Raw genomic sequence first — 57,671 nt, 5'->3', positions numbered from 1 at the left:
TTTATCAAAAAGCAGATCACAAGAAGAATATGAAGAAGCTATTAAAATAATGTTAGTGGAAGCTGAAAAATTAGAAAGCAAAACCCGAGCTTTATTGTTTTTAGCACAAACCGGTTTTAATGGAAAAATTCAAAAATTTGATAAAATCCGTTTAGACCAATTATTGATGGATGTAAAAGAAACTTTAGAAAAAATCAATCAAAGAAATAAAATCTGCCTTGATATGAGTTTACTGCCTGAAAATCCTAATATGATTAAGGTAAACGGCAACGAACAATTATTGCATTTAGCATTTAGCAACATCATCAATAATGGCTGTAAATATTCAGACAACCAACCCGTGAGTGTTGCTTTAGGTGCTTCAAACAATAGTGTTTTTGTAGTTATAAAAGATTTAGGAATTGGAATCCCTGAATCAGAATTAAAGTTTATTTATGACCCGTTTTTTAGAGCTTCAAACACAAAAAATTATGAAGGTTTCGGAATTGGTCTTCCTCTTACACGAAATATTATCAGAATGCACCATGGTGAAATTGAAGTCAAATCAATACAAAACCAAGGAACTACGGTTCAAATTAACATTCCAATGTATAAATTTTAACAATTTTAAAAGTTCTTTAAGATTCTCTAATCTCTTTTTAATTTCGCAATAGTTTTTTAATTGAATTCTAATTTTTGATTAATTCAATTCTAATTTCCCACCCATAATTTTGGCACTGTAAAACTTTAAAAAACAAAAGTGCCATGAAAAAAACAATTCTATTACAAACTGATTTCACCATTGAATCATTAAATGTTTTAAAAACTGCTTTAGCACAATCTAACCATGATGATGTTTTTGATATCATATTATTACATGGTGTTCACTTATCAGATTCAATTAGAGATTTATTATTTTTTTCAAAACAAAAAATTATAAATCAATTGGTTTCTGAAGAGTTTGAACAAGCTTGTTTTGTCATTAAAAACAAATATGCTTCAAAAATAAATTCTATTAGAAAAGATATTTTTACCGGATTTACACAATCTGCTTTTAACAGCTACACTGATGCTAACCAAATTGATGCAATTTATCTTCCGGCTAACTTTCAGTGGAATTTTAACAAACAAAAAAGCTTTGATTTGATTCCTTTTATGAATAAAAGCAAACTTCCTATTCAACAAATTGGTTGGCAAACAGCTACCAATATTCCTGAAAAAGGAAAAGTGGCAGAATTATTCTTTAACGGAGTTCCGTCGCACTCTTAAACAATGTAAAACCAAAAGCTATGAAAATTGCTGCCACATATACATTTGTATTTGTTGTTATTGTAGCAACAATTATTACAACTATTTCACTCTCGCAAAGTCCTGAAAAAAAGATAGTAGGACAATGGAATGAACTATCATGGGAATATGAACGAGTAGATATAGTTAATGATACAAACAACAAAGAAATTACAGACGATGTAAAAAAAATAATTGGTCAACATTTAGTTATCCACGAAGCTGAAACTTGGAAGTTTTTACCCAATGGAAAATTAGTGTTGAAAACAGGAGAAAAAGAACGATTGGTTGATTGGAAAATTAAAGGTCGTGGTCACATTCTTCAACTTAAATACGATAACGATGTTGTTGAAAACTATAATTTAACAGAACTAAACAACAATGTATTGGTCTTGAATTTTGATTCTGAAATTCAAGCTCGAGGAATTGCAAAACTAACATTTGAAAAATCATAAACTATGCTCAGAAAATTTAGTAATAGTAGGACTTTAGAAGATAATATTAAACTTGGAGTACTAACTGCCTTTTCCGGCGGAATGGTAAACGTTGCCTCGTTACTGATTTTCTTTTCGTTTTCGTCAAATGTTACAGGTCATTATGCCATTCTGGCTTCTGAAATAGTTAAAGGAAATCTTTACCAAACCGGAGTTGTTTTTGCTTGGATTTTCTTGTTCTTTTTTGGAAGTTTCTTATCTAACTTGATTGTCATCCATTTAAGCAAATTCAATACCTATTTAGCCCATTCAATTCCACTGATATTAGAGATCATTTGTTTGATGACAGTTGGAATTTATGGTCAGTTCTTCTACTTAGAAACCTTACTTGAAACAGAAATCCTGTTGGGAATAATGCTTTTTGCAATGGGATTACAAAACGGATTAACGGCCAGTATTTCAAATTTTTCAGTTAAAACAACCCATTTAACAGGAACAACAACCGATTTAGGAATTTTATTTTCAATGTTCACCAAAAAAGAATATCGAGAAAATGAAGAACTAAGAGGAAAAGCCAAACTGTTAAGCTCTATTGCCATTTCCTATTTATCAGGAGCTATTATTTCAGGTTTGCTATATTTTAACACTGGTTTTCAAGTATTCTATATTGTAAGTATATTTTTAACTATTGTAATTTCTTATGATTTATACAAAATTAGATTTACAAGATATATCATGCTAAAGAAAAGAAGCAATAATATTCCAATAAATGACAAAAGGCCTGTAATTCATCCTTCTTTAAATATTAAATCATTTGCAGAAAGAAGAAAACAAATGAAAGAAGAAACAGTTTAAATTTTCCTCCTGAAAAGGAGGATTTTTTATTTTAAACTTGTACCTAAATTATTTTCAATATTCAAAATGCAAATGTTTTATAAAGATTATATTTGCACTTGAAAACAAACAGACTAACTATAATGAAAGATTTACTCAAAAAATTTGAAAATAAAGAACCTGAAATAATTTTTAATTGGAAAGATGCCGAAACAGAAGCTGAAGGATGGACAGTAATAAATTCTCTAAGAGGTGGTGCAGCAGGTGGCGGAACTAGAATGAGAAAAGGTCTAGACATGAACGAAGTACTTTCACTTGCTAAAACAATGGAAGTAAAATTTTCGGTTTCTGGTCCTGCAATTGGAGGGGCTAAATCAGGAATTAATTTTGACCCAAATGACCCAAGAAAAAAAGGTGTTCTGCAACGTTGGTACAAAGCTGTTTCTCCATTATTGAAAAGTTATTATGGAACCGGTGGCGATTTGAATGTTGATGAAATTCATGAAGTAATCCCAATAACAGAAGAATGTGGCGTTTGGCATCCGCAAGAAGGTGTTTTTAACGGCCATTTTAAACCAACCGAAGCAGACAAAATAAACAGAATTGGCCAATTACGTCAAGGTGTAATTAAAGTAATTGAAAACCCGAAATTTTCTCCTGATGTCAACAGAAAATACACTGTGGCTGATATGATTACCGGATATGGAGTTGCAGAGGCAGTTAGACATTATTATGACATTTATGGCGGAAGCGTTGTAGGTAAAAAAGCAATAGTTCAAGGTTTTGGAAATGTTGGTTCTGCTGCAGCATTCTATTTAGCCGACATGGGTGCTAAAGTTGTTGGAATTATTGACCGAGAAGGCGGAGTAATCAATGAAAATGGCTTTTCATTTGAAGAAATAAAAAGATATTTTTTAAACAAAGACGGCAATAAACTAGTAGCTTCAGACATGATTCCTTTTGAAGAAATCAATCAAAAAATCTGGACGCTTGGTGCAGAAATATTTGCCCCTTGTGCAGCTTCAAGATTAGTCACAAAACAACAAGTTGACCAAATGATTGCTACCGGATTAGAAGTAATTTCAAGTGGTGCCAATGTTCCTTTTGCTGATAAAGAAATTTTCTTTGGTTCTATTATGGAAGAAACAGATGCTAAAGTGAGTTTGATTCCTGATTTTATTGCAAACTGTGGTATGGCTCGAGTTTTTGCCTATTTCATGGAGAAAAAAGTACAAATGACAGATGAAGCCATATTTTTTGACACTTCAGAAACCATAAAAAAAGCATTACACAAAACACATAGTATAAATACCTCTAAAACAAATATTAGTGCAACCGCTTTTGAAATTGCACTACAACAACTAATCTAAGTTTACAATGTTAAATCTTATCATTTTTCTTTTCATAATTGGATACTTATCAATAACTCTTGAACATCCTTTTAAGCTAGACAAAACGGTTCCTTCTTTATTAATGGCCGGAGTTATTTGGGCACTTTTAGCATTTGGTTTCAACCAAGGTTGGCTTTCAGTTATTGATGAATATAGCAATGTTTACAACATCAATAATGGTGATGAAAAAGCACAACTCTATGGGTTTTCTAAAAATTTGATGCACCACTTTGGCAAAACTGCCGAAATATTGATTTTTTTAATAGGAGCAATGACCATTGTTGAAATTATTGATTTACATAGAGGTTTTGACATCATAAAAAGTAGAATTAAAACAACAAACAAAGTTCGTTTGTTGTGGACACTTGGTGTTGTAGCTTTTATATTATCAGCCGTTATTGACAATCTTACAGCAACAATTGTATTAGTAACCTTATTAAGAAAACTAATCCCGGTAAAAGAATACAGAATTTGGTTTGCATCGATGATTGTTATTGCCGCAAATGCTGGTGGAGCATGGTCGCCAATTGGAGATGTTACCACTACAATGCTTTGGATTGCTAATAAAGTAACCGCTGTTGGTCTTTCAGAATATGTTATTGTTCCATCTATTTTATGTTTTGTAGTGCCTTTTCTCTTTGCCTCCCGCATGAAAGCATTTCAAGGCGAAACACCAAGAAAACACTACGAAGTAGATACGGAATCAGAACGATTATTGAGTAGTAAAACAATGCTTTACATTGGGCTTGGTGCCATAATTTTTGTACCAATTTTTAAAATGATTACAGGATTACCACCTTATTTAGGGATGATGTTTAGTTTGGGTTTTGTTTGGTTATTTTCTGAATATATAAAACCTTATGAAGGCTTTAACAAAAAAGACAAACAGCAATATTCCGGACATAAAGCACTTTCTAAGATTGAATTTTCAAGCATCCTTTTCTTTTTTGGAATTCTAATGGCCGTTGCCGCATTAGAGAGTATGGTCTTTGGAAAAATAAACGGAGAAGATATTGGAACTTTAGGCTACGCAGCTGAAAGCTTATCAAAAGCGATTCCAAATTTAGATGTTGTGGTTATTCTTTTGGGAATTTTATCGTCTATTATTGATAACGTCCCTTTAGTGGCTGCTTCTATGGGGATGTATGATTATGAAGTTGATCATGTAATCTGGCATTTTATTGCTTATTGTGCCGGAACAGGTGGCAGCTTACTTATCATAGGTTCTGCTGCAGGTGTTGCCGCAATGGGAATGGAGCGTATCGATTTTATTTGGTATTTAAAAAGAATCACTTGGCTGGCCTTTATTGGCTTTATTTCAGGAGCAATTTGTTTCCTATTTATTGAACATTTTATTCGATAAACAATTTATAATACTATCTTAGCGTTATCAAACTAACTTAAAAACAAATATTGTATGCAACCAGACAGTTTAGCTGTAGCTCAACAGAATTTATTAGACCAAGAACCCGTTCAAAAAACGCTTTCTATATGGGAATTAATCAATAGTGGCGGTATTGGCGGTCAAATTATTATTACCACACTTGCCGTTTTGTTATTTGCAGCTTTATATCTTTATTTTGAAAGAATTATGGCAATAAATAAAGCTTCTAAAATTGATTCCAGTTTCATGAATAATATTAAGATGAATATAATGGGAGGAAAATTAGATGCTGCAAAAATGCTTTGTGCTCAAACAAACTCTCCAGTTGCCCGATTAATTGAAAAAGGCATTTCAAGAATTGGAAAACCTCTTGAAGATATCAATACGGCTATTGAAAATGCCGGTAAACTTGAAATATATAAATTAGAAAAAAATGTAAGCGTTCTAGCAACAATTGCCGGTGCCGCTCCAATGATTGGATTTCTAGGGACTGTAATTGGAATGATTCTTGCTTTCCATGAAATGGCAAACGGTGGCGGTCAAATTGAAGTGAAAGCTTTAGCTGGCGGTATTCAAACTGCAATGACCACAACTGTAGCCGGATTGGTAGTTGGTATTATTGCTTATATGGGATACAACCACGTAGTTGTAAAAACAGACAAAGTGGTACATCAAATGGAAGCCAATGCAACCGATTTTCTAGATTTATTAAACGAACCATCATAAAGACATGAATTTTAGAGGACGAAATAAAGTTACCCCGGAATTTAGCATGTCATCCATGACGGATATCGTTTTTCTATTGTTGATATTTTTCATGCTAACTTCAACCATGGTTACAACAAATGCTCTTGATTTAGTTTTACCTAAAGCAAAAGGAATTACAGCAAAAAATCAAAATATTTCAGTTAGTATATCTAAAGATTTGAATTATTTTATAGATAAAACACAAATACAGGAAACCGATTTAGAACAACAAATTTTATCCTATTTTGCCACAAAAGACGATAAATCTCTAATATTACGTGTTGAAGAAGGTGTGCCAATTGAAAAAGCGGTAAACATCTTGGATATCGCCAACAGAAATCAAATCAAAGTGGTTTTAGCCGTTAGACCTAAATAATTTACACTTATGAAATATTTAGAAACAGAAGAAGAAAAAAAATCATTTGCAATTACGGCAACGATTATGGCTATGCTTTTAATTCTATTTCTGTATTTAGGTTTGCCTTTTATGGATCCGCCACCTGATAATGGTATTGCCATAAATTTTGGAAATACTGATTTTGGTTCAGGAAATGTGAACACCACAGAAACAGTTAATGCATCTCCACAGCCAACTCAAAGTACTGCACAACCTACTCCAACTAAAGAAGACGTGCTTACACAAGACGATATTGATGCACCAGTCATAAAAGAAACAAAAGTGGTTAAACCTGTTAAAGAAGTTAAGGAGGAGACTCCTAAAAAAGTGGAAACACCCAAACAGCCCTCAAAAACAACCACAGATGCATTGTCCAATTTATTAAACGGGCCAAAACAAGATGGTAAAACTAATGAAGGTGATGGTACTTCAACACAAGCGGGAAATCAAGGAAAGTTAGACGGAAGTATTTATTCCAATAGTTATTACGGAACCGGAAAAGGAACCGGAACAGGAAGCGGTGCTTGGGGATTAAATGGCAGACGTCTGGCCAGTCCGGGTGCTGTAAAAGCAGAATGCAATGACGAAGGAACTATTGTAGTGGAAGTAAAAGTGAACAAAAATGGAGGTGTGACCAATGCCAAATTTAGTCCAAGCGGATCAAACACTACCAGTAAATGTTTACAAGATGCCGCCATTAAATCGGCATATAAATACAAATGGAACGATGATTCTAATGCTCCCGATAACCAAATTGGATTTATCGTATTTAATTTTAGAAACGGAGAATAAAAAACAAAATTTATATAGTTAAACCTCACTTTTGTGGGGTTTATTTTTTTAAAATAAAATGACATATAAAGAAACTACAACTTGGATGTTTGCTCAACTGCCGATGTATCAAAATCAAGGAGCATCAGCCTACAAACCTAATTTAGACAACACAATTGCATTAGCCAACTATTTAAATAATCCTGAAAAAAGCATAAAATGTATTCATGTTGCAGGAACCAACGGCAAAGGCTCTACATCATCAATGTTGGCTTCAATACTTCAAGAATCAGGATATAAAGTAGGACTATATACTTCACCACATCTAAAAGATTTTAGAGAGCGAATAAAAATAAACGGTGTAGAAATTACAGAAGAATATGTTGTTGATTTTATAAGCAAAAACAAATCATTTTTTGAAAAACATCAATTGAGTTTTTTTGAAATGACTGTTGGACTAGCATTTTCATACTTCAAAGAAAATAAAATTGATATCGCAATCATTGAAGTTGGCATGGGTGGCAGACTTGATTCTACAAACATCATAACGCCTTTAGTTTCAGTAATCACATCAATCGGACTTGACCATACACAGTTTTTAGGCAACACTTTGGCATCAATTGCTACTGAAAAAGCAGGCATAATAAAAGAAAAGATTCCTGTTGTTATCGGTTCCTTTTCAAACGAAACAAAGATTGTATTTGATAAAATTACTGAAGAAAAAAATGCACCAATATATTATGCCACTGATGTAATTACTAAAACATATCCATCTGATTTAAAAGGATATTATCAAGCGAGTAATCAAAAAACTGTTTTGCAAACTTTAAAAATTCTTACCACCGTAAGCAAATTTAAAATCTACGAAAAAAATATAAAAAAAGGGCTTTTAAATGTTGTGAAAAACACTGGTCTGAAAGGAAGATGGCAACAAATTGAATCAAATCCAAAAACAGTTTGTGATACAGCTCATAACAAACAAGGTTTAGAAATAGTCATGAAACAAATTCAAGATGAAAAATTTGACACATTGCATTTTGTTCTAGGCTTTGTAAACGATAAAAATCTTGATGAAATTTTACCATTATTCCCTAAAAACGCAAGATATTACTTTTCAAAACCAAATAATTTAAGAGCTCTTGAAACATCAAAACTTCAAGAAAAAGCTAATGATTTTGGACTTAACGGAAAAGTATTTAATTCTATTACAGAAGCTTATGAAAACGCTAGAGAAGATGCCGAAAAATCAGACTTCATCTATGTTGGAGGAAGCACTTTTGTTGTTGCAGAAATTTTGTAACTTTTTTACTTTTTTATTTGCAGATACCAAAAACTGTGCTATATTTGCACTCGCAATCAAGCACTAATCGGGCGATTAGCTCAGCTGGTTCAGAGCACCTCGTTTACACCGAGGGGGTCGGGGGTTCGAACCCCTCATCGCCCACACATTTAAAAACAAATGGTTACAAAAGCCGATAAATCTTAAGATTTATCGGCTTTTTGCTTTGGGGCATATACCAAATTATTCATTCAATCTTAATGTGAAAGGGACAAAATCGAGACCCTAAAAATTTCTACAATTTTGGGTCTCGCTAAATCCTTTCAAGCACTGTAAACACTGTACTAACAACCAGTTTAATACTGGTTCAAAAAGTGTACATCTTGTTTACTAAAAGTTTAAAAATTAAATTGAATAGTAATTAAAAGGTCACCACCATGAAAGCAAAAATCACTGTGCATATTTATGCAAAATCTTCAAAAGCTAACAAAAACGGTCAATTGCCAATTTATTTCAGGTTAACTGTAAATGGAGAACGTTTTGAATTCAGCACCAAGAAATTCATTGAAAAATCAAAATGGTCCGCTGAACAATCAAAAATGAAAGGTAACTCAGATGAAGCTAGGTCATTAAATAATTATCTAGATTTAATTAAATCAAAGGTTTTTGATATTCAAATGGAATTACTTCACAAGAGCGAAGAACTATCAATAGAAAATTTTAAATCAAGACTGACCAGAACACATGAACGTGAGCGAATGATCATTCCAATTTATCAAAGCCATAATGATAAAATTAAAGATTTGATTGGAAATGGTTACGCTTATGGAACCTTAGAACGATTTAAAATCTCATTAAAACACCTTCAGGAATTCATTCTTTGGAAATACAACGTGAATGATATAAGTATAAATAAAATCGACTATGGATTTGTAACCGAGTTTGAGTTTTATTTGAGAAGTGTAAAAAAATGCAACAACAATACAGCTGTTAAATATGTTAGAAACTTCAGAAAGATTATCAAAATATGCCTTGATAATGATTGGTTAGATAAAGACCCCACTACTCGATATGAAGGTAAAATGAAAGAAGTAGAAAGAGACTTTTTAACCGAAGAGGAATTATTGAAAATCTATAACAAAAAAATATCATCCGAAAGGCTGCAATTAGTTAGAGACATCTTCATTTTTTCATGCTACACCGGTTTAGCCTACATTGATGTGAAAGGATTGAAAAAGGATCATATTGGTATCGGTATTGATGGCGAAAAATGGATTTTCAAAAACCGTCAAAAAACAGAAACAAAATCTAAAATTCCAATTCTCCCAATAGCTGAAGAAATTATTGAAAAATATAGCAATCACCCTAAATGCTTAAATGAGAATAGCATTCTGCCAATACTCACTAACCAAAAGATGAATGCCTATTTAAAAGAAATTGGAGACCTTTGCGACATCCCAAAAGAAATAACTTTCCACATGGCCAGGCATACGTTTGCTACTTCTGTTACATTGACTAATGGGGTGCCTATTGAAACAGTTAGCAAAATGCTAGGACATAAAAACCTACACACCACGCAGCACTATGCTAAAGTGTTGGATAGAAAAGTTAGTGAGGATATGTCTTTATTAAAACATAAATTATCTATACAACCTATTTCTAAAAGCTCATAAATTGATTATAGAATCATACAACACTAATTCCTTAATTCAATACCATGAATTCGGGAATTTAATACCTATAAATTAGTGAGATAAAACTATTTTCTTCTCAGTCGAAAAAAGTTAAAAATAAAAGTATTTGATTCTAGAATCAAACACCTCCAATTACAGAATCAGACATCAAAATCCCAATAAATCATAGGCTTACACTATTTTGACAAAAACAAATACTATTGTAGTTAATTCCAGATTTACACACTATGAATTCAGGAATTTAGTACTCCAAAAAATGCAGTTTTTAAACAATTATTTCAACTAGAAAAAAGTTAAAAAGTATAGTATTTGATTCCAGAATCAAACACCTCCAATTACAGAATCCAACACTGTAAAACCCAATAAATTCAGTTGTTTACATTGTTTTGGAAAAAGCAAATAGTAGAGTAGTAAATTCCCGAATTTCACACATCAAATTTAGAAATCCATCACTTAAAAACGGGTATACATATTTACTTATGTTCTATAATTATTCCATTTTCCGAAAAAGAAAATGTCCGTTCTTCAAAAATGGATTTCATTAGTAACCACACTTTGTCGACAATAGTATATTTTAAATTACGATCGTCATCGCTTTCAGTTATTTGACCAGTAAATAGTATTTCGTCTAAATCTACTTTTTCTCCGGTTTGTCGATTCAGTAACTTACTCTCTGGAATTTTATACTTTCCAATTAACGGCTTAGTTTTATCATTTAGACGATTAATTTGTTTTCTAAAATCATTTACGTAATCATAAAAGGCAACCTGATTTCCGTTTTTAAGTATAATGGTAAAGTCAAAACAATCGAATTCGTGTTTAATTTCAATTTTCCTATTGTCACCTATGTCAATACTTGTTATTTCTGGTCGCGTCCTATGTATCTTGATGTTCAAATCAAGAGTTGCAATATCAATTTGATGACTATTACCCTGCAAGTCTTTCTCTTCATATTCCCGAAGGTGAACTATACCTATATTCGTATGTTTTGCATATTGAATACCATCACGGGTGAAACCGCTTTTCGAAACAATAATTCCTTTACTGATTCCGGTATCTTCAAGTATCTGTACCAGTTTCATAACAACATCCTTGTTTACCTTTTCCTTCCGATATTTACATTCTATGGCAGTTTCATAAGTGTGACTACCATCAGTATGCGATGTAATGACATCAATTTGATGGCTGACTCCAGATTTACCTTTTACAATGCAAGTACTACCATAACCCTTTATAGTAACTCCGGATTGCATACCTAAAGTCTCATAGATATATTTTGTAATAGATTCGTAGGTTTTCCAATCTAAGGTATTTGTTACAGACATGGCAGTTTATTTAAAATGTATATTGTGGGCTTCCATTAAATTTCTGTTTGCATAAGGTACTGCAATTACACCCCTATCGCAATCAGCAACTAAAAAATGAGATATTCTTAAATTGCTAATATAATATCTCTATCACTTATGAAACATTTCTTTAATGTAATAAGGATTAGAATTTATCTTTATTAAATCACTATTAATCTGTTGAATAGCTGTTTCTCTGTCCGTTATGTGTATTCTGTTTAATAGATTATTATTTGAATTAGCATAATCTAAAATTCGCGTTCCAGATAATCTTTCAACAATATATTCCATGCATTCTACTAAATTTTCGGTAACGGATAATTCCTTACCATAATTATAAACAGAAAGAGATTCAAGAGCTAACTGTTCTATAATTGTGTTTTCAATAAGTAAACTATTCTTGTCTCTGTAAGATCTTAAGACCTTAATTAATTCCCTAATTTTAGGCTTGTTTCTAAGTAGATTTTTTTGAATATCAATGTTTGTTTTAAAAGTTGTTCCTTTTTGCCAAAAAAATGGGCGACGAATGTACAAATTTAAGTTTTTATCTTCTTTATAGTTTCCAATTTCTCTACCATACACTACATCAACTTTATGAACACCTTCATTTCCTTGAAATATCAAACTTGTAGCTTTAGTTCTTTTTATCACTTCAGCTTCTCCTTCAAATAAATCTTCTATTGTATCATGAATATCATTTGATAAATTTCGCATATTACCGAAATGGTTATCTTTTTTAACAGGCATGACTATATCAGAGTCATAGGTATTGGTAATGGCTATCTTTTTACTTAATGAGCCAACAGTTTCAGGGTAGCATACAAGTTGATCTGAAAATTCATTATAAAGTTTGTCTTTAACTCCTTTAGTTATTGATTTTAATTCCTGCAATTTCATATGGTTTAAATTTGGATTCTCTTCTCTTACCAAATTTTTCAGAAAATTATCGCTAGAAAATTCTTTCTTACTCTCTTCTCCAAATTCCCATTTATAAACTTCATTGCCTACAATTCCTCCTATGACTCCAAAAACGGTTATTTTCTTGAATGCCTGAAGTCCATTATAATTTTCCCAAGTCATCTTTTGACCAATTCGCTTAAGCTTTTCCTTTTGTTGAAAATAATCAATAAGCCCAACAATTCCTGCTGCTACAGCAACTCCATTAAAAATATATTTGTCTTGTTTTCTCATAATTACAATTTTATTCAGGATGTTCACCTCCGCCTAACCATTTATCAGTAGCATGCCAGACTTCATAATAGTATAACCATAAAGAAGTCCATGGAATAATTGTATCGCTAATATACATTTTCCTCGTAAATTCTGAATATTTAGGCATAAATAAGCATAATGTTTCCTGCGAATACATATGTGGTATTTTCTCTCCTTTTTCATTTTTTACCAAAACTGGATTAAGTACCCGAATTTGAATTGGTTTCAAAATATGGTACTTAATCTCAATAGTGTATGTTTCACTTCGAGGTGTAGGCTGTAATGTCCCCACTGCCTTAAATTGATAAGAATCAAAACTTACATTCCAATCAGGATATTTCACTCTAATAGCATTTACCTGTTGTACAATTGTTTTGTTTCTGTTTAGGTTTTTAATCCGCGTCATCACCAAAAAAAGTATTTGCTTTAACCGATGTGGTTGTAGCTGCTCCAATTCCGCCAATTATTCCTGAACTTCTATTGATCCCTAATTGATTTGAATTTCTGGCTTTCTCAATAATATCTGCTTGCGAAATTTGTGCCCTTGAATACAAATCATCACCAAATAAACCTTTAAGTATGTGCCCTTCAGAAATAATTCCGTTATCCTTTTTGAGTTCCTGCCACTGCTCATATAAATGCTCACAAAATGCTCGGAATGCTTCATAATATCTCGGTTCTTTTTCCCATTTATCTGTAAAGTCTTCTTCAGAATTTACAGGATTTAAAACCTTAATTCTCGTTGAATTATAAAATGTATGCTGACGAATCTGATTTATAATATTTTCAACGGCTAGAAAAATACTTTCCTCTCCATTGTAATTGAGACCAGCAATAGTTGTTAAAACAATACTTGAAGTTTTAAAAGTATCATTATCCTGAAAATAAATATCTCTATACCTTTTAATCAATTGCACGGCACGTTGAAGAGGTTTTTTATCCTCATAGTCATTGGATGGTAAATTTTCAGCTCGTAATGCTTTTTCCAATAAGCTAATCTTAACTGTATTGGATTTATCCAAAAACCATTTGGCATACCCCCTAGGATTAGAACTTACCCAACAACCTAACAGTCTGTCTGGAATTCGCAATTTATCTTCATCCCATTCATTTTCTTGAATGCCGGGCAGGATATCCATATGAAAATCTCCTGAATAGTTCAAGCGGATACATCTGTTCTTCAATTCCATTTTTTCTTTATAAATAGAATGTTCAGAAAGTCGTCTTTTTAGTTCAGAATATATTTTTTCAGGAGTATGGTTGCTCCATTGTATTTTCAAATGTAAAGCAATATCCAAATCAAACTCATCTTTACCTATGGGTTTTACAGTCGTCTTGATTCTAACAGAACCATGTGGATATAGTTCGTATTTAAATGGTTTGAAAAACAGTTCATCTGCTTCAATCCATTTTTTTATTGCTTCATAATGCTGAATCATTAATTCATAACGCGTTTTATCCAGTTGCAAAGATTCAGCCATCCTGTCGAGTAAGTCGTCCAACTGCACGTATTTGTTTTGAAATGGTATCATTTTGGTAATATTTTAAATGTGTGAGGTAATATTCTAACTCCTGAATTTGTTGCTCCCTTTTTAATTTCTTCTGCTGTTACAAAGGCTATACTTTCGTTAGTAATTAAATCTTTTATCGCCTTTTTTTGAGCATCAGTTTCTAAGCGTAATTCAAATATGTCTGCATGTCTAAATTGATCAATAGGATAGTCATCTGTCTTGAGTATGCCTTCTTGGTGTTCACAGATATATGCGTATTTGATATGCCTAAAATGTTCTGCTGGTAACAGACCAGGTTCTATTAATTCTTCAAAAAACTCACGCCAAGGATCAATCTCTCTATTTTTTCTACTATTAAACCATTTGAAGAATTCAACTAGTTTTTTACGTTTATTAACTATTATTCTTAAATCGTTCTCAGTATCATTATCACGAGGAACATTATTGCAGGGTGTTATTCCTAGGCTGTCAAACAGCTCTCGATTTTCTTCTTTAAAGTATTTATAAGCACCGCCTACAGGTTGAAAACCTACAAAATCTTTCTTATGTCGTTTTATAAGCATGTACTTTCCATTGTCTTCAATCCTGAACAGATATGCTACCGTGACACGAACGGGTTTATTATACTTCCATATTTTGGTTACCAATAGTTTCCACTTTTTTTTGTTTTCATAAATGAATACTATAAGTTCAATTGCACTTGCAATAACAAGACCTAGAGCAACTTTAAAAATTGTACTTTGCACGTCACCACTAGAGAGAAACAAACAAGAGAGCAACCCTACACAGCCAAGAACAAAACTTATTTTTCCTTTAACATTCATTTGCTCTAGCCTTTAGGTGGAAAATTATCTTTACCATAGGTGTTTCGTTCTCGTATTTGCCCATTTTCACTATGAATAAACATTTCTGAACCTTGATTGATTGCAATATCCCTTGCAATCTTTATAGCTTCTTTTTGTGTTGAAACTATTTTTGTAACCTTTTCGTTACCCGCCCCTCTTACTGCCCAGTCGTCTCCTTTAGGAACAACATGTTGATTTTTACCTTTTGCCATTTTACTTTAGTTTTAATTATTTTAGCCTCAAATATTTAAGTGCCTTTTTGTTATTTAATTTTTATTATTTTTACATTGCTTGAAATCATTTAGTAATAAATGCTATTAAGTTTTAAAAATTTACCACGAGATGGTATTTTTTTTTATTTGAATAGCATTTTATATATATAAGGCTTTATGGAGGAGATAAAAGTTATTGCTTCTGACGAGCTGTTAATGGAACAGCTAAGTAATCGTGACTGGGATAAATTCTGGTTGCGGTTGATGGGTCGATGTGCATGGATATTACGTAAGCGTTACGAAGTTAAATGGCCAAATGATGAACTAAAGACATTTTCTCGGGATGCAATAAGTGAAGTTATAAACCAAATCTTTATAAAAAGGAGTCGAAAGTGGAATATTGACCACTATCAAGATTTTGAAGATTTTATTATTGGTGCAATTGACAGTCATATAAACAACACATTAAAGAAGTCAAAAAAAGAAATAAGTGTTGACGATGAAAATCTATTGTCTGCTGAAAATCAAGAATTTGACCATTCAATAGACCAGATTATTATTGGCAAGGAATTGAAAAATCAGCTCTATAAACTATTAGAAGAAGCCAACGCAACGGATGACGAGTTACTTATATTTGAATGTTTATGTGATGGTATAGAGAAACCAGAAGATATACGGTCAACTATTGGACTTAATGAAGATGAATTTCATAATGCGTGGAGACGGTTCAAAAGAAAAAGAAATACAATAAAACAAAAATTAGCAGCGAATGGATACTAATAAAAAAAACAAAACCATTTTAGATAGATTGGATAAAGTTGAATTAGAGTTGCTGCAGCATGATACGGAATATGCTAAGCAGTTTCTAATGGAAGAGGGCATTGATCCTGATAAAGAAATTGAGTTCTCAGGGCAATTCATGAAAAAAATCCGATTTATGGCATTAGGCATGTCTAATAAGCAACGTGATTTAAAACTATTAGATGTTGCATTCGATAGGTTAAAAGAAGTGTTAAAAGAGAATTCGGAAAGAGCATCTGAAGCATTAATCAATTTACTACATGCAAAAACACCAGCTATTCATTACAGAAAATTAGAAAGTTGGTCTGATGATGAAATTCGAGATGTATTATCCGATGTTGACTTAATTCAACTAATCGAAGAATTAAAAAAAGAAAAGTAGTTTCAATGTCAAAAGGTAAGTTAGCAGCACAAAGATTAATGAATGACTGCGGTATAGATGATCCGACAGAAATCCCATTGGACTTAATTGTCTTTGGTAGAGGTGCCACACTTGTTGAAAAATCATTAAAAAACTCTGAAGGAAGAATCGTTTTCGGGAAAAATTCTGCTATTATTACAATAAACTCTGATATACCTTATGAAGGCAAAAAACGCTTTGTTACCGCACATGAATTGGGTCATTTTGAAATGCATCGAAATGTAATTACGGTTCATAACGATACTGATGCTACTTTGGAGTTCTTTAAAAATGGTCATCAGGAAACCGAAGCTAATGAGTTTGCCTCTGAACTATTAATGCCTGAACACTTATTCAAAAAGGAATGTGACGGTAAAAAATTCAGCCCTGATTTACTCAGACAGCTTTCGGATAGATTTAAAACCAGTATCACTTCTGTAGCATATAAATACTTTGAATTAGGATCTCATCCTATATGCTTATTTTATTCACACAACAATAAAGTTTTGTATTGGAAACGTCCGGATAATTATCCTCATTTTATCAATGACAGAACAAAACTAACTCCTCCAGACGATTCAGTTGCCACTGAGTTCTTTGAAAAAAGAAAAATTTATTCAAAAGAACAAAGCAAACAGCCTATTTGGAAATCAACATGGTTCGAATTAAAAAATTGGGAAAATGATAACAATTTCAAATTTTTTGAATATTGTATAATTACACCTACCTATAATACTGTTTTAAGCATAGTTTGGGAAGAATTATAATAACTAATTTCTAACTTAATGTACAGTTCATAATGTATTATATTTCTTATCTGGCAAAAAGTGGCAAATACTATATATCCTACTTGCTTGATTAACAATTGTTTTCTAAATTATTGTTATCTTATCTGGCAATTTCTGGCAATTTTTAATTTAATTGAAAAAATATTTCTATCCGGCAATTTCCGGCAACAAACATAAAACAATTATAATGCTAAAACCTTATGCTATATTGCTTTATGGCACGACTTAATTATCTTATCCGGCAACATCCGGCAACTTTTTTCTAGTTTTTGAATACTTTGTTTGGGGACCATCTCCAATTTTTTTAAGCCAACCACCTTCAGTAAGCTTTTTAAGATCCATCCTAGCAGTTCTTTCTTTAATATCTCCCATAAAAAATTCCATGTAGTCTTCACTAGTATAAACGTTATCTGGATTCATCTCAGAAAGAAAATTAATCATGCGTTCATTTATTTTTATTTCTTCTTTAACTCCATACATGGTAAGTTTTGTATAGCCACTTTGAAATGTCCATTCGGGAGACTTTAAACCTAATTCATCAAACTGTTTTTTAATAAGTGAAAGTCCACGCCCCAACTTTTCCATTTTACCTCGCAAGAAAAACATATGAGCAATAGTTGGATTTCTTAAAACGGAATGATGGGATTCAATTTTATTTTTTTTCGTAATAATATCAGAAGGAATTTCACCTGAATTTATGATTTCAATTTTGTCCTTATGTATATTGATAGTTATTTCTCCAGACATATCACCATAATCGCGATGCACCATTGCATTAACAATGGCTTCGTCTAGGGCTGCAAAAGGATATTTTTGTCTGTCTTGTCTAATGGGATTGTCAGATTGAAACTCACTAATTACAGGGGTGTTCTTGTAAAAATAATCCATCACTCTTTTAAAAGAAACAAATAGATTGTCTTCAATTATTTCAATATCGCTGAAACTATCTCCAGTAGGTCCTTCGGGCATATTAGTTATTCGAATGCGACACTGGGTAAAAAACTTTGTTGGTTCTTTACCATAAAGAATTGTAGCACCGTTTTTTATTGCGGTGTAGTCAATCAATTGAAAATAGCTCAAAAAATCCTTAGGTGCTTCAGGTAATGATTTTGTTTTTCCAAGATTCCTTGCAGCTAAGATTGTTTCAGATATTTCATTTTCACTTAAATCTACATATTGAGCATCAACAGTTGTAAGCTTTTCCCATGAAGAAGTATACTGATTAGACGACCTTAAAATTAAACTCACATCGTCTGGATTGGCTTCTAATGTTTGATTCTTTTTTCTAATAAAATATTTATTCAAATAAGAATAAGGTTGTCTGGATCCTTTTAATACATTGAGTAATACAATTGATTTATCATTAATTGTTTCTAACTGCACGTAAACTAAGGGTTGAGGAAAAATACGCTCTAAAGCTTTTTGTTTTAATTCCTTAACGTTTTGCTCAGTAATATTAGGTAGACCGATAACTTCTTTTTGATTATAACCTACAATAATCCAACCACCTTCTGTATTTAAAAAAGCACAAATAGTCTTCAAAATAGCTTCTTCATTCCAACCTACTTTAAACTCAAGCGAATTATTCTCTTGTTGGTCGATGAGTTCTTTTATAAATGATTTTGCACTCATATTAAATTTCTTTTGACTTATCAATTAATTTTTGAATACGTTCCGGATATTTGAACTGACTTTCAAGATGCATTTTGATATCATCGTAGTTTATATATTCTTGAACCCAGTTTCCAGTTCTTTTTGAAACAGGTCTTTCTTTATCCTTTATTGCCTGATTATACATTCTGATACAACGTGAGTCCATCACATCACTATTCTCAAATGAAATTTTATCAAAATCAATTCTTTTAGCAGTAGAATCTTCAATGACAAATGAATCCCTGAATAATGCTCTTGTAAAAACTACTCGATAATCAGCTAATACAAAACGAGGAATATTTCGCTTAAAAGCAGTTTCAAATTCAAAATGGGTGATTGATTGTCCACCTTTTTCTAGTACACCCGAACCATAATTAGGCCGAATAAAACCTATGAAAACATCACATTCATTGACTGCGTTCACACAATTATCTAAATTGGATTGAGAACTATCTAACAGAATAGTGCCCATATGAGACATGCAAACGTCATATCCATAACTATCTAAAAGCTCATAAACTTGTTTTAATACATGCTCAAAATTGTAAACTGTTGAAGCAACAAATACACGTATATGATTCCTTTTTGCTATCATAATCGAATCTTAGCTATTCATCTCTTTTTAAAGTAGATTTATTTTATTTTTGAAATACAAATTTAAACTAAATTAACATATTAATTTTAAGTTTTAAATATTCACAAAAAAAGATGCCTAAGCATCTCTATTTCTTCCTATTCCTCCAACTATCATTCCGTTTATACCCATTCCGTTACTCATAAATCCAACCTCTTATGTAGAGACCCACAACCCAAGCAACAACAAAACCTAAAATTTTATACCATTCCATTCATCAAAAATAGAACAGAAACAAAAAGTGAAGTAGTGCTAAAAGGCTTTAATCCTGATGTGACAAGTAATTATCCTGATGTGACAAGTTGGTAATATAAAAAAAGATCCATAAATTTTAGACTGCCCTCAAAAAGTTAGACACTAATTGGGGGCGGTTTATTAAACATCTTTTTTCTGAGCCATTGCAATTAAGTTTTGCTTACATGATTGTTAAAAAAAACATAAATTGATTTGTGATTTCTAATTTAATCTTTAGTTTGCGTAGATAAAATTCTTACATATTTTTATTTAATATGTTAAGGAGTTTAGTCGAAATATCTGTTTTATAAATTTAACTATTAAAACTATTTTATTATGAAAATCGGAAAAATTTTTCTTTTAATGTTCGCAATCTCAATTTTCTCATGTTCCTCTGAAAATGACACTGTTGAATCAGAATCTCTTTCTAATTCTGAGCAAAACACAAATTTTGAGGCAAGATGGCCTTCTAGTGGTAGTGTTTCGGTTCATTGGGAAATTGGTAGAAAATCTAGAGATTGTGATGGTATTGGAATATGCAGATATACAAAAACAATAATTAAAATTGATCCAATTACTGTAGACTTAAGTCAATTAAGAGCAACTAATACTTTTTATGGTGAAGCTATAAAAATAGACAGCGATAGTCTGTTAGTAGTAGTTGATCCAACAAGCAGAATATATATAAATGAGTTTTTTGGAGATGATAGTATCATTTTTGAAGAGGATACTGAATTTAATTTTTCTGATTTAAGTTTAGGTTTTGATAATTTTAATGTAAAGGCTGGAACTTTTCCAATTTTATATGATGAAGAGACCAAACAGTATGGTTTCATCCTTGTTAACAGTAAATAAATAGACATGAAATTTTTCCTAGCAACTATAGTTAGCTTTTTTAGTTCTATTGCAATTTGTCAAAAAGTTGATATAGAATTTAAGATTGAAAATCAAAATTCCTTAATTGAATACCTTGATAAAAAAAAGGTTGACTACACATTGGATGATGTAGCAATACTTAAGGACATAAAAGTATTTGGTGATTATGGAAAAACAGAACGATTAGTTGTGCCAGAAGCTTATTTTTTTAATAAAGAAGGGTTCTTAATTAAGAATAAAAAGAAAGGAATTAGCTGTGGTGCTACAATTAAAGATCTGTCAAAAATACTAAAAAGCAAGTACGATTCTAATCAAAAAATAACAACTTGGATGAATGACTTTAAAATCCTTGGAAAGAATGATCTATTATCCGAGGATTACGATATTTATATTTTGATAAATTGGGCAATTTTTCTTGACTCGAATAATGAAATTTCATTTAATTGGTATAAATCATTAAAAAGCAACAAAGATTTAAAGATTAAAGTTATTTTAATAAATTTAGATGTGCAGGAGAGTTGGAATTTAACTGAAGGGCAGAAAATTTTTTTAGGAGTTTAGTTTAAATATTATTCTCTAAATAGAATATAAGCAGATTAGCAATAAGATGTTTATATTCTATTTTTTTTTAATATTAAATTGGATTGTAATTATTTAAAGAATAAAAAATTATCAATCGATCAAAACACATAATATATTTAATAAAAAAGATATTTAAACATCTAATCCTTTAATTTTTCTATAAATGTAACACAGTTGAACAATCATAAAAGCATAAGTTCTATCATTATCCCATTTTTTCATTTTAAAAATTTTCAATTTGATTATCAATGATATAAAAAAAAGATGCATAATTGTTGCATCTTCTTTCTGGGTATTTGTTTTTGGGTAATATTTTAAAGAACTTCCTTTTTGATTTAATAATTTACTTCTTTATCGTTTCTTTTTCCCTTTATTTAAAAATTCATCCATAATTGATATTCCATATATTTTTTCAAACTCAAGAAAAAATTCTGATAAGGGCATACCTTCTTTTTGACAAATACTATTTATTGTCGATAATGGAATATTGTACCCATCTGGAACAAGAATTTTTGTTATAGTTGAGGTTGCTAAATTACAATCTTTAGCATATTGCCTTCTTGTAACTTCTTTACCTTTTGAATCAAGTCTATTTAAAATCCATTTTTTAGATATGAAATTACAAACATGCTTATTGATAAGTATATTTCTGTTTGATCCATTATCATTCGTGTTTTTTTCCAGCATCTTTTCTTTAACAATTTTAACAAAATAAGAAAATTAGAATAAAAAAAGTGTTCGCTAAAGCGAACAATAATTATTTTTTATTATATTTGTATAATTCTAATCAAAAGGATTAGTATTTTTGCGATTCTTCAAAAAAAAACATTGAAGCATTCGCTTAGAATCTCGTTTCAGAAAACTGGTAATTTTTAACACACGAGGTAATAAGTATGATGCTCACGTCCTATGGCGTGGGCTCTCTTATTCGTGTGTAGGGTATACCAGTACCTCTGAAACGTTTAAGTTGAGTTCCACGCTTTTTTTATTTCCCCAATCGGTACTCACTTCATTCTTAGCACTGCTTTTTTCAAAAAGTGTCGCAATAGGTCTCATCAATTAATTTTTAGTTAGTGGGAAAGATGCCGCTCAGCCTTGGCTGCAACAAGCACGGGCGGCATACTTTCCTTAACCACAAAACCAATTGCCTATGATATAAAAAGAAAAGCCAAACTCAGCACTCAGTATCACAAAAAAAAGGTCCCCTAACCCGTCGGCAAACTAGATAGAGGACCAAAGCAAACAAAACTAATGTTTCATTTAACTAACCAATAATATGAATAAAATTTCATTTAACCAAAGTGGTGCAATAAAGTGTTGGCTATTGCTGTCAATATGCTGTTGGGTTACCAACACTTTTGCAAGCACCCACTCACTTTTCCAACAACCACAACAAACCGTCACTGGAACAGTAACCGATAGTAATGGCACTTTGCCAGGCGTAACAATCCTAATCAAGGGCAAAGCTTCTGGTACACACACAGATGAAAACGGAAGGTTTTCTATCAATGTAAATCAATCGGATATCTTGGTGTTTTCCTATTTAGGATATAAAACCACAGAAGTAACAATAACGAACCAGTCAGTAATCAATGTCAAATTAGAAGAAGATACCACTACACTGAAAGAAGTAGTAGTAAATGCAGGATATTACAGCGTAAAGGACAAAGAGCGTACAGGAAGTATTTCGCGAATAACAGCTAAAGATATCGAAACCCAACCAGTCACCAATGTACTCGCTACCATGCAAGGAAGAATGGCAGGAGTAAATATTACACAGGAAACGGGTGTGCCAGGCGGTGGATTTGCAATTCAAATCAGAGGAATAAACAGCCTCAGAACAGATGGAAATGTACCGCTTTATGTAATCGACGGCGTACCCTATGCTTCAGAATCTATTGGTTCCAATTTTACTTCCTCCATTTATCCAACACAAACATCACCACTAAACAGTATAAATCCGGAGGCTATTGAAAGTATAGAAATTCTAAAAGATGCCGATGCTACGGCTATTTATGGTTCAAGGGGAGCAAATGGAGTCGTCTTGATTACAACAAAAAAAGGTAAGATAGGTGCAACAAAAGTGAATATAAGTACTTCTACAGGTGTCGGACAAGTGACGAGTTTTATGAAGCTTATGAACACGGAGCAATATCTAAACATGCGTGCGAAAGCCTATCAAAATGATGGTTTTACAGATTTTCCAGATTGGGCGTATGACATCAATGGAACTTGGAATCAGGACAGATATACCGACTGGCAAAAAGAATTACTGGGTGGGTCAGCTATCATAAATGCAGTGGTTGGAACAGTATCAGGCGGGTCACAACAAACACAATTTTTAGTAGGAGCAAATTACAACAAGCAAACAACAGTATTCCCTGGTGATTTTATTTACCGAAAAGGTGGAGCGAATTTTAATATAAACCATAGGTCAGAAAACAACCGATTTAAGTTAACTTTTTCAGGAAACTATACGGCACAAAATAACAACCAGCCGGCTATGGATTTAACGATTGAATCCCGTCGTATATCCCCTAATGCTCCTGCATTGTATGATGCACAAGGAAATCTGAATTGGGAAAATGGTACATGGGTCAACCCATTGGCAAGTCTAAAAAGTGAATTTATTGCAAAAACAAATGATTTGGTGAGCAATACATTAATCTCTTATGAAATAATGCCTAGCCTAGAAATCAAGTCGAGCTTTGGGTACACAGATACAAGAAATACAGAAACCAGAACCGTTCCGTCAACAATTTACAACCCTGCTTTTGGTTTGGGTCCAGAGTATTCGGCTCTTTTTGTAAATAATACCAATAGAAATTCATGGATAGTGGAACCTCAAATAAACTGGAAAGAAAAAATAAGTAACGGTGACCTAGACATATTATTGGGCTCCACTTTCCAACAGCAGGTTTCCAATCGATTAACCCAGTATGGTATCGGCTTTACATCGAATAGTTTAATTTATGATTTGAACTCAGCATCTTTAAAAAATGTTGTGGCAAGTGACGAAACGGTTTACAAATACCAAGCTTTTTTTGGCAGAATAAACTACAATTGGAATAAAAAATATTTTCTGAATCTAACAGGCAGAAGAGATGGTTCTAGTCGTTTTGGTCCAGGAAATCAATTTGCCACGTTTGGGGCAATCGGAGCGGCTTGGATAGTAAGTAAGGAAAACTGGTTACAAGATAACAATACCATCAGTTTTGCTAAATGGCGAGTAAGTTATGGAACAACAGGGAATGATCAAATTGGGGATTATCAATACTTAGATACTTTTAGCTCTTCGGGTGGTCTTTATCAAGGTATTGTAGGTTTACAACCAACCCGACTATTTAATCCCTATTTTGAATGGGAAAAAAATAAAAAATTTGAAACAGCACTGGAAATGGGACTGCTACAGGACAAGGTATTCATAACAGCTGCCTATTTTCAAAATAGATCTTCAAATCAATTGGTGGGTATTCCATTACCCGGAACCACTGGCTTCACATCCATGCAGGCAAATTTAAATGCTGTGGTTCAAAACACAGGTTTAGAATTTACGATGAATACTACGAACATTACTAATGATAGTTTCAATTGGAAAACTTCTTTTAATATCAGTGTACCAAAAAATAAATTAGTGGCATTTCCGGGACTTCAAAATTCAGCTTATAAAGAGCAATTTAGAATTGGAGAACCACTAAACATACAATTGGCATATAACTTCTTGGGTGTGGATCCCGAAACAGGAATATATCAATTTGAAGATGTAAACGGTGATGGTCAAATTACTTTTCCTGATGACAAACAAACGGTAGTGGATTTATCTCCGGAGTTCTTTGGAGGACTACAAAATCAAGTAGCATATAAACGTTGGACGTTGGATTTTCTATTTCAGTTTGTAAAACAAAAAAGAGCCTCATTTACATTGGGAAATGCTGGTGGAATGAATAATCAACCTGTAGAATTAGTAAACAGTTGGCAAAATCCTGGCGATAGTTCACCCTACCAAGTGTACACAACCGGTTTTAACTCGGATGCAATAACAGCTCATTCTTTCTATGAAAGCAGTACGGGAGCTTTTGAGGACGGTTCTTTTATAAGGCTTAAAACACTTTCGCTTACATATAATATACCGCTGAACTCAAAAAAAGTAGATTGTAAAATCTCGGCACAGGCTCAAAACCCCCTAACCTTCACAAAATACAGAGGCGGCGACCCAGAATTTGGAAATTTAGGCTATTTGCCTCCACTTAGAATCATTTCTACAGGGATTCAATTAACTTTTTAAAACTAAAAAAAATGAAAGCAATAAATAATTATAATAGATTACTACATTTTTTATCAAAATGGGTTACTTGCACGGTACTAGTAATAACAATGAGCTGTGATAGTTTTGTGGAGGTTGAGGTACCTAATTCACAACTAATTGGTGTTACAGTTTTTGAAGATAATGCAACGGCTAATGCAGCCATGACAAGTGTATATGCAAGTATTAGAGATAACGGTTTACTCACAGGTACTTCTTTAGGCATATCAAATAATTTAGGGGCTTATGCTGATGAATTGGATTTTTATGGTGACCTGTCCTTTTCAACATTTTATTTTTTCAACAATGCAATCTTGCCAAATAATACGGCAATAGCTGATTATTGGAACACTACTTACAACCAAATATACAGTGCCAATGCAGTTTATGAAGGGGTTCAAGCAGCAACAATGCTATCAGAAGCAGATGCAAACAGACTAAAAGGGGAAGCTTTATTTACAAGAGCATTATTACACTTTTACCTGGCAAACCTCTATGGTAATATTCCGTATATCACAACAACTGACTACACGATAAATAGTACGGTGAGTAGAATGCCAATAAATCAGGTGTACGACTTGATTATTGAGGATTTGAATGAGGCAATAATTTTAGTGCCTCAGGAGTATTATACAGAGGCACGAGCACGACCAAACAAAAGCACAGTGCAAGCCCTTTTGGCAAGAGTATATCTCTATAATCAAAATTGGCAGGATGCAATTAACCTGAGCGATACGCTGATTAATAATGGGATGTACAGTGAAGAATCGAATCCAGATAATGTTTTTTTGAAAAATTGTACAGAAACAATTTGGCAACTTCCAACAGCGTTGGAGGGAAGTGCTACAGATTTTGCTGATACATTCACCTTGTTTTCTGGTCCACCTAATACCGTTGCCTTGAATACCGATTTTGTAAATCAATTGGAACCAAATGATTTAAGAAAACAATATTGGATTGGGGAAGTCACAGACGGAACGACTATTTGGTATTATCCGAAAAAATACAAACAAACAAATATTCAATCAAGTTCTTCCGAATATGCGGTTGTACTGCGATTAACAGAGCAATTTTTAATTAGAGCAGAAGCTAAAGCACAGATGGGTGATCTCATTGGTGCATTGCAAGATTTAAACAGGGTTCGTAACAGGGCGGGTTTAAATGACTTCACTTCAATATCGCAACATGATATTTTAGAGGCTATTTTAAACGAACGTAGAAATGAATTCTTTACCGAATACTGTCATCGCTTTTTTGATTTGAAACGTTTTGAAAAGCTAGACCAAGTGTTGAACGGCAGTAAACCGGGCTGGAATACAACAGATAATCTTTTGCCAATTCCACAAACGGAGTTAAGTGTCAACCCAAATTTATTACCCCAAAATCCTGGTTATTAATTATTTACCTTATACTATGAAAAAAATAAAATTCTTCTCTATACATTCATTTATTCTTTTGCTTTTAACACCCTTCTTCATTAGGGTAAATGCTCAAGAAAAGTTACCGATTTTGCCTAAGGATTATTTGAACTGGAAAACGATGAATCTAGCATCTGTCTCCCCTTCGGGTAAATGGGTTAGTTATCAATTGCAGAATGAGGTTGGTGTTGATACTTTATTTGTACGCCATCTTGATAAGCCTATTACCTATAATTTTCCGTCTGTGAAAAATGGAATGTTCAGTGCATCTGATTATTTTGCTGTCTTGACCCCAATGGGATTAGAGTTGACCCATTTGGTAAGTGGCAAAATGAAAACATTTCAGGATGTACAATCATATGCCTTTTCTAAAAAAGGAAATGAATTGGTAGTGCATAGCATAAAGAAAGGACAACTTCCAAGAATCGAAATACACTCGTTGCGAGACGGAACGCATCAAGTGATTGAAGGGGTTACTTCCTTTCAAATGAGTCCTGATTTGGAACATTTTGTGTATGCACAACAAATAAGCAATTTTCAACACATTGGCATGGTAACTTTTGGTAAAAAGATTATTGTTGCCTCTGTATCAAATAGTAAAACGGAAGGTTTTTATAATCATTTTCAATGGTCAGATAAAAGCACTGGAGTTGTTTTTCACCAAATACAAAAATTTGGGACTACTGATGAAGATGTAAGTGTTTGCATGGTTGACATAGCGAAAAAGAATTTTATTATTTTCTCTAAAGCTGCTTTTTCAAATTACCCTGTAGGTGGCAAAATTTTGAATCAATCTTATGAAACCTTGTATCTTTCGGATGATTTAAGTAAAATATATTTTGCTTATCAACACGACAAAAAACAAGAAGAATCTCCTACTTCAGATGTTGAGGTTTGGCAATGGAATTCACCAAGGGTTTATCCAGAAAGTGTTCAAATGAAAGGTTCTTTTGACAACCGATGGCTCCTCTGGGACAGGTCGAAAAATACTATAGTAGCATTGAATTCCGGTGCTTTGCCCAAATTCTTTTTAGCAGGAAAAGAACGATATGTTGTTTCTTATCATCCGCATGCTTATGAGCCGCAGTTTGATTTTAATGGCCCTGTTGATTATTATTTGACTGATTTGCAAACGCAACAAACCAAGTTATTATTAGCGAAACACTCTTCTAATCTATTAGAAGTATTGCCATCACCGGGCGGAAAATATATACTGTATTTTAAAGATAAACACTGGTGGTATTATGATATAACTAAAGCACATCATTTGCCAATCACTAAAGGTATGAAGAACCCTTTTTATAATGAGTTGAAAGACTTTGCTGGTGATAGTGAAGCTTATGGTATTGCAGGATGGACACCTGATGATCAAACTGTTTTAATATACGATCGCTATGATGTTTGGGAATTTGAACCAACAACCGGACGTATGAAACTTCTCACGGAGGGAAGGACTGAAAAAATTGCTTATCGATTACCTATTCATTTAATGAGTAATATATTCAAAAAATTTGATGGTTATGAAACTCATGTTGTACCACTTAAAAAGGGACTTTTTTTATTGGCTAAATCTGAGAACGGTGATAGTGGTTATTGTTTTTGGAAGAGGAATTTACCTATGACACCTTTTTTAACCGCTGGTTTAACCAATCAATTTTTTGTTAAGGATTCCGATATTGTTTATATCGAACAACGATTTGATTTACCTCCTCAAATCATCAAAAATAACCGACAGTTTAAACAGAACTTGGTTGTTCAAAGTAATCCGAATTACTCAAAGTATGATTGGGGAAGAGTAGAGGTGATTGACTATACCAATTCCAAAGGACAGGCCTTAAAGGGATTTCTGTGTTATCCTAGCCATTTCGAAATGGGTAAACAATATCCCATGATTGTACATATATATCAACGACAATTTAGTTATATGCATTATTTTGAACCCCCTAGTCTATATCCGTCGGAAGGTTTTGTACCCAGTAATTATACAACACAGGGTTATTTTGTTTTCTTTCCGGACATTGTATTTGACTTAAAAGCAACAGGTCCATCAGCATTAGACTGTACCCTTGCAGGAGTGAATGCTGTTTTGAAAAAAGGGGAAGTTAACCCTAAAAAGATTGGGTTAATTGGCCATTCTTTTGGGGGATATGAAGCTAATTATATTGCTACTCAAACCAATTTATTTGCTACCATTGTTTCCGGTGCCGGTGTATTTGATTTACCTGCTTTTTATTTGAATATGAATTGGCGAACCGGAAGACCTGACATGTGGCGAATGGAGTTTCAACAATGGCGAATGGGCTGTTCTTTGTTTGAAGACCGAAAGGCTTATGCCTTAAATTCACCATTGTCGTATGTCGAATCGATCAAAAGTCCCCTTTTATTATGGTCGGGTAAGGATGATATGCAGGTAGATTGGCAGCAAAACGTTACGTTTTATTTGGCATTGCGACGGTTGAAGAAAAAAGCTGCCTTGTTATTGTATCCCTACGAATATCATTCTTTGGAGGAACTCTCTAATCGTTACGATTTAAGAGAACGAATGAAGCAGTGGTTTGCGCATTATTTAAAAGATGAGTCACCAGCTGATTGGATTAAAGAAGGTATTTAAATATAAAGAGGCAGTCAACTAATTGACTGCCTCTTTTTTGTTAATAGGATGCTTTATGGTCTGAATAAAGCATTAATACAGGTATTGCCTACTTTGTCATAGGCAATTTGACCTGATGGATAGTTTACGCGACACATAGTAACTCCTGTATCGGAGCATTGAACTTGCAACGTACACGGTTGTCCTAAATGGTTGGTTGCCCAACCCGTTTTAGGAGCTAGTTCTTCAGCAGATTGCATTGACATGGTGCCAAAAGCTCCTAAGATTCCTAATGCAAATACAAAAATGGGAATCATTTTTTTTAAAAATAAATTTTTCATGATATTAAAATTTAAAAATTAATGATCTACTCTTTTTCAGGTTTTCAATCGTTCCCCTGCTACTGGCCAGTATATTTTTAATGGGTTGTTTTCCCCATGGTTTTGAATTCATTGCTGAAAGTATATTTTACTAATTTATTGCCAACCAAAGCATATAAATTTGAATGGTTTACGGTAAAACTATGTAGTTTTTGACCGTTGTAAAGTGGAATGTAAAAGCTGAATAGGTATTGATTAGACGCTAAGTTATACACATCAACAGTTGCATTATTTTGCCATGATTTTAGGTGGTCAAATTGACCTCTTAAAGGACTATTTATAAATAGTAAATTATCATAAGCAGCTACTTTATTATTTACAAGGGTGGGTAAATTTTCTAATTTTTGCCCTTTTTCATTTCTTTTGATTTTGATGTTTGGTTGATAAAAAGTATCTATTGTTTTGCCTCGAACCATTTCTTTCAAATGATAGTCTGTCACTACATAACCATTTTTATAACGATACACATATCCTGTTTTTTTACTGATTGGGTCATGAAATAGGCTTCCTTCCGTTTCAAAAATTCCATCACTGTTTTTTTGCTTTTCTAACAAGTTTGAATTGGAGTGGAATACTAATGGGGTATTTAGGTTAAAGGTTCCAATTATATTTTCTCCATTTTTTGCGTTGTTGGTTCTAATGAGAAAGTTATGGTTAGTTAATGTCTCAATTTGAGTAAAAAAAGAGATGTTATGGTGTGTAGAAGTCACTTTCCACTCATTACAATTCCCTGTCATGATTAGAGGAACCGTACCGTCCATCCAATAGAAAAAAGGAGGATTTACTTGTATAGCTACTTTTTTGATGGGGATTTTTGTATCTTCTAGTTTAATGATACTCTCCCTTTTTGAGGATAAAGTGGTGTCAATTTGTAGAATGTGAGTTGGGGCAGTATAATTGGCTAGATAGATATTGTTTTTGTCAAATCCAGCAAAGTAGTAGGAGTTTACATTTAAATCTATTTCGCTTTCAAAATTTACCCATTTTGCGTGAAATATTCTAATGAATGGGTTTTCTTTTTGCAATTGGTAGGCAGCTATTTTGTAAAGCATAAATACGGAGGCTATACCTATAAAAGTTAATACGCTAACGATGCTAATGCTTTTTAGATTACATTTTTGTAGAAGGATGGCGACTAAACCCAAAACAACAAAAGCGATGTTGAAAATTAAATGTTCATTCCAGCTCATTTTTTCCAATACACCTCCACATGAACAAGGGATGTCCGGAATGAAATTTAGTATAATGTAAATGTAGGTTGAAAAAATAATCATCAATAAAAAGGCGACATAAAGAGCTAAATTTTTCCATTTTTTGGTTACTAATGCGATGGCTATTATCAACTCTATAAAAGGAATGAACCATACTATCCAATTGGTAAAGGGACTTATCACTATAGATTGGCTAATTTGTGTTTTGAAGTTTTCAAAGTCAATTATTTTACTTACAGCCGTATAAACCAAAAGTAAGATGTACAAGTAACGTACAAGCTCTAAAAATATAGTCCGTATTGTATTAGAAATTCCCATCACTCAATAGTTTTAATTCTATGGAGTAAAATTCATAATTTAAAATTAAAAACACTTGTGATATCGGGAGGCTTACTTATCCAAAAGGGATTAAATACACTAAAAGCTAAATAGTTGTACTGCTCATTGAGTTTCGGCCAACTTCGTTGGGAGAAATTCCAAACTGTTTTTTAAACGATTTGGAAAAATTGGGATAGTCAGTAAAACCATTAAGGGTAGATATGTTTTTTAACGGTATCGTAGTTTGTTGAATCATGAGATAGGCTCTTTTCAATCGCTCAGCAGTATAGAATTTATAGATGCTAGTTTTGAAAAAATACCTGAAACCATCTTTTAGTTTATATTCATTGGTGCCAAAATGTCTTGATAAGTCTTTTAGGGATGGCAAAGGTTCATCTAAATGAGCAAGGATATAATCATAAACTTTTTGTGTCAAAAGAGCATCCGCTTTTCTTGAATTGGGTTGTTTTTCTTGTTCTCCTTCGTTTTTAGGGTCAATCATGTTTTGTGGATTCGAAACTACAAAACTCAAAATAATTTCATCCCTATTAAACAATTTGGTGATGGAACAATCAACGGAATAGATCAATTGTTCTTTAGTCAAAAACTGTAATGGAATCATGGTTTGATTCGAAAAATTATCATGAAAAGCTTCTTTTACAAAATTTAATTTGTGAAAGGATTCGTCGGTTAAGAATGTTTCAAGAGAATGATCAATTAGGTCGAGACTTTCATAACCTAGAACGCTCAAAAAAGCAGGATTAAAACTTTTAATATAGAACAAAGAATCCAACACTAAGTTAGTTTGTGTTATAAAACGGTAAGTGCTATGAGGATTCACATATCCAGCATGAAAAATGGATTCTTTCATTTCTTCAGCAACCATGTTAACTAAAACAACCAAGGTCTCTAACTCATCATCATAAGAACTCAAAGGAATACGATTACTGAAATTCCCTCGTGCCATCTCAAACAGCATTTGATGCATGGCAACTATTCGCTCTTGATTGTGCTTTTGGTTCATAGGCTATAAGTGGTTATTTAAAAACAGAATAGCATCTTCTTTGTTGGTAAACAGCTGGGTAGGCACTGTAGGTTTGCTAATGTGTAAGTAAAAAGTACTAATGGTAATAGAAACTTTTTGGTGTACAATCAAACCTACTGCTTTGGTCAATAGTGACCCAGACTGGGCTAAGTAATCTCTACCTGATTTGTCAGTGTCAATGATGCCTCTTATGTCACAAAGAACTGGATAAGATTTTTCATTTTGAAATTGGATGCGGTCAGCAACAACCCGCTTGGCAACATTCAAGGTAAGAATGACGTCAGGTTTATATTCAAAAAAGAGAATGCCATTTTCAACCCAAAATAGGGCGTATTCATTCTCATAAAAATCATGAGCTGCAATCATGTTTCATGTAGTGTTGGTTAAAATTTAACAAAAATAGAAACAATTTTAATTATTCAAATTGTCAATTTGGGATAATTTGATGAAAATTACAGTATTGCTTGTCTATTTGGGAATATAATTTGTCAAATACGGAGCAATCAATAAAGTAATATAAATCATATCAAATTTTATAATGAAATTTAAAAACTCAATCTAAATAACTGCTAATAAAGCTATCTATTAACTAACCAAAACCAACAAAAAAATGGCGAAAATTAAACACAATAATTTCATCGATACAGTCGATGAAGTTTTATCAGGAGCAAAAAATGTAGGCGTTTTGCATCTCTATGCAGAAGATAAAAAACTAACAGGCAGAACGATCCAAATAAAAGGAAAAGAAATGTATCATTTTGGAACGACGGGCTACTTAGGTTTAGAGCAAGATGATAGAATCAAAGAAGCGGCCATTCAGGCAATAAGGGATTACGGCACACAATTCCCACTCTCTAAATCATACATTTCGCATCCGCTTTACAGCGAATTGGAAGCAAAAATCGAAGAGATGTATGGTATTCCACCTATCATTACGAAAAACAGCACATTGGGGCATTTGGCAATTATTCCAACATTATTGAGAGATGAAGATGGTGTAATTATGGATCATCAAGTGCATTGGAGTGTACAGAATGCCTGTCAATTATTAAAACTAAGAGGTATTCCAGTGGAGATGATTAGACACAATAATTTAAACATGTTAGAAGAAAAAATAAAACAGCTTTCTTCTAAATGTGATAAGATTTGGTACATGGCTGATGGCGTATATTCAATGTTTGGAGATTATGCTCCTATTTCGGAATTAATTGAATTAACTAAAAAATATAGTCAATTACACCTTTATTTTGATGACGTCCATGGCATGAGTTGGAAAGGAAAAAACGGCACGGGATTCGTTTTTGATAGTATTAAAAAACTACCGGAAAATATTGTGGTAGTTGGAACATTAAGCAAAACCTTTGGAGCAAGTGGAGCAACGTTGCTATGCAAAAACCAAAAACTTCGAGATAAGATTAAAAACTTTGGTGGTCCGTTAACCTTTTCCGCTCAATTAGAACCTGCTTCTGTCGGAGCGGCAATTGCATCGGCAAATATTCACTTATCTCCGGAAATTACAATTCGACAAAAAGAACTGGCTGCTAAGATTGAGTATTTCAATCAATTACTATCACAAGGCAATCTACCCATCATTTCCAAAAATGATTCTCCAGTATTCTTTTTAGGAATGGGAACTCCAGTATCATCTTACAATTTTGTCCATCGTTTATTTAAGGAGGGATTTTTTCTCAATCTAGGGATTTACCCGGCTGTACCAATCAAGAATACTGGAATTAGAATCACGCTCTCAAGTCATAATCAAAAGCAAGACATTCAAGAACTGGCAGAGGCAATGAAATACCATTACCCAAAAGCTTTAGAAGAAACAAACAATAGTGATGAAAAAGTGAGAAAGGCTTTCGGACTAAGTCTTGAGGAGGCATTATCTATCGAAAATAAAATAGAGGATGATATCATAATGGAAGAAAAAGCCACGATTAAGGATATTAACAAATCCGACTGGAATAATCGGATGGGTAAGAATAATATTTTCGATTGGGATGGTTTGGTATATCTGGAAAAGGCTTTCAAGAATAGTACAGACCAATATAATAATTGGGAATTCTTCTACTACACAATTAAAGATAAAAAGGGTAAAATACTGCTAATGACATTTGGCACGTATGGTATATGGAAAGATGATATGTTGGCTACAGAATCCGTTTCCAAACAGCTCGAAGAAATCCGAAAAAATAATCCATTGCATCTAACTTCTAAAGTAATTAGCTTGGGATGTCTTTTCACCGAAGGAAAACATTGTTATGTCAATCAAGAAGAAGAATTGGCTGAAAAAGCAGTAAAATTACTTTTGGATAAATTGGAAGAAAAATACAATGATGTAAAAGCAGATATGCTGGTTCTAAGAGATTTTGAAGAGAAAAATACTTGGGATAAAGTCATTCAAGAACAAGGATATTTCAAAATTAACATGCCGGAATCTTGTGTGTATAATGCAGAAAAATGGCAGAATTATGAAGATTTTTCAAAGTTGCTTTCTCCACGTTCCCGTAAGCATTTTAATAAAGAGATTATTCCTTTTGAAAAACACTATACCATTGAAATTAAAGACAGCTTGAACGATACAGAAATGGAAGTGACATATCAACTGTATGAAAATGTAAAAAACAATAACTATGCAATTAATACATTTCAATACGCAAAATCGGTTTTTGAAAAGATGAATGAATGTCCAAATTGGGAATTCATTTTGCTAAACCTCAATACAGTAGAGAGCACTCCTTTAGTAGGTGTGATGTTTTGCTACAAAAACCAAAATCATACCTATGTACCGGAACTTATTGGTATGGATTATAAATGGGCGAAAGAATTCAATCTGTACAGACAGTTACTATTTCAAACCATAAAAAGAGCAAACGAACTAAACTTCCCTCAAATTGATTTTGGAGTTTCGGCTTCTTTCGAAAAAAGAAAATTGGGTGCTAAAATTATCCCCAAGATAGCCTATGTTCAGGCTCGTGATAATTATACCATGGAAGTAATGAACACCATACAAAACGACTATAAGTCAATCTCTTAGTACGGTAAATCGATGTGCAACTAATTTTTATATGATGTTCAAGAAGACAATCGAAGCATTCAATACAAATTGTAACGAAATTTTAGAATCGAACGATACAATGCTCAATAAATCCAGTAAAGGAATCATATTGTGTAATCAAACCTTATCTAGTTTAAAAGAGATTGTGGACAAACGAGATTTTAATACCGTTCCCGAAGAAATTGATTTCTTTAAAAATAATAAACCGATTCCAATGAGTTTGTTGATTTTCTTTACTGAAGTAAGGTCTTGCGAATTGAGAATGCCAAAAGCTGGAACAACCTATAAAGTACAATTTTTACAAAAAGAACTTCGGAAGATAAACAAGTTCTTTTATAAGAATGCCGACTTTGTGCATTACATGGAACAGGGATATAGTTATTTAGATCATCAGTTTTTTACCCGAAACCATCGGAATAATTTCCCATTTACTCCAATGACAGATTATTATCAGTTTCCGGAATTTTCAACTGCACAGGATATGCTTTGGGCTAAGGTAAAAGCAATGTATCGTTTTATACATTATATCCGTCAGGCCTTAAAACGCTTGAAAGTAGATGATGCCGATATTTTTGAAGAAAAGAAACATAAAGTAATAGTTTGGACAGGGCCAAAAACTGCACTAACTGAATTGATTTATGCATTATTTTCAAATGGAGCAATCAATCATGGAGCAGCCGACATCAATTTGATTACCTCATCATTTGAAGATTTTTTTAATATAAAATTGGACAACGTCTATAAAACATATACCGAAATAAAAGCTCGTAAAAGTAGTAAGACTAAATTTTTAGAAGAACTCACGCTCAATCTACAACAAAAAATGGCACGAGAGGATATGGAGTAAATCCGTAACTACGAAAATATAAAGCAGTAAATCCCAATAAAGACAAGGGGTTTACTGCTTTTTTTATTCCACATACACATGAAAATACTGAATCATTTCATTTCTATTCTGGAATAAAAATCAAATAGTATCAAATCAAAATAATGGAGTCAGCAACTGCGGGACTTCTTTATGTTTTGATGTTAAATTTCATCGGTACTACGAAACGCATTGGGATAAAATGAAATAAAATAGCGGGTAGTTTGTAATCATAAAACAATTGATACTAATTAAAATCAAATCGTATGACACTAGAAATCCTTACAAAAGAAGACCTCTATCAATTCAAAAATGAACTTTTGGCTGATATCAAAAAAATTGTAAAAGCTGAAGATAACGCAACGTCAAAAAAATGGCTCAAATCAAAAGAAGTCATCAATCTATTAAACATCTCTCCAGGAACACTCCAAAACCTCCGCATCAACGGAACCTTAACCTACACCAAAATCGGCGGTACCCTTTACTATGACAATGCCGACATCGATAAACTACTAAACACCAACAAAACAAACGCAATACCAACGCTTTTCAAGTAACCACTACTTTGTCAACCTGAACTTGTTTCAGGTTCTCGTCTTAATACTTAATACTCCAATCTTAATACTTCCAAATGAGCTACATCAAAAAACTTAGCGAACCTTGCGAAAACTTTGTGCCCTTTGCGGTTAAACTTTTCACTAATTACTAATCACTCTTCACTAATCACTAGCGAAATGAACTACATCAAACACCTAACCGGCTTCTTCGAAAAAGTAGTAATAGATAAAGCACTAAATCCAACCCATGTCAGCCTCTATATGGCCTTATTTCAATTTTGGAATTGCAACCGTTTTAAAAACCCAATCAGTATCAATCGCGATGAGGTAATGCGAATAAGCAAAATCAGTTCCAAAGCTACCTATCACAAATGCCTGAAGAACTTACATAGTTTAGGTTATATCAATTACGAGCCATCCTACAATCCATTCAAAGGAAGTCATGTCATTTTATTCAATTTTTCCGAAGATTTAAAACCAGCTTCAAAAAGTGAGAGAAAACTAAAAAATGAACCACTTATTGAACCTGTTTCAGAACAAGCTCTAAACAAGTCTTGTACCAGTAGTGAAACAAGTACTGAACAAGCAGTAGTACCTTCTATAAACTATATAAACAAAACAAACATTTCAAACGATAAAAACGTTGCAAACTTGAACGAGCAAGCAAAAAAAATTGAAGATAAAAATAATATTCAATTAAAAAATCAAAAATCAAAAGAAGAAAAAAGTTCCGCGAAAAAAGAAGAAAAGAAACAACCAACAATCGATGAAATCAAATCCTATTTCCAAGAAAACAATTTCCCAGAACTCGAAGCTCAAAAGTTCTTCAATTATTTCTCCAGTGTCGGTTGGCTAGTCGGAGGCAAAATCCCAATGATCGATTGGCAAGCAGCAGCACGAAACTGGATAATCAACAGCGTCAATTTCAACCACAACACCGACACAACACCGACAAATCGAGCAAAAAACCTTAACACAACAACCGATAAAAACTATGCCGAACCTCTTTAACCTGAACTGTCACCCTGAGCCTGTCGAAGGGCTTAGCGTCCTGAAAGCTTTCGGGATTGCGTAAACCTTTGCGGACTTTGCGGTTAAATATAAAATTCTATAAATAGCACAAATGAAATCCGTGTAAATCCATTATAGCGAAGCTATCAAATCCGTGAAAATCCGTTTAATCTGTGTCATCTGTGTTCCAAAACCTTCGCTTTAGAGAACAAAAAAGCAACCCAATGAATGAAAATATAAAATCACATTATAGCTATTCAGAAGTCATAATATGGCTAGAAAACAAAGGCATCGAACTATACGGTAATCATTTCAAAATAATAGAAACCGATTACCCAATCGTTTACAAACTAATCGCCTATTTCCTGAAGGATGAACCAACATGTTTTCAATACGGAATAAATCTCGACAAGGGAATATTATTATCTGGACCAATAGGTTGCGGTAAAACATCATTAATTAACCTAATGAAATACCTAACAGCAACCGAACACAAATTCTACGTGAAACCCTGTCGAGACATCAGCTTTGAATTCATCCAAGATGGTTACCAAATCATTCACAAATACAGCATTGGAAAACTCTACCAATCCGAACCAAGAACCTATTGTTTCGACGATTTAGGAACAGAAAATAACTTAAAATACTTCGGTAACGAATGCAATGTAATGGCTGAAATTATATTAAGCCGATATGATCTATTTATCACCAAAAAACTAAAAACCCATATCACCACAAACCTATCAGCCTCAGAAATAGAAACCCACTACGGCAACCGAATTCGTTCTAGATTACGTGAGATGGTCAATTTAATTGCATTCGAAAAAACAGCACAAGACAAAAGATAAAATTCGTGTAAATCCGCGTTTCAACAAAAAGTAACAAAATGAAAACAATAACCAACTTCTGGAACTACTTCCAACAAAACAACTTCGTTTTTCTACTCCTAAACGAAATCCCAAAAGAAGAACTAAAAACCCATTTCGACAAACTAATCGAGATACTACATCAATACAACAAAGATCTAGACCTCATCATCAAAAACAAAACAAACGGTGAAGAGATAATCATTACAGCAAACGGAAATCCCTATCTTTTCAAAGAAGTAAAATTACTAGTTCGTCATTCTCCAAATATAAAACGTTGGAAAATAACCGCTTTTCTCCAACCCGAAACCAACCTAACCAAATATGAAAACGGCACCGACAAACCACTAGAATATTACGGCATCACTTTACGAATAAGCGAAATGTATTTCATCCCATTACAAAACCCAAACAAACCAACCGATTTAGGAATAAAAGTGTTGCTAAAAAACTACATCGTCCACAAAGACAACCCAAGACTTAGAGAAGCAGTTTATACACACATCGAACACCTAATCGGCGAAAAATCCTTTGCAAATGACCTATCCTTTATTGAAATAGACCAACTAAAAAACGAAGATTTAGAAGACGATTGTGTACTTGAATTATACAATTTAAAGTTTTTTATTGACTCCTATGAATACGATTAAGTTTCGGCAATAAATGCTGTTTACTGCCAAAGCTTAACTAAAATTAATTCACATAACACATACATTTTAGGAATGATATTTCTAAAAACTAACAAAAGTTATGTTTTATAGTTAAATAGTCAGGTTTATCTTGACAATATCGCTACGAAACATAATTTAGTGTCAAATAATAAAACGTATAGTTGTATTTTGTATCATTGTAGTCAGGTTTATCCTGACATTATTACTATGAAGCATAAATATATTTCAACACAATCAAGCGAATTATTATCATACTTTAATGATAAAGGGAAAGTGTGTTTTGATTCTAAAGCAGCTTTAAAAGTATTCCCTAAAGCAAAGGAAAGTACAGTTAGAGAATTAATAAGTGATATGACAAAAAGAGGATTACTAATGCGAATAAAAGATGGTGTTTACTACATTATTCCTTATGAAGAAAATCCAGAAACCTTTATGCCTGATTGGCATCTAATAGTAAAATATTTGGTAAACGAGGCTAATCATTATATCGGTTATTACTCGGCCTTGCAAATTCACAATCTAATAACACAACCATCATTAAAAGAACAAATTGTGGTGGCCAAACAAATCAGGCCTTCAGAGATAAAGATTAAAGACATCACATTTCAATTTATCTACCATAATGAAAGTCACTTTTTTGGTGAAAAGAAAACATGGATTGATAATTTCAATAAAGTAAGCTGTTCTGATATTGAAAAGACAATTATAGACTGCCTTTTCAAACCGGATTATGCGGGAGGAATTGTGGAGGTGGCAAGAGCAATATACAGCACTAAAGAGAAATTAGATTACAAGAAGCTTTTAGAATACACTATGAAATTCGATTCACAGGCGGTCGTGAAAAGACTGGGATATATTTTAGAACTCTTTGAAATTGAAACGGAAATAATTCAAGAACTACAAAAACTAAAAACAGCCTCCTATGTAGTCTTAGATACTGAATTACCTAAGACTGGAAAAAGAAATAGCCGTTGGTGTATTCAACAAAATTTAGATATAGAAACCATTAAATCAGCCATCTTCACATGATTAAACTAGGCGAAATACAGAAGAAAGCAAACCAAGTTGGGGTTCGTGACTAACAAATCGAGAAAGATTACATTTTATCCTGGATACTTTGGGGTATAGCAAATCACGAGCAACTTTCAAAAATAATAGTATTCAAAGGAGGAACCGTATTAAAGAAAGTATATTTTGAAGACTATCGTTTCTCAGAAGATTTAGATTTCACATTGTTAGATAATGAAATAACAAACGATCAAATTTTTGATTGGTTCAAAGAGTCTTTTGTAGAAATAAGGGAAGAGTCCAATATTCCATTAGAAATAATTGATGATAACGAGCATGAAGATGGTGGCATCAATTTTTACTTAGGCTATGTGGGTCCATTAGGTGGTTTCGGAAACAACAAAAAAGTAAAAGTGGACATTTCTAGAAGCGAAAGATTGGAGTTTGAACCAGTAGTGAAAAACGCTATTGTGGATTATTCAGATGTAGAGGATTACAAACTATTATGCTATCCCTTGGAAGAGTTATTAATCGAAAAATTAAGATGCACCATGCAACGCACACAACCAAGAGACTACTACGACATTTGGTATTTAGTAGAAATAGAAAAAATGGAGATTGAATATTACACCAATCAGTTCCGAAACAAATGCACAAGTAAAGAATTAAAACCAGAAGATTTTCATGCCAAACTAGAACAAAAATTATCACAATATAATGCACGGTGGAAAAAGTCCATGAGTGATCAAATCAAAGATTTACCCGATTTTGAGGAAGTGCAAAGAGAAGTGAGAAGAAAGATTAAAAACTTTATGGTATAACCAAAGAAATATAAAGACAAGTGTAATACAAAGAGTAGAATTATGTGCTAAAAAATAGAAAATAGACAACGAAGTAAGTGCTTCGATAGATGGATGGGACTACAAACACATTGTATTGGGTGTACTTTTCTATCGATTTATTGGTGAAAATTTCACAAAATATATAGATGGTGGTGATGATAGTAATGATTACGCCAACATATTAGACAAGGCAATACCATTGGAAATAATAGGCTGATTTAATTAACGAAAATAACTACTAAACGCTACTTATCTTTTACAACTGATTGAAATTGATTAATTTTGTATCGTTATAAACTCAACAAGTTGGATAAAAGCACAATTAAATTACACACAATAAGTGATATTTTAAAAATCTTAGACGAGAAACCTCAATCTGAAGGACTGCATGTGTACTCAAACAAAGATATTATTTATGAGAATCCAATTTCTTACCCATTTAGATCGAATAGTTTTAGTGTAATATTAGTTACTAAAGGTAAATTGAGCATTCAATTAAATCTCATTAACTATACACTTGAGGCAAATGATTTTGTAATTGTTTCTCCTAAAACACTAACACACATTTTAAATATACATGAAGGAATACAATTAATTGGAATAAGTTTTACAATTGATTTTGCACTTAAAAGCAACGTCAATAAAAATAATATTGAGGCATTCGATTTTTTTACTTCCAAAATAATTTTTAAACTTTCTTTTGGGCATCAAGAAATAGAGTCTTTTCTGTTTTTGGTAAACCTTTTACAAAAAAAAAATATCCAAAGCAAAAATAGCTTTTTTGGACACCGAATGGTTAGTCATGCTTTCAGTATAGTCATGCTTGAAATTGCATCAATATACGAGAAAAAACATTCCAACCTAAAAATTGAAATTTCTCGCAAAGAAGAGCTTATGATGAAATTTCTAAAAATTCTTGAAAATAATTTTAAAAGAGAACGTGGTTTACAGTTTTATGCAGATCAACTTTTTGTTACTACTGGTTATTTAACCAAAGTATTAAAAGACATTGCAGGAAAAACAGGAGGTCAATTAATTGATGATGCCGTAATTATGGAAGCTCAAATTTTATTAGAAAACACATCATTAACAATCTCCCAAATAGCAGATGAATTACATTTCAGCGATCAATCTTTTTTTGGGAAATTTTTTAAAAAAAAGATTGGAACTTCTCCTTCAGAGTATCGGAAAGGTAAAACTTCATTTTTCTAATATAACTGATTTTTACCAAAAATAGATTTAAAAAAAGCTTTTTCTTATACTATTGAACATCTAATTTTGCAAAAAAATTAAGTAGCTCGAAAAATAAAAAAATATGTTAGAAAAGATAAAAGAACTTGACACTTATTTATTCCTTTACTTAAACGGAATTCACAATCCTTTTTTTGATCAAATTATGTATTGGGCGAGCGATAAAATATTTTGGGCGCCATTTTATTTATTAATAGTTTACATAATCATCAAACAATATAAAAGGCAAAGTATTTCAGTTTTTATTGCGATAGGTCTAGTAATAACATTTTGCGACCAAACCGCATCGCATCTTATTAAAAATATTGTCAAAAGATTAAGACCATCTCACGAACCAGCTTTGCAAAAGTTTATCCACTTAAGCGAAGCAGGACCTGGTGGACAATACGGTTTTATTTCTTCACATTCAGCTAATGCTTTTGGTTTTGCTACTTTTCTCATTCTACTATTGCCTAATAAATACAATTGGTTAAAAGGCATATTGTTGTTTTGGGCTATTTTAGTTGCCTACAGCCGTATTTATAATGGTGTACACTATCCTACAGATGTAATTGTAGCTATGTTTTTGGGAATAATTTATGGATATCTTGCTAAAACAATATTAGTAAAACATGACCTCTCTTATAAATATTAAAATTACTATCAATATCGCGGATTAACTCTGCTACTCCAAAAAAATATTCTAGGCAGAATTCATTATTTGATATTTCAAACCTCATCTATTGGGTTCAAAATCCACTCTCATATCTAAAACTTAATAATTAGTCTTCTAGTTTTCGATTCCGAAATCATATAATAATAGTTAAATTTAATCACTTGAATAATTTAAAAATTAATTAGGTGTCAACTTCGCTATGATTTAAAACCTTTTTTGACCAACTACTGCCTTAAACAGACCTATTAAAATATGAACTAATTACCAACTTTGTTGCTGCAATTGTTAATCCAATAAACAATAAAAAACAACACTAATCTGTCTAATTCTTTTACCAAAATATGGATTTTTTTAAAGAAATTAACATAATTAGAAGAAGAATAACACATCGAGTGACCAAGAATATTAACAATTCTTCTGACAATAACTTTCCTTCAATTAATAATAGAGAAGATATCAAAAAAATACTAATCTGTAGACCCAATCACAGGTTAGGAAATCAATTATTAATGACTCCATTAGTACAAAAAGTAATTAATACTTTTCCAAATAGCAAAATTGATTTATTTGTAAAAGGAAATTTATCTACAATTATATTTAAAAATTATCCAAACATTGATAAAATAATTCAACTACCCAAAAAACCGTTTAAAAACGTGATTCAATATCTTTTCACGTGGTTATCTATTAGAAAAAAGCGATATGATATTGTTATTAATGTTGATAAAGGTTCGTCATCTGGTAGGCTTTCAACCAAATTTGCTAATTCAACATACAAGCTTTTTGATGATGAAAATGAGTATTTTAACTTAAAATATAAAGATTATAAACATCTGGCTAAACATCCTGTATATAGTTTACGGTTTTTTTTGTCAACGATTGGAATACCCAATGTTGAAAGGAAAATTCCATCATTAGATTTCAAATTAAATTCTGAAGAGATTACTGAAGGAAAAAAAATACTAAATCAGCTTATTGTAAATAAAGAAGAAAAAACAATTTGCCTATTTACTTACGCAACTGGAAATAAATGCTATTCAGAAATATGGTGGATGGAATTATTTGAAAAATTAAAAAAAGTATTTGAAAATCTTAATATCATTGAAGTTTTACCTGTAGAAAACGTTTCTCAAATTGCTTTTAAAACACCTACTTTTTATAGTACTGATATTCGTCAAATAGGATCATTAATTGCAAATACGGCTATTTTTATTAGTGCCGATAGCGGAATTATGCACTTAGGAAGCTCAGTGCAAACACCTACGGTCGGATTATTTTCAGTTACTGATTTGGATAAATACCAGCCTTATAATAAAAAAAGTTTAGGACTAGATACTAAAATACTTAGCACAAATGAAATTGTCAAAAAAATTGATGCAATTATCAGAAAGTAATTCACTAATCGGATACCCTCTTTTTGACCAATTCCCACCTTTTGTAGACCTTTCTTAATGCCCTATCTATACTAATATTTGTCTAATCATTTAACAATACCAATAATGAGTAAAAGATTAAACCATAAAAATACTTTCGTTATTGACGGAACAAGTGAGTTAGGCAAAGAGATAGTAAAATCTTTTCTCTTGGAAAATGCAACTGTGATTGTCCCAGCAAAGAGTGCGGATGAATTAGATATACTAAAGAAGCATGTTGAAGAAATAAAAACGGGTCATCTGATTACTTTTTTGACTGATATTTCAGACTTCAACAAGGCAACTGATGTTTCAGAAATAATAAGAGAAATTTATGGTCAAATAGACTTAACAGTCGCAGTAATGGAAAATGAAGATGATAATGATTTATTTTTAACAGGATTAAAAATAAGTGAAATACAAAAAACTATTCAAAATAATATCACGACTTGTTTAATCTGTTCTCAAATTTTTCTTAACCACTTGGGTAATCCCAAATGTACTTTCATAACAATTACTAACGAAAGTAAACTAAAAACTAATCCTATAAGCAAATTACTTTCAAATATTCAAGATTGTATAGCTAAAATGATTGGAGAAGAAACTTCCAAAATAAAAGCTAGATATTTTCACCTATTCATTAACAAACATAAAAACTGCAATGCTAACACTAGTCTTATTAGTCAACAAATCATTACTATTTTTTTAAACAATAAAACAGCAAAAAATGAAACAATCATTCATATTTAACCATAAATTCAAATCCCAATTGTAATCGATATCTAATCTAAATTAACAATTATGACAATGAAAACAAAAAAACCAATCTTAATCTTAGTAAAGATTGCAGGTCAATTGCTAAAAGACCAACAAGAATTAGATTATTTAGCATTTCAATTATCTCTTGGAGAAGCTGAAGCAAAGGAAGAGTTTGAAAAAACTAAATCAAAAATCAAAAATAGCCTTCATAAATTTAGAGTAGAACTAAATTCTCAAATTGATGAGGAATATGCTTTTCTTGATAATTCTCTAACTGATTTAGAAAATGAATTAGATGAAGGAGAGGCAAAAACTAAAGAATTATTTTTAAAGCAAAAGAAAAATATTTTACAAAAATTGGAAGTTGTTAAAATTGAAATTGAAAACACCCCAGTCTTTTTAAAATTAGCTGACTTTTTTACTCCGTTATTAATTAAAACAAAATTACAATTAGAAATTTTAGAAAAAAACTTTGATGGAAAGAAAGCAGAATTAACAACAGGGTATAATGAAGAAATGATAACTGCACACGAAAAAATAAATGTTATAATCTCAACATTAAAAGAAAAGCAAGACGATGCTAATTTAAAATGGGAAAATTTTAAAGATGAAATTCACATTTCTTACGAACATTTAAGAAAAGCCATTCATGCTTTGTAAATTATAGAATTATTAAAAAGAACAACTTTAAAATTAAAATTTTACAATTGCTGGTTATGGCAATTAGCAAATTATTTAAAAAAATGTACGAAAAACTAAAAAGTTGCATGAGAAGTTAAAGAAACTGTCAAATAAGACAAAACAAGAGGTAAATGATGCAGCTAAAATGCTTCGAAAAAGTAAAATCATAAGAAACTACAGATAGACAAAAATTCAAACAGGAATCCAAAAAACATTGTCAATTTAAAGAACAATCAAATGAATTAAAACTAAAAATTGAACGGTATATAGATCAAAAACAATGTTAAATGACAAATCTGTTAAACTTAAAAAAATCAAATTCAAAAAAAAATTATGTCTAGAATAGGATTAGCATTATCAGGTGGTGGAATCAAAGGTATAGCTCATCTTGGTGTACTACAATATCTAACAGAGTTAGGTATAAAACCAAACGTGATTGCGGGTACTAGTGCCGGATCCTTAGTTGGTGTATTTTATTCCTCCGGTTTCAGACCAGAAGAAATATTAAAAATTGGTAAAACCGAAAATTTTTTCAATTATTCAAATTTGTTTGTTAGAAGTGGTGGTTTGTTTTCACCCGATATTTTTGAAAAAATCACAAAAAAATACATTACACACGATAATCTTGAATTATTACAAATCCCAACCTATGTAACGGCTACCGATCTAACCAATGCTAAATTACACGTTTTTAGTACAGGATCACTATCTACTGCTGTAAAAGCTTCTTGCTGCGTGCCGTTAGTTTTTCATCCAGTATTTCATGAAGGTGTCTATCTTTCAGACGGTGGTATTTTAAACAATTTTCCAACTGATATTATTGAAAATAAATGTGATAAAATTATTGGAATAAATGTTAATGCTATAAATAAAATGGAAGGTAAAATGGGATACAAAAGAATGATTGAAAGAACACTTCACATTTCATTTAACAATAGTATTGATAGTAAAATGAATAAATGTGATGTCTATATTGAACCACCTAACATGGGGAATTATGGGATTTTTGAGTTTAAAAAAATTGATGAGATTTATCAAATAGGGTATAATCATGCTCAAAATTTGAAATCACAATTAATAAATCTAATAGAAAAATAAGAAGATTACTATTTTAATGAAAATTACCACTTTTCATTTTTTATAAACTATAAAATTTCTTCCAATGATTTTTGCTTTCCTATATCCTATTTCACTATTCCCTTTAAGAATATTATATGTTATTTCTGACTTCGCATATTATATTCTCTATTACCTAATAAAATATCGTAGAAAAGTTGTCTCTGAAAATATAAAAATAACTTTCAGATCATTATCTGAAAAAGAACAAATAAATATTGAGAAACAATTTTATAAAAATTTTTGTGACAACTTTATTGAAACAATAAAATTATTATCAATATCTAAAAAAGACCTTCAGTCGCATATATCCGCAGATTATTCAGAGCTTGAAAAAATTATTTCTGAAAACAAAAATTGTCATATTTACTTAGGTCATCAATTTAATTGGGAGTGGGCGAATGCACATATTGCATCCATGTTTCATAAAGCAGACGTACTAGTTGTTTATAAACAATTAAGTAGTAAAGCAGCAAATAATTTTATGTTAAGACTGAGAAGTCGATTCGGTTCTAAAATGATTCCGTCAAAATTCATGAAAAGAGATATAAAACCATTTGATCAAAAAAATCATATATTAATTTTAGCCGCTGATCAAAATCCAAATATCTCGGAAAGAAGCTTTTGGGCATCTTTTTTATCTCAAAAGACTGCCTTTATGAGTGGTGCTGAACTCTATACAGCTTCAAATAAAACTACTTCTTTATTTGCTAATATTATTAAGACAAAGAGAGGACACTATAAATTCATCATTACACCAATTTTTGATTTTTCAAAACCCTATCAAGTTGGTAAAATAACACATCTTTTTATAAGAAATCTTGAGAGTGCTATTATTGCAAATCCCGAAAATTATCTATGGAGTCATAGACGCTGGAAACATATTTATAAAAACGAATATAAAAAAAGGTGGATAGGTAATATACAATAAAAATAATATAAAAATATTTTCAGATGAAAAAACACAGGCAGCTTAAACTATGATTTTCAGATGTATATGATCTTCGTGGTAAATCAACTTTGTATGATTTATTAAAAAAAACTGCACTTTTAATTCCATAACGAATCCTTTTTTATAAGAATTTCTCTGTGCTATCTAAACAAAATGAGAACATAAAAAAATTTAAAAATAACTTTATACTGCTTATTTTTAAGAGAACCTAGAAAAAATATTTAAAAGATGATTATGAAAAAGGAAATAGTAATAGTGGTGAGTATATTAATAGGATGTAATAGCATTTTGGGACAAACAAATACACGAGATTCTATAAATAACTTGCTAAAAGAAGCACCTCAATTTACGATATTTAAAGACAACTATTTTATCACTGGATTCCAAGTAAATGAACCTATCAATTCAAATAATTCAGACGCTAAGTTTCAAATCAGCATTAAGGACCGATTAACCAATGCTGTACTGCCTTTCAATTCTTTCCTGTATTTTACATATACTCAAAAGTCATTTTGGAACATTTATAAAAATTCAAGCCCTTTTTCTGAAAACAATTATAATCCCGGCATGGGTCTAGGAAAATTTTATTTAAACAAGCACAGATTGTTAAATATGGTAGGTATTGGACTGGACCATGAATCCAATGGTAAAGACAGTATAGATTCCCGTTCCTGGAACAAAGTAAGTTTTCATTATAGGATTGCCTTTCCTGGCTCTATTACATTAGCAATAAGTACATGGATTCCATTTGCTTATAAAAGTGATAATCCCGATTTAATAAAATACATTGGTTATTTTGAAGCAAATCTTATAAAAAAATCTAGAGATAACCGATTCGTAGTTGAAATAACGGCAAAGAAGGGAGCAACTTGGGACAATAGAGGCTCATTTCAAACACAATTTTATTATCGAATTGGAAAAAACAACAATCAATATCTATCCTTACAATATTATACAGGTTATGCTGAAAGTTTGTTGCATTATTCAGAGAGTACCAACAGCATACGTATTGGGTTAGTATTTAGGCCATCTAATTTTTTTTTACACGAATAAAAAGCTAACCACTTAAAATAACGTAAATAAAATCGTATTGAAACCATAGGAATGCACCGGGCCAACGGCTCAACTTATAAAAATCTTGCGCATCAATTTGCTAAAAACAATACCTTAGACTTCTTTAAAATTTGTTATAAATGCCATTGATAAAAATACTCACCGAAAAAGACTTCTTTAAAAATGCTAAAGAAGGCTATCTTTTGCGCCCATCAGGCAACATCGTCATTTTTTTAGTAAAAGGACTTATGCAGATGGAAATAAATGGAAAGCCTGTATCTTATGAAAACGAACATATTATATTGATTTCAAAAAAAAATATTTATAAAATCATCCGTTTTACTGAAACGCTGAAAATGTATATTTTAATACACAACAGAGAAATTACTAGAGAAAAAATCTATTTTAATTTCAGCAGATATGATGTTTACCAAATTATAAATGCAGAAAAAAATCAAAACATCTTTAAACTAGAAAAAAAGGCTTTTAGTCAAACCGTAGGATTGGTTAAATTATTGAATTATCACGTCAATCAGAACACAAAAGAGTCTTCTTTTCAGGAACAAATTATCATTGCATTATTCACAACCATTATCTATACTTTAATGGATTCATTAGCAGAAAAACTGCAATCTGAAACGATACTAAATACCCGAAAAGAAGAAATCACACTGCAATTTATCGAATTGGTTTCTTTTCATTTTAAAACAGAAAAAGAGTTGCTTTTTTATGCCAAACAACTAAATATATCTATCAAATATCTTTTTATCTGTGTCAAAGAAACAACTAAAACACCACCTACAGAATTTATTGCAAATGCCTTACTTAATGAGGCAAAAACATTACTACTCAGTACCAAAAACACAATCTATATCATTGCATCAGAACTTCAATTTTCAGACCAATATGCCTTTGGTAAATTTTTTAAAAAGCATACAGGTTTAAGTCCGAAGAAGTATAGAAACAAAAATGAAATTGTATTTTTAGATACCATTTAAACTTCTTTTAATCCTTTTTCAACCTTTTATAAAGCTATTTTATTTTTAAATTTGCACTTTGAAAATATAAATACACTAAATTAGTATGAAATCATACCCTTTCAAGATTTTTTTTTGGATAACTTGCCTATTCTTAAGTTCATTTGTTTATGCCCAAGATTCAATACAAAAGAAAAAAATTACCATTGATGAACTTTTTTCTTTAGTTACAGAAAACAACCCTTCATTAGCTGTTTCTAAAGCGGGCATCAACATCGCTAAACAAGACATAAAGGTTGCTAAAAACCAGCGACTTCCTGATTTTAATGCGAATGTAAGTGTAACTTATATTGGTGATGTATCTGTTTTAGATGAAAATTTCTCTAATTTTTCAAAAGTAGATATGCCTCATTTTGGAAACGTATATGCTATAGAAGCTACTCAATTAATTTGGAGAGGAAATGCAGTAAACAATGCTATTCAGGCAAAATCGTTACATGAAAATATAGCTTCTCTTAGTTATCTGTCTAATGAACAAAATATCAAATTACTCGCATTAGGATACTATTTGGACTTGTATAAATTGCAAAATCAAGCAAGTGTTTATCGAAAAAATATTGAACTTGCAGAAAAGCGATTAAAGAACAGTAACCAATTTTTCAAACAAGGAATGGTAACCCGAAATGATGTTATCCGTGGCGAATTGCAAATTTCAAATCTTAATTTGTCTTTGCAAGTGATAGAAAATAACATTCAAATTTTAAACAAACAACTCACTGTAGCTTTGGGATTGCCAGAAGAAACACAGATTATAGCAGAAGAAACGATATTAAATGAAAATCCCGAAATTTCGCTTTTAGAAACCTATCAAAACAATATACAAGACCATCCCATCTTAATGATGACCAAAAAGGCAGTTGAACTATATGAAGTTTCTGAAAAAATAACCAAAGCAGAGCGTATGCCTGTTTTATCTGCTTTTGCAAGAAATACACTTCAACGTCCCATTACTACTATTTCACCTGCTTTGGATATGTATTCAAATGGATGGAATGTAGGTTTATCGCTTAGTTATAATATCAGTTCACTTTATAAAACGCCGAAAAAAATCCAACTTAACAAATATGAAACAGAACGAGCTCAAGCACAAGCAAACGAAGCTGAACAGTTGATAAGCGTAGCTGTGAAAGCGGCATACATCAAATACAACGAATCTGTTACCCAAAATAAAACATTTGAAAAAAATAAAGATTTAGCCAATGAAAATTACAGAATTATGGAAAGCAAGTACAACAATCAATTAGCTATTTTACTTGATTTAATTGATGCTAGCAACACCAAACTAGACGCAGAGTTGCAATACACCAATTCAGAAATCAACCTCATTTTTGCTTATTACAAGTTAGTAAAAGAAAGCGGAAAACTATAATTATTTCATTTGCTCATATATAAAAGATAAAAGATATGTCACAAAATCAAGATAAAGTTCAAGAAACAGTTTCAAAAGAAACTACTCCAAAGCCAAAACCGCCTGTTAAGAAGAAAAATACTGGAAAAATCATTAGTATGACTATATTGGTGTTTGTTTTGGTAGGATTATATTGGGTTATAACCTCTTACTTAAACATAGGAAATGATCGATACACCAATGCGGCACAAGTAGAATCATTCATCAATCCTATAAATACTCGTGTTTCGGCTTATATTAAAGAAATACGGTTTGTAGAACACCAATACGTAAAAAAGGGAGATACACTCGTCATTTTAGACGACAGGGAAATACAAACCCAGTTAGGACAGGCAGAAGCGGCTTATATGGCTGCATTGGCATCCAAAAATGTAACTTCAAATTCTGTTAAAACCGCTTCAAACAATATCAATACCGCACAAGCAAATATTGAAGCGGCACAAGCAAACATCAATTCTGCCAAAGCAAGATTGTGGAATGCTGAACAAAATTACAACCGCTACAAAAATTTATTGGCAGACGAAGCCGTTACACGCCAGCAGTTTGACCAAATAAAAACCGAATATGATGCCAGCAAAGCTCAATTGGGAGTCATAATTTCTCAATATCAAGCAATTACAAATACAAAAGAAACAAGTGTGTTGACAGTTAATGAAGTGCAATCTCGTTTGGGAATGAATGATGCGGAAATAAAACGTGCCGAAAATGCACTTCAAATGGCAAAACTCAATCTTTCCTATACGGTAATTACCGCCCCACACGATGGAATTATGGGAAGAAGAACCGTAAATGTAGGCCAGTTGTTAAATATAAGCCAGCAGGTGGCTACAATTGTTGACATTAACAACATTTGGATTTCAGCCAACTACCGTGAAAAACAAATGGAAAAAGTTGCCATCGGTGGTTTTGCAAAAATTAGGGTTGATGCATTGGGCGGAAAAGAATTTGAAGGAAAAATAACGGCTATTTCCGGAGCTACAGGAGCCAGATATTCGGCTGTTCCGGTTGATAATTCGACAGGGAACTTTGTAAAAGTGCAGCAGCGTATCCCAGTGCGGATTGAGTTTACCAAAAACAACAATCCTGAAGATCTGAAATTGCTGCGCGCAGGCATGAACGTAGAAGTTACCTTAAAATAGCAGCGTTATGTACAATAAAGGACCGTTTGCCACTTGGGTTCCCAAACCGATTATGCTGCTGCTGATTATTATTTTTCTGTTACCGCTGTTAGCGTTAAATGGCATTTATACCAGCAATATATCTGATATTTCTGGAGCATTGGCAACCTATTCGGAATATATTTCTATGGCAAATAATGCCACAACTATCGGAATGGCTGTTGCCGGTACTATCGTGATGCGTGTCAAAATGCGTTTTCGCTCCAAAGAAATAATTGTTTTTTGCACTGTTGTCGTTGCTGGTATTTCTTATTTGATAGGAACAACAGACAATATATTGATGGTCATTGGAGGAAGTTTTTTTATTGGCTTGCTTAAAATGTTTGCCATGATAGAAATGATGTTGCCAGTTATGTTCATCCTATCACCAACAGGAGAAAGAGGGAGATTCTACTCTATATTTTACCCTATAACGATTGGCATCGGGCAACTCTCCTCTTACCTTATGGCTGATTTAATCTTCAACAGCAGTTGGCAGGCACCTTACTTCTATATGTCGATAATGATGTTAGTTATTGCTTCCCTGTCGTTGATTTTCCAGCACAACCAACGCTTTGGCTTTAAAAAGCCTTTGTATCAGATTGACTGGCTGTCTTTGGTTTTATTTTCCGTTTCCGCAATGTGCCTGAATGCAGGGCTTACCTTTATGCGACAGCAAGGTTGGTTCAGTTCACCCTTTATTACAGGTTCCTTTTTGATAAGCGTAATACTTTTGGCGGCCCTTATTTACAGGCAAAAATTTCTAAAACGCAAACTCATCAAATTTGAACTGATTGTTCAAAAAGTAAATGTATGGCATGGGATGATATTACTTTTGTTTCTAGGCGCATATTTGGCAAGCAGCAGTATTTTTGTCCAATACACAGTGGGTGTTTTAGGGTATAACAATCTTATTAATGCAAAGCTGAACCTATGGATGATTCCCGGAATTGTTATAGCAGGGTTTCTTGCCTTTCATGGTTTTAAAAATAAATGGAATGTAAAATACTATATTATTTTGGGCTTTATGGCTTTTTTTCTTCATACTCTGATGTTGTATTTGATGATCCAACCGCAAATGAATATAGAGTATCTCTATTTTCCAATGTTTATAAAAGGTTTAGGATTAGGAATTCTTTTCATTGGGATCTGGTATTATGCTACCTTAAACTTACAAATAGACGATATGCTTAGCCTTATAGGCATCATGTTGTTGGTGCGGACTTTTATAGCAACAGCGTTTGCAGGAGCAATTATTAGTTGGGCAGCTTATCAGGGACAATGGCAAAGCCTGAGTGATATTTCTGTCTATTTGGATACAGGAGATTTCAGCGACGGCATGAGTATGTACCAAACAACACAAGTCAATGCCATGATGGCTTCTTCCAAGATTGTGTTGGGATATTTGTGTTGGCTCATTATACCAATATTGATTTTTGTATTAACCCATCATTACGGACAATTCAATAACCGGAGGATAGTGTTTTTAAGAAAGGTAATAAGAGGGAATAGGTTACGGGGTTATAAGTTTTCATAACAGAATATCAGAATTATTTTTATTAAGATTACAAGAATTAGGTATTAAATAAATCAAGATGACGATGAGACCAATAGTAGGCCTTTTACTTATATCGGCGATAAGCATCCATAATTGCAGAGCGCAAGAAAAATTGGAAGAACATGCTTCCTTAAAAGGGAAAATAGGGATATCTGCTATAATGGGGCATGCCTTCATCAAACACAATATCGATACAAAAAAAATGAAATCAGTTCTGCAGCTGCTCTCGGATTGAACGTAAATTACTGGATTTCCAATAAATTTGCTTTAGGGGTGCATTCGGATATGATTTTTGAAAGTTTTATCATTGAAGAAAAGAACGGAGAACTGGAAAATAATTTTATTGAAGGAGAATATCCATTATCTGTAAATGCGGTAGTTACCTATAACCCTTTACATTCCTTGGGATTGCTGGCAGGATATGGTAAGGAGTTCAGTGAGGAGAAGGATTTTTCTATGTTTCTTGTTGGGGCAGAATATATGGTAGAAATTCCCCACGACTGGGAACTTGGCCTTTCTGCAACGTATGAAGTGAAAAATGACGCCTACGATACTTTTGTGGTTGGGTTAGGGCTTACTAAATTAGTAAGTTTTGAAAAAAAGCATCACTTATAAATTTAAAATGAAAAAGATATTATTTCTAACGGATTTTTCTAACGTAGCAAAGAATGCCTTTATTTATGCGTTGTCGCTTGCCGAAAAAATGAATGCTGAGGTACACATACTTCACATTGTCCCTATTGTGGAAACTAAAGACCCTGCAGAATTGAAAAATGTGCATCCGTTAGCAAAAATTTTTAACGACACTTTGGAAGATGAAGAATGGGGAAGGTTTAAGGCTGAAGCGAGGAAACTTGAAAAAATAGCCCAGGATAATAATAAATTAAAAATTCAAGTAGAGTTTCATTTTGAGAAAGGAATATTTCTTGATACAATTACAGATTATATTTACGAAAAGGCAATAGATATAGTGGTAATGGGAACTTCAGGGGCTAATACCATTGACAAGAAGTTATTTGGTTCCAATACAAGCAAACTCATCAATCATATTGACATTCCGTTTTTAGCAGTTCCCGAAAAAGCAGTATTTGTTGCCATGAATAAGGTCACAATTGCAGTTATGTTGAACACAAACGAGCATTCCATTATTCTACAATTGCTGGAGAACTCACTGAAATATAATTACAGATTTAATTGCGTACACGTAGTTGAATCTGAGAAGATGGCTGCACAAGCAGAAAATAAAAAAAGAATTTGGCTTGAAAATATTGGGAATGACAATCTCATCGTTGATACTGTCGTCGATACCGATGTTGAAAAGGGTTTAGAAAACTATATAGCGCATAATGGAACGGATATTCTCTGTATAATACATCGTAATCTACCATATTTGCAAAGATTGTTCAAATTGAATCATAGCAATCGTTTGCTGCAAAATTCAAAAACAGCTTTGCTTATTTATAATAACAAAAGTTAGTAACAATATAAAATAAGGGATTTTTAGGCTTCTTCAAAAATGCTGCCTTATGGATAACATTTATCTGGAAAACTAAAATTAGGAACCCGAATTACGTCCTTTAAGCCAACCTATGAAACAACACGAGGCATGACAAAAACCTCCTGTCCCTAATTCCAATCAAATAAAAAGGAAACCTAATTGGGTTCCCCTTTTACATTGAATTAAATGGTATGCTTAGGATTAAACCCGTCGCTCAATTCTGTATGCTCATAATCGGCCACCATTTCAGCCTCATAATCAGTTTTCTCATCTTTGGAGAATTTGGCGATTATTTTCTCCATGATTTCGTAGATTACAGGAACCACAATTAAAGTTAAGAATAAAGAGGAAATCAATCCACCAATGATCACCCAAGCCAAACCGTTTTTCCATTCTGCTCCAGCCCCTGAAGCCAATGCAATTGGAAACATACCAAAGACCATGGCAATGGTCGTCATTAAGATTGGACGCAACCTCGCGTGATTGGCCTGAATTAATGCCGTTCTAATACTTTCTCCAGCTTTACGTCTTTGGTTCGTGTAGTCCACCAACATAATCGCATTTTTACACACCAGACCAATTAGCATGATGATACCTAAAATGGTGAAAATATTCAATGTATTGTTTGTTAAAGCTAAAGCTAACATGGCTCCAATAAACGAAAGCGGAATCGCAAACAATACTACAAATGGATGCACAAAACTGTCGTATAACGAAACCATTACAAGGTAAACCAAGATAATAGCAGCTAATAAAGCAATTCCAAGTGTTCCGAAACCTTCACTTTGGTTTTCCATATCACCACCCCAAATGTAATCTACACCGGTTGGTTTTTCTAATTTATCAATTTTTTCTTGCCATTGCGAAACAATAGTTCCCGAAGCAACTCCCACATTTTGACCTTTTACAGTTACGGATGCTGATTTGTCTCTTCGTTCTAATTCACTTGGACCAGAACTTTCTGTTACTGTAGCAAATTGTGTTAATTTAATTTGTTCGCCTCTATCATTAATGAAAATTAAGTTACTTACATCTGCAATACTTTTTCTATCGAACGCATTATATTTAATATTGATGTCATATTCGTATTCACCAGCTCTAAATTTTCCATCGGTATTTCCACTAAATGCAGTTTGCATAGTCATACCTATCGTTTGTAAACTTAATCCAAGAGCTGCCATTTTATCTCTATCCACCTGAACATTCACTTCTGGATTTCCGTCTTCTACTGATAATTCGATTTCTGTAGCTCCTGGAATAGTGCGTAATTCTTTTTCAGCTGCTTTTGCAAATGCCATAGCCGTTTCTACATTTGGTCCTGTTACAATTAAACCTAAAGTTGCATCTTGTGCAGTTCCTAAAATACCTACTGGAACTGTTTTAACTTTTGCTCCAACTAATATTTTTTCTAATTTACGTTTTGTTTTTGCCGCATACACGTTTGCAGGTTCATCACGTTTATCTAAACCAACCATTTTTACATTAATCTCAGATTTATAGGCTGTTGCTTGAGAAGCTCCAAGACCTTCACTGGTTTGACCAATAGTTGTAATTTGACTGTGAACGTATGCTTCTTTTTTTAAGAAAGCTTCTGCTTTTTGTGTCATGAAATTGGTTTGTTCTAGTGAAGCGTCTTTAGGCATTTCAATTTGAACTAAAAATTCACCACTATCAGATGCTGCGAAGAATTCACCACCAAT

Annotated in this window: 56 protein-coding genes and 1 tRNA gene (1 of these 57 running past the window's edge); 42 read left to right on the top strand and 15 right to left on the bottom strand. The window is 32.4% G+C overall.

The window, feature by feature from the left end; translation table 11 throughout:
- The 12 genes from B3L86_RS00545 to B3L86_RS00490 form a co-directional block, all read left to right on the top strand.
- Positions 1-601, top strand: partial view of a sensor histidine kinase gene (locus tag B3L86_RS00545; RefSeq protein WP_291113801.1) — the end only. The gene continues 773 nt to the left of window position 1, outside the view; only the last 601 of its 1,374 coding nucleotides appear in the window; its start codon lies off the left edge, out of view; its stop codon occupies positions 599-601.
- A gap of 143 nt (positions 602-744) precedes the next feature.
- Complete coding sequence (locus tag B3L86_RS00540; protein WP_291113798.1) at positions 745-1,248, top strand: hypothetical protein; 504 nt, start codon at positions 745-747, stop codon at positions 1,246-1,248.
- A 20-nt stretch (positions 1,249-1,268) separates the two neighbouring features.
- On the top strand, positions 1,269-1,721 hold the full coding sequence (locus B3L86_RS00535) for a hypothetical protein (protein ID WP_291113796.1): 453 nt from the start codon (positions 1,269-1,271) through the stop codon (positions 1,719-1,721).
- 3 nt (positions 1,722-1,724) lie between these two features.
- Positions 1,725-2,555, top strand: coding sequence for a YoaK family protein (locus B3L86_RS00530; protein ID WP_291113794.1), 831 nt, complete (start codon positions 1,725-1,727; stop codon positions 2,553-2,555).
- A gap of 122 nt (positions 2,556-2,677) precedes the next feature.
- Complete coding sequence (locus B3L86_RS00525; RefSeq protein WP_291113791.1) at positions 2,678-3,904, top strand: Glu/Leu/Phe/Val dehydrogenase dimerization domain-containing protein; 1,227 nt, start codon at positions 2,678-2,680, stop codon at positions 3,902-3,904.
- Positions 3,905-3,911: 7 nt separating this feature from the next.
- Positions 3,912-5,288 carry a sodium:proton antiporter NhaD gene (gene nhaD / locus B3L86_RS00520; protein ID WP_291113788.1) on the top strand — a complete coding sequence of 459 codons (1,377 nt, stop codon included), beginning with the start codon at positions 3,912-3,914 and terminating at the stop codon, positions 5,286-5,288.
- Positions 5,289-5,342: 54 nt separating this feature from the next.
- Positions 5,343-6,035 (top strand): MotA/TolQ/ExbB proton channel family protein, encoded by a 693-nt coding sequence (locus tag B3L86_RS00515; RefSeq protein ID WP_291113785.1) that lies wholly within the window; start codon positions 5,343-5,345, stop codon positions 6,033-6,035.
- 4 nt (positions 6,036-6,039) lie between these two features.
- On the top strand, positions 6,040-6,432 hold the full coding sequence (locus B3L86_RS00510; protein ID WP_188362742.1) for an ExbD/TolR family protein: 393 nt from the start codon (positions 6,040-6,042) through the stop codon (positions 6,430-6,432).
- Positions 6,433-6,441: 9 nt separating this feature from the next.
- The gene (locus tag B3L86_RS00505; RefSeq protein WP_291113781.1) at positions 6,442-7,245 is read left to right on the top strand and encodes an energy transducer TonB; all 804 of its coding nucleotides are present in this window, start codon (positions 6,442-6,444) and stop codon (positions 7,243-7,245) included.
- Between the two features lie 58 nt (positions 7,246-7,303).
- Positions 7,304-8,524 carry a bifunctional folylpolyglutamate synthase/dihydrofolate synthase gene (locus tag B3L86_RS00500; protein WP_291113778.1) on the top strand — a complete coding sequence of 407 codons (1,221 nt, stop codon included), beginning with the start codon at positions 7,304-7,306 and terminating at the stop codon, positions 8,522-8,524.
- A 69-nt stretch (positions 8,525-8,593) separates the two neighbouring features.
- Positions 8,594-8,668 (top strand) — tRNA-Val (locus tag B3L86_RS00495).
- Between the two features lie 272 nt (positions 8,669-8,940).
- Positions 8,941-10,176: a site-specific integrase gene (locus tag B3L86_RS00490; protein ID WP_291113775.1), complete on the top strand. Its 1,236-nt coding sequence runs from the start codon at positions 8,941-8,943 to the stop codon at positions 10,174-10,176.
- 494 nt (positions 10,177-10,670) lie between these two features.
- Here the strand turns inward: B3L86_RS00490 and B3L86_RS00485 are convergent, their stop codons facing one another.
- The 6 genes from B3L86_RS00485 to B3L86_RS00460 all read right to left on the bottom strand — a co-directional run bounded on the left by B3L86_RS00485 (position 10,671) and on the right by B3L86_RS00460 (position 15,323).
- Positions 10,671-11,522 (bottom strand): restriction endonuclease, encoded by an 852-nt coding sequence (locus B3L86_RS00485; protein ID WP_291113772.1) that lies wholly within the window; start codon positions 11,520-11,522, stop codon positions 10,671-10,673.
- Positions 11,523-11,654: 132 nt separating this feature from the next.
- Positions 11,655-12,734, bottom strand: coding sequence for a hypothetical protein (locus B3L86_RS00480; protein ID WP_291113769.1), 1,080 nt, complete (start codon positions 12,732-12,734; stop codon positions 11,655-11,657).
- A gap of 10 nt (positions 12,735-12,744) precedes the next feature.
- Entirely contained in the window at positions 12,745-13,161 is a 417-nt protein-coding gene (locus tag B3L86_RS00475; RefSeq protein WP_291113766.1) for a hypothetical protein, read from the bottom strand.
- The gene (locus B3L86_RS00470; protein ID WP_291113763.1) at positions 13,148-14,287 is read right to left on the bottom strand and encodes a nucleotidyltransferase; all 1,140 of its coding nucleotides are present in this window, start codon (positions 14,285-14,287) and stop codon (positions 13,148-13,150) included. The genes B3L86_RS00475 and B3L86_RS00470 overlap by 14 nt, the downstream gene beginning before the upstream one ends.
- Positions 14,284-15,090 (bottom strand): hypothetical protein, encoded by an 807-nt coding sequence (locus B3L86_RS00465; protein ID WP_291113760.1) that lies wholly within the window; start codon positions 15,088-15,090, stop codon positions 14,284-14,286. Before B3L86_RS00465 ends, B3L86_RS00470 begins: the two co-directional genes overlap by 4 nt.
- 5 nt (positions 15,091-15,095) lie before the next feature.
- The gene (locus B3L86_RS00460) at positions 15,096-15,323 is read right to left on the bottom strand and encodes a DUF2188 domain-containing protein (RefSeq protein ID WP_291113757.1); all 228 of its coding nucleotides are present in this window, start codon (positions 15,321-15,323) and stop codon (positions 15,096-15,098) included.
- A gap of 177 nt (positions 15,324-15,500) precedes the next feature.
- On the opposite strand from B3L86_RS00460, the gene B3L86_RS00455 reads away from it, so the two are divergent.
- The 3 genes from B3L86_RS00455 to B3L86_RS00445 are packed head-to-tail and all read left to right on the top strand — an operon-like array spanning position 15,501 to position 17,291.
- The gene (locus B3L86_RS00455; RefSeq protein ID WP_291113754.1) at positions 15,501-16,103 is read left to right on the top strand and encodes a hypothetical protein; all 603 of its coding nucleotides are present in this window, start codon (positions 15,501-15,503) and stop codon (positions 16,101-16,103) included.
- Entirely contained in the window at positions 16,093-16,506 is a 414-nt protein-coding gene (locus tag B3L86_RS00450; RefSeq protein WP_291113751.1) for a hypothetical protein, read from the top strand. The genes B3L86_RS00455 and B3L86_RS00450 overlap by 11 nt, the downstream gene beginning before the upstream one ends.
- Positions 16,507-16,511: 5 nt before the next feature.
- Positions 16,512-17,291, top strand: a complete 780-nt coding sequence (locus tag B3L86_RS00445) for an ImmA/IrrE family metallo-endopeptidase (protein WP_291113748.1) — start codon at positions 16,512-16,514, stop codon at positions 17,289-17,291.
- Between the two features lie 255 nt (positions 17,292-17,546).
- Here the strand turns inward: B3L86_RS00445 and B3L86_RS00440 are convergent, their stop codons facing one another.
- Together B3L86_RS00440 and B3L86_RS00435 are read right to left on the bottom strand one after the other, a co-directional pair.
- Positions 17,547-18,944 carry an RNA-binding domain-containing protein gene (locus B3L86_RS00440; protein ID WP_291113745.1) on the bottom strand — a complete coding sequence of 466 codons (1,398 nt, stop codon included), beginning with the start codon at positions 18,942-18,944 and terminating at the stop codon, positions 17,547-17,549.
- Position 18,945: 1 nt separating this feature from the next.
- Positions 18,946-19,560 (bottom strand): DUF4062 domain-containing protein, encoded by a 615-nt coding sequence (locus B3L86_RS00435; RefSeq protein ID WP_291113742.1) that lies wholly within the window; start codon positions 19,558-19,560, stop codon positions 18,946-18,948.
- A gap of 609 nt (positions 19,561-20,169) precedes the next feature.
- Here B3L86_RS00435 and B3L86_RS00430 point away from each other — a divergent pair.
- Together B3L86_RS00430 and B3L86_RS00425 are read left to right on the top strand one after the other, a co-directional pair.
- Complete coding sequence (locus B3L86_RS00430; protein ID WP_291113739.1) at positions 20,170-20,688, top strand: hypothetical protein; 519 nt, start codon at positions 20,170-20,172, stop codon at positions 20,686-20,688.
- A 6-nt stretch (positions 20,689-20,694) separates the two neighbouring features.
- Positions 20,695-21,270, top strand: a complete 576-nt coding sequence (locus B3L86_RS00425; RefSeq protein ID WP_291113737.1) for a hypothetical protein — start codon at positions 20,695-20,697, stop codon at positions 21,268-21,270.
- Between the two features lie 372 nt (positions 21,271-21,642).
- On the opposite strand, the gene B3L86_RS00420 is transcribed toward B3L86_RS00425, so the two are convergent.
- On the bottom strand, positions 21,643-21,978 hold the full coding sequence (locus tag B3L86_RS00420) for a hypothetical protein (protein ID WP_291113735.1): 336 nt from the start codon (positions 21,976-21,978) through the stop codon (positions 21,643-21,645).
- 237 nt (positions 21,979-22,215) lie between these two features.
- On the bottom strand, positions 22,216-22,347 hold the full coding sequence (locus B3L86_RS00415) for a hypothetical protein (RefSeq protein WP_291113733.1): 132 nt from the start codon (positions 22,345-22,347) through the stop codon (positions 22,216-22,218).
- A 220-nt stretch (positions 22,348-22,567) separates the two neighbouring features.
- Here B3L86_RS00415 and B3L86_RS00410 point away from each other — a divergent pair, with 220 nt between their 5' ends.
- The 3 genes from B3L86_RS00410 to B3L86_RS00400 are packed head-to-tail and all read left to right on the top strand — an operon-like array spanning position 22,568 to position 29,623.
- The gene (locus B3L86_RS00410; protein WP_291113731.1) at positions 22,568-25,576 is read left to right on the top strand and encodes a SusC/RagA family TonB-linked outer membrane protein; all 3,009 of its coding nucleotides are present in this window, start codon (positions 22,568-22,570) and stop codon (positions 25,574-25,576) included.
- A gap of 11 nt (positions 25,577-25,587) precedes the next feature.
- The gene (locus B3L86_RS00405) at positions 25,588-26,991 is read left to right on the top strand and encodes a RagB/SusD family nutrient uptake outer membrane protein (RefSeq protein WP_291113729.1); all 1,404 of its coding nucleotides are present in this window, start codon (positions 25,588-25,590) and stop codon (positions 26,989-26,991) included.
- A gap of 16 nt (positions 26,992-27,007) precedes the next feature.
- Positions 27,008-29,623, top strand: coding sequence for an alpha/beta hydrolase family protein (locus B3L86_RS00400; protein WP_291113727.1), 2,616 nt, complete (start codon positions 27,008-27,010; stop codon positions 29,621-29,623).
- Positions 29,624-29,676: 53 nt separating this feature from the next.
- Here the strand turns inward: B3L86_RS00400 and B3L86_RS00395 are convergent, their stop codons facing one another.
- The 4 genes from B3L86_RS00395 to B3L86_RS00380 form a co-directional block, all read right to left on the bottom strand.
- Positions 29,677-29,943 carry a DUF6520 family protein gene (locus B3L86_RS00395; RefSeq protein WP_291113724.1) on the bottom strand — a complete coding sequence of 89 codons (267 nt, stop codon included), beginning with the start codon at positions 29,941-29,943 and terminating at the stop codon, positions 29,677-29,679.
- Positions 29,944-30,020: 77 nt separating this feature from the next.
- Positions 30,021-31,511 carry a MauE/DoxX family redox-associated membrane protein gene (locus tag B3L86_RS00390; protein WP_291113721.1) on the bottom strand — a complete coding sequence of 497 codons (1,491 nt, stop codon included), beginning with the start codon at positions 31,509-31,511 and terminating at the stop codon, positions 30,021-30,023.
- A gap of 106 nt (positions 31,512-31,617) precedes the next feature.
- Positions 31,618-32,535 (bottom strand): helix-turn-helix transcriptional regulator, encoded by a 918-nt coding sequence (locus B3L86_RS00385; RefSeq protein WP_291113718.1) that lies wholly within the window; start codon positions 32,533-32,535, stop codon positions 31,618-31,620.
- A 3-nt stretch (positions 32,536-32,538) separates the two neighbouring features.
- Entirely contained in the window at positions 32,539-32,922 is a 384-nt protein-coding gene (locus B3L86_RS00380) for a hypothetical protein (protein ID WP_291113715.1), read from the bottom strand.
- A 244-nt stretch (positions 32,923-33,166) separates the two neighbouring features.
- Here B3L86_RS00380 and B3L86_RS00375 point away from each other — a divergent pair, with 244 nt between their 5' ends.
- From B3L86_RS00375 to B3L86_RS00270, 22 genes are all read left to right on the top strand, one after another.
- Positions 33,167-35,593 (top strand): aminotransferase class I/II-fold pyridoxal phosphate-dependent enzyme, encoded by a 2,427-nt coding sequence (locus tag B3L86_RS00375; protein ID WP_291113712.1) that lies wholly within the window; start codon positions 33,167-33,169, stop codon positions 35,591-35,593.
- A gap of 31 nt (positions 35,594-35,624) precedes the next feature.
- The gene (locus B3L86_RS00370; RefSeq protein WP_349679469.1) at positions 35,625-36,461 is read left to right on the top strand and encodes an RteC domain-containing protein; all 837 of its coding nucleotides are present in this window, start codon (positions 35,625-35,627) and stop codon (positions 36,459-36,461) included.
- 284 nt (positions 36,462-36,745) lie between these two features.
- Entirely contained in the window at positions 36,746-37,036 is a 291-nt protein-coding gene (locus B3L86_RS00365; RefSeq protein ID WP_291113710.1) for a helix-turn-helix domain-containing protein, read from the top strand.
- A gap of 177 nt (positions 37,037-37,213) precedes the next feature.
- The gene (locus B3L86_RS00360) at positions 37,214-38,047 is read left to right on the top strand and encodes a transcriptional regulator (protein ID WP_291113707.1); all 834 of its coding nucleotides are present in this window, start codon (positions 37,214-37,216) and stop codon (positions 38,045-38,047) included.
- 224 nt (positions 38,048-38,271) lie between these two features.
- Positions 38,272-38,895 carry an ATPase gene (locus B3L86_RS00355; protein ID WP_291113705.1) on the top strand — a complete coding sequence of 208 codons (624 nt, stop codon included), beginning with the start codon at positions 38,272-38,274 and terminating at the stop codon, positions 38,893-38,895.
- Positions 38,896-38,933: 38 nt separating this feature from the next.
- Entirely contained in the window at positions 38,934-39,563 is a 630-nt protein-coding gene (locus B3L86_RS00350) for a hypothetical protein (protein ID WP_291113702.1), read from the top strand.
- A 228-nt stretch (positions 39,564-39,791) separates the two neighbouring features.
- The gene (locus B3L86_RS00345) at positions 39,792-40,613 is read left to right on the top strand and encodes a type IV toxin-antitoxin system AbiEi family antitoxin domain-containing protein (RefSeq protein WP_291113699.1); all 822 of its coding nucleotides are present in this window, start codon (positions 39,792-39,794) and stop codon (positions 40,611-40,613) included.
- Positions 40,614-40,669: 56 nt separating this feature from the next.
- Positions 40,670-41,413 carry a nucleotidyl transferase AbiEii/AbiGii toxin family protein gene (locus B3L86_RS00340; protein ID WP_349679472.1) on the top strand — a complete coding sequence of 248 codons (744 nt, stop codon included), beginning with the start codon at positions 40,670-40,672 and terminating at the stop codon, positions 41,411-41,413.
- Between the two features lie 327 nt (positions 41,414-41,740).
- Positions 41,741-42,646, top strand: a complete 906-nt coding sequence (locus B3L86_RS00335) for a helix-turn-helix domain-containing protein (RefSeq protein WP_291113696.1) — start codon at positions 41,741-41,743, stop codon at positions 42,644-42,646.
- Between the two features lie 103 nt (positions 42,647-42,749).
- Positions 42,750-43,319, top strand: coding sequence for a phosphatase PAP2 family protein (locus B3L86_RS00330; protein WP_291113693.1), 570 nt, complete (start codon positions 42,750-42,752; stop codon positions 43,317-43,319).
- A 362-nt stretch (positions 43,320-43,681) separates the two neighbouring features.
- Positions 43,682-44,734, top strand: a complete 1,053-nt coding sequence (locus B3L86_RS00325; RefSeq protein WP_291113690.1) for a glycosyltransferase family 9 protein — start codon at positions 43,682-43,684, stop codon at positions 44,732-44,734.
- A gap of 105 nt (positions 44,735-44,839) precedes the next feature.
- Positions 44,840-45,502, top strand: a complete 663-nt coding sequence (locus tag B3L86_RS00320; RefSeq protein ID WP_121314104.1) for an SDR family NAD(P)-dependent oxidoreductase — start codon at positions 44,840-44,842, stop codon at positions 45,500-45,502.
- Positions 45,503-45,559: 57 nt separating this feature from the next.
- Positions 45,560-46,171: a hypothetical protein gene (locus B3L86_RS00315; RefSeq protein WP_121314103.1), complete on the top strand. Its 612-nt coding sequence runs from the start codon at positions 45,560-45,562 to the stop codon at positions 46,169-46,171.
- A 354-nt stretch (positions 46,172-46,525) separates the two neighbouring features.
- Complete coding sequence (locus B3L86_RS00310; protein ID WP_291113684.1) at positions 46,526-47,290, top strand: patatin-like phospholipase family protein; 765 nt, start codon at positions 46,526-46,528, stop codon at positions 47,288-47,290.
- A 64-nt stretch (positions 47,291-47,354) separates the two neighbouring features.
- The gene (locus B3L86_RS00305) at positions 47,355-48,239 is read left to right on the top strand and encodes a lysophospholipid acyltransferase family protein (RefSeq protein ID WP_121314101.1); all 885 of its coding nucleotides are present in this window, start codon (positions 47,355-47,357) and stop codon (positions 48,237-48,239) included.
- 255 nt (positions 48,240-48,494) lie between these two features.
- Complete coding sequence (locus tag B3L86_RS00300; RefSeq protein WP_158592574.1) at positions 48,495-49,313, top strand: phospholipase A; 819 nt, start codon at positions 48,495-48,497, stop codon at positions 49,311-49,313.
- Positions 49,314-49,453: 140 nt separating this feature from the next.
- Positions 49,454-50,311, top strand: coding sequence for an AraC family transcriptional regulator (locus tag B3L86_RS00295; protein WP_121314099.1), 858 nt, complete (start codon positions 49,454-49,456; stop codon positions 50,309-50,311).
- An 85-nt stretch (positions 50,312-50,396) separates the two neighbouring features.
- On the top strand, positions 50,397-51,719 hold the full coding sequence (locus tag B3L86_RS00290) for a TolC family protein (RefSeq protein ID WP_121314098.1): 1,323 nt from the start codon (positions 50,397-50,399) through the stop codon (positions 51,717-51,719).
- Between the two features lie 35 nt (positions 51,720-51,754).
- Complete coding sequence (locus B3L86_RS00285; RefSeq protein WP_121314097.1) at positions 51,755-52,897, top strand: HlyD family secretion protein; 1,143 nt, start codon at positions 51,755-51,757, stop codon at positions 52,895-52,897.
- A 7-nt stretch (positions 52,898-52,904) separates the two neighbouring features.
- Positions 52,905-54,452, top strand: coding sequence for an MFS transporter (locus B3L86_RS00280; RefSeq protein ID WP_121314096.1), 1,548 nt, complete (start codon positions 52,905-52,907; stop codon positions 54,450-54,452).
- Positions 54,453-54,704: 252 nt separating this feature from the next.
- A complete protein-coding gene (locus B3L86_RS00275; protein ID WP_291113672.1) occupies positions 54,705-55,088 on the top strand; it encodes a hypothetical protein in 384 nt (127 codons plus the stop codon).
- 7 nt (positions 55,089-55,095) lie between these two features.
- Positions 55,096-55,950, top strand: coding sequence for a universal stress protein (locus B3L86_RS00270; protein WP_291113669.1), 855 nt, complete (start codon positions 55,096-55,098; stop codon positions 55,948-55,950).
- Positions 55,951-56,153: 203 nt separating this feature from the next.
- On the opposite strand, the gene B3L86_RS00265 is transcribed toward B3L86_RS00270, so the two are convergent.
- On the bottom strand, positions 56,154-57,671 hold a 1,518-nt coding region (locus B3L86_RS00265), incomplete at its 5' end, for an efflux RND transporter permease subunit (RefSeq protein WP_291113666.1).

This window comes from Flavobacterium sp. UBA6135 (assembly GCF_002428305.1).
Lineage (GTDB): Bacteria > Bacteroidota > Bacteroidia > Flavobacteriales > Flavobacteriaceae > Flavobacterium.
This window is presented reverse-complemented; position numbering and strand designations above follow the sequence as displayed.

Coding starts and splice junctions, on each gene's coding strand:
- B3L86_RS00525 (WP_291113791.1), top strand. CDS start 2,678: ATGAAAGATTTACTCAAAAAATTTGAAAATAAAGAACCTGAAATAATT.
- B3L86_RS00345 (WP_291113699.1), top strand. CDS start 39,792: ATGAAGCATAAATATATTTCAACACAATCAAGCGAATTATTATCATAC.
- B3L86_RS00530 (WP_291113794.1), top strand. CDS start 1,725: ATGCTCAGAAAATTTAGTAATAGTAGGACTTTAGAAGATAATATTAAA.
- B3L86_RS00480 (WP_291113769.1), bottom strand. CDS start 12,734: ATGAGAAAACAAGACAAATATATTTTTAATGGAGTTGCTGTAGCAGCA.
- B3L86_RS00270 (WP_291113669.1), top strand. CDS start 55,096: ATGAAAAAGATATTATTTCTAACGGATTTTTCTAACGTAGCAAAGAAT.
- B3L86_RS00450 (WP_291113751.1), top strand. CDS start 16,093: ATGGATACTAATAAAAAAAACAAAACCATTTTAGATAGATTGGATAAA.
- B3L86_RS00420 (WP_291113735.1), bottom strand. CDS start 21,978: ATGCTGGAAAAAAACACGAATGATAATGGATCAAACAGAAATATACTT.
- B3L86_RS00360 (WP_291113707.1), top strand. CDS start 37,214: ATGAACTACATCAAACACCTAACCGGCTTCTTCGAAAAAGTAGTAATA.
- B3L86_RS00305 (WP_121314101.1), top strand. CDS start 47,355: ATGATTTTTGCTTTCCTATATCCTATTTCACTATTCCCTTTAAGAATA.
- B3L86_RS00500 (WP_291113778.1), top strand. CDS start 7,304: ATGACATATAAAGAAACTACAACTTGGATGTTTGCTCAACTGCCGATG.
- B3L86_RS00460 (WP_291113757.1), bottom strand. CDS start 15,323: ATGGCAAAAGGTAAAAATCAACATGTTGTTCCTAAAGGAGACGACTGG.
- B3L86_RS00435 (WP_291113742.1), bottom strand. CDS start 19,560: ATGATAGCAAAAAGGAATCATATACGTGTATTTGTTGCTTCAACAGTT.
- B3L86_RS00375 (WP_291113712.1), top strand. CDS start 33,167: ATGGCGAAAATTAAACACAATAATTTCATCGATACAGTCGATGAAGTT.
- B3L86_RS00325 (WP_291113690.1), top strand. CDS start 43,682: ATGGATTTTTTTAAAGAAATTAACATAATTAGAAGAAGAATAACACAT.
- B3L86_RS00440 (WP_291113745.1), bottom strand. CDS start 18,944: ATGAGTGCAAAATCATTTATAAAAGAACTCATCGACCAACAAGAGAAT.
- B3L86_RS00400 (WP_291113727.1), top strand. CDS start 27,008: ATGAAAAAAATAAAATTCTTCTCTATACATTCATTTATTCTTTTGCTT.
- B3L86_RS00405 (WP_291113729.1), top strand. CDS start 25,588: ATGAAAGCAATAAATAATTATAATAGATTACTACATTTTTTATCAAAA.
- B3L86_RS00320 (WP_121314104.1), top strand. CDS start 44,840: ATGAGTAAAAGATTAAACCATAAAAATACTTTCGTTATTGACGGAACA.
- B3L86_RS00445 (WP_291113748.1), top strand. CDS start 16,512: ATGTCAAAAGGTAAGTTAGCAGCACAAAGATTAATGAATGACTGCGGT.
- B3L86_RS00365 (WP_291113710.1), top strand. CDS start 36,746: ATGACACTAGAAATCCTTACAAAAGAAGACCTCTATCAATTCAAAAAT.
- nhaD (WP_291113788.1), top strand. CDS start 3,912: ATGTTAAATCTTATCATTTTTCTTTTCATAATTGGATACTTATCAATA.
- B3L86_RS00510 (WP_188362742.1), top strand. CDS start 6,040: ATGAATTTTAGAGGACGAAATAAAGTTACCCCGGAATTTAGCATGTCA.
- B3L86_RS00430 (WP_291113739.1), top strand. CDS start 20,170: ATGAAAATCGGAAAAATTTTTCTTTTAATGTTCGCAATCTCAATTTTC.
- B3L86_RS00370 (WP_349679469.1), top strand. CDS start 35,625: ATGATGTTCAAGAAGACAATCGAAGCATTCAATACAAATTGTAACGAA.
- B3L86_RS00425 (WP_291113737.1), top strand. CDS start 20,695: ATGAAATTTTTCCTAGCAACTATAGTTAGCTTTTTTAGTTCTATTGCA.
- B3L86_RS00310 (WP_291113684.1), top strand. CDS start 46,526: ATGTCTAGAATAGGATTAGCATTATCAGGTGGTGGAATCAAAGGTATA.
- B3L86_RS00505 (WP_291113781.1), top strand. CDS start 6,442: ATGAAATATTTAGAAACAGAAGAAGAAAAAAAATCATTTGCAATTACG.
- B3L86_RS00315 (WP_121314103.1), top strand. CDS start 45,560: ATGAAAACAAAAAAACCAATCTTAATCTTAGTAAAGATTGCAGGTCAA.
- B3L86_RS00355 (WP_291113705.1), top strand. CDS start 38,272: ATGAATGAAAATATAAAATCACATTATAGCTATTCAGAAGTCATAATA.
- B3L86_RS00410 (WP_291113731.1), top strand. CDS start 22,568: ATGAATAAAATTTCATTTAACCAAAGTGGTGCAATAAAGTGTTGGCTA.
- B3L86_RS00485 (WP_291113772.1), bottom strand. CDS start 11,522: ATGTCTGTAACAAATACCTTAGATTGGAAAACCTACGAATCTATTACA.
- B3L86_RS00295 (WP_121314099.1), top strand. CDS start 49,454: ATGCCATTGATAAAAATACTCACCGAAAAAGACTTCTTTAAAAATGCT.
- B3L86_RS00540 (WP_291113798.1), top strand. CDS start 745: ATGAAAAAAACAATTCTATTACAAACTGATTTCACCATTGAATCATTA.
- B3L86_RS00465 (WP_291113760.1), bottom strand. CDS start 15,090: ATGAATGTTAAAGGAAAAATAAGTTTTGTTCTTGGCTGTGTAGGGTTG.
- B3L86_RS00515 (WP_291113785.1), top strand. CDS start 5,343: ATGCAACCAGACAGTTTAGCTGTAGCTCAACAGAATTTATTAGACCAA.
- B3L86_RS00300 (WP_158592574.1), top strand. CDS start 48,495: ATGAAAAAGGAAATAGTAATAGTGGTGAGTATATTAATAGGATGTAAT.
- B3L86_RS00535 (WP_291113796.1), top strand. CDS start 1,269: ATGAAAATTGCTGCCACATATACATTTGTATTTGTTGTTATTGTAGCA.
- B3L86_RS00285 (WP_121314097.1), top strand. CDS start 51,755: ATGTCACAAAATCAAGATAAAGTTCAAGAAACAGTTTCAAAAGAAACT.
- B3L86_RS00385 (WP_291113718.1), bottom strand. CDS start 32,535: ATGAACCAAAAGCACAATCAAGAGCGAATAGTTGCCATGCATCAAATG.
- B3L86_RS00490 (WP_291113775.1), top strand. CDS start 8,941: ATGAAAGCAAAAATCACTGTGCATATTTATGCAAAATCTTCAAAAGCT.
- B3L86_RS00290 (WP_121314098.1), top strand. CDS start 50,397: ATGAAATCATACCCTTTCAAGATTTTTTTTTGGATAACTTGCCTATTC.
- B3L86_RS00280 (WP_121314096.1), top strand. CDS start 52,905: ATGTACAATAAAGGACCGTTTGCCACTTGGGTTCCCAAACCGATTATG.
- B3L86_RS00475 (WP_291113766.1), bottom strand. CDS start 13,161: ATGACGCGGATTAAAAACCTAAACAGAAACAAAACAATTGTACAACAG.
- B3L86_RS00380 (WP_291113715.1), bottom strand. CDS start 32,922: ATGATTGCAGCTCATGATTTTTATGAGAATGAATACGCCCTATTTTGG.
- B3L86_RS00395 (WP_291113724.1), bottom strand. CDS start 29,943: ATGAAAAATTTATTTTTAAAAAAAATGATTCCCATTTTTGTATTTGCA.
- B3L86_RS00330 (WP_291113693.1), top strand. CDS start 42,750: ATGTTAGAAAAGATAAAAGAACTTGACACTTATTTATTCCTTTACTTA.
- B3L86_RS00455 (WP_291113754.1), top strand. CDS start 15,501: ATGGAGGAGATAAAAGTTATTGCTTCTGACGAGCTGTTAATGGAACAG.
- B3L86_RS00390 (WP_291113721.1), bottom strand. CDS start 31,511: ATGGGAATTTCTAATACAATACGGACTATATTTTTAGAGCTTGTACGT.
- B3L86_RS00350 (WP_291113702.1), top strand. CDS start 38,934: ATGAAAACAATAACCAACTTCTGGAACTACTTCCAACAAAACAACTTC.
- B3L86_RS00470 (WP_291113763.1), bottom strand. CDS start 14,287: ATGATACCATTTCAAAACAAATACGTGCAGTTGGACGACTTACTCGAC.
- B3L86_RS00415 (WP_291113733.1), bottom strand. CDS start 22,347: ATGAGACCTATTGCGACACTTTTTGAAAAAAGCAGTGCTAAGAATGAA.